The sequence below is a fragment of the Fusibacter ferrireducens genome (genome assembly GCF_015352425.1).
GTDB classification, from domain to species: Bacteria; Bacillota; Clostridia; order Peptostreptococcales; family Acidaminobacteraceae; genus Fusibacter_A; species Fusibacter_A ferrireducens.
On the sequence record NZ_JADKNH010000015.1, the window covers coordinates 1 to 57,671 of the forward strand.

At 38.5% G+C, this 57,671-nt stretch carries 48 protein-coding genes (1 of these 48 running past the window's edge); 36 read left to right on the top strand and 12 right to left on the bottom strand.

What is annotated here, in order from left to right:
- The first annotated feature begins 114 nt into the window (after window positions 1–114).
- A complete protein-coding gene (locus ISU02_RS19685) occupies window positions 115–1,785 on the top strand; it encodes a 2-oxoacid:acceptor oxidoreductase subunit alpha (RefSeq protein ID WP_194703560.1) in 1,671 nt (556 codons plus the stop codon).
- 11 nt (window positions 1,786–1,796) lie between these two features.
- Window positions 1,797–2,663, top strand: coding sequence for a 2-oxoacid:ferredoxin oxidoreductase subunit beta (locus tag ISU02_RS19690; RefSeq protein WP_228727897.1), 867 nt, complete (start codon window positions 1,797–1,799; stop codon window positions 2,661–2,663).
- On the opposite strand, the gene ISU02_RS19695 is transcribed toward ISU02_RS19690, so the two are convergent.
- The 3 genes from ISU02_RS19695 to ISU02_RS19705 all read right to left on the bottom strand — a co-directional run bounded on the left by ISU02_RS19695 (window position 2,643) and on the right by ISU02_RS19705 (window position 4,542).
- On the bottom strand, window positions 2,643–3,329 hold the full coding sequence (locus tag ISU02_RS19695) for an LrgB family protein (RefSeq protein ID WP_194703561.1): 687 nt from the start codon (window positions 3,327–3,329) through the stop codon (window positions 2,643–2,645). The two genes, ISU02_RS19690 and ISU02_RS19695, sit on opposite strands and share 21 nt — an antisense overlap.
- The gene (locus ISU02_RS19700) at window positions 3,329–3,673 is read right to left on the bottom strand and encodes a CidA/LrgA family protein (RefSeq protein ID WP_194703562.1); all 345 of its coding nucleotides are present in this window, start codon (window positions 3,671–3,673) and stop codon (window positions 3,329–3,331) included. Before ISU02_RS19700 ends, ISU02_RS19695 begins: the two co-directional genes overlap by 1 nt.
- 116 nt (window positions 3,674–3,789) lie before the next feature.
- Window positions 3,790–4,542, bottom strand: a complete 753-nt coding sequence (locus ISU02_RS19705) for a gamma-glutamyl-gamma-aminobutyrate hydrolase family protein (RefSeq protein ID WP_194703563.1) — start codon at window positions 4,540–4,542, stop codon at window positions 3,790–3,792.
- 383 nt (window positions 4,543–4,925) lie between these two features.
- Here ISU02_RS19705 and ISU02_RS19710 point away from each other — a divergent pair, with 383 nt between their 5' ends.
- Both ISU02_RS19710 and ISU02_RS19715 read left to right on the top strand, forming a co-directional pair.
- Window positions 4,926–6,569, top strand: coding sequence for a peptide ABC transporter substrate-binding protein (locus ISU02_RS19710; protein WP_194703564.1), 1,644 nt, complete (start codon window positions 4,926–4,928; stop codon window positions 6,567–6,569).
- Window positions 6,570–6,807: 238 nt separating this feature from the next.
- Window positions 6,808–7,488, top strand: a complete 681-nt coding sequence (locus ISU02_RS19715) for a Crp/Fnr family transcriptional regulator (protein WP_194703565.1) — start codon at window positions 6,808–6,810, stop codon at window positions 7,486–7,488.
- A gap of 76 nt (window positions 7,489–7,564) precedes the next feature.
- Here ISU02_RS19715 and htpG read toward each other — a convergent pair whose 3' ends face one another.
- Window positions 7,565–9,580, bottom strand: coding sequence for a molecular chaperone HtpG (htpG, locus tag ISU02_RS19720; RefSeq protein WP_207736434.1), 2,016 nt, complete (start codon window positions 9,578–9,580; stop codon window positions 7,565–7,567).
- 236 nt (window positions 9,581–9,816) lie between these two features.
- Between htpG and ISU02_RS19725 the strand changes: the two genes are divergently transcribed.
- A complete protein-coding gene (locus ISU02_RS19725; RefSeq protein ID WP_194703566.1) occupies window positions 9,817–10,455 on the top strand; it encodes a CBS domain-containing protein in 639 nt (212 codons plus the stop codon).
- Between the two features lie 347 nt (window positions 10,456–10,802).
- Window positions 10,803–11,984 carry a GGDEF domain-containing protein gene (locus ISU02_RS19730; protein WP_194703567.1) on the top strand — a complete coding sequence of 394 codons (1,182 nt, stop codon included), beginning with the start codon at window positions 10,803–10,805 and terminating at the stop codon, window positions 11,982–11,984.
- 119 nt (window positions 11,985–12,103) lie between these two features.
- Here the strand turns inward: ISU02_RS19730 and ISU02_RS19735 are convergent, their stop codons facing one another.
- Complete coding sequence (locus ISU02_RS19735) at window positions 12,104–12,814, bottom strand: TIGR01906 family membrane protein (protein ID WP_194703568.1); 711 nt, start codon at window positions 12,812–12,814, stop codon at window positions 12,104–12,106.
- 59 nt (window positions 12,815–12,873) lie between these two features.
- Window positions 12,874–13,548: a TraX family protein gene (locus ISU02_RS19740; protein ID WP_194703569.1), complete on the bottom strand. Its 675-nt coding sequence runs from the start codon at window positions 13,546–13,548 to the stop codon at window positions 12,874–12,876.
- 112 nt (window positions 13,549–13,660) lie between these two features.
- Here ISU02_RS19740 and addB point away from each other — a divergent pair, with 112 nt between their 5' ends.
- From addB to ISU02_RS19775, 7 genes are all read left to right on the top strand, one after another.
- On the top strand, window positions 13,661–17,020 hold the full coding sequence (gene addB / locus ISU02_RS19745) for a helicase-exonuclease AddAB subunit AddB (protein ID WP_194703570.1): 3,360 nt from the start codon (window positions 13,661–13,663) through the stop codon (window positions 17,018–17,020).
- On the top strand, window positions 17,013–20,678 hold the full coding sequence (addA, locus tag ISU02_RS19750; RefSeq protein ID WP_194703571.1) for a helicase-exonuclease AddAB subunit AddA: 3,666 nt from the start codon (window positions 17,013–17,015) through the stop codon (window positions 20,676–20,678). The genes addB and addA overlap by 8 nt, the downstream gene beginning before the upstream one ends.
- 44 nt (window positions 20,679–20,722) lie before the next feature.
- A complete protein-coding gene (cysQ, locus tag ISU02_RS19755; RefSeq protein WP_194703572.1) occupies window positions 20,723–21,529 on the top strand; it encodes a 3'(2'),5'-bisphosphate nucleotidase CysQ in 807 nt (268 codons plus the stop codon).
- Window positions 21,530–21,567: 38 nt separating this feature from the next.
- A complete protein-coding gene (locus ISU02_RS19760; protein WP_194703573.1) occupies window positions 21,568–22,083 on the top strand; it encodes a cob(I)yrinic acid a,c-diamide adenosyltransferase in 516 nt (171 codons plus the stop codon).
- Window positions 22,084–22,188: 105 nt separating this feature from the next.
- Window positions 22,189–23,019 carry a 4Fe-4S binding protein gene (locus ISU02_RS19765; RefSeq protein WP_194703574.1) on the top strand — a complete coding sequence of 277 codons (831 nt, stop codon included), beginning with the start codon at window positions 22,189–22,191 and terminating at the stop codon, window positions 23,017–23,019.
- 8 nt (window positions 23,020–23,027) lie between these two features.
- Window positions 23,028–23,768 (top strand): hypothetical protein, encoded by a 741-nt coding sequence (locus ISU02_RS19770; protein WP_194703575.1) that lies wholly within the window; start codon window positions 23,028–23,030, stop codon window positions 23,766–23,768.
- A 249-nt stretch (window positions 23,769–24,017) separates the two neighbouring features.
- Entirely contained in the window at window positions 24,018–24,677 is a 660-nt protein-coding gene (locus ISU02_RS19775; RefSeq protein WP_194703576.1) for a HutD family protein, read from the top strand.
- A 117-nt stretch (window positions 24,678–24,794) separates the two neighbouring features.
- Here the strand turns inward: ISU02_RS19775 and ISU02_RS19780 are convergent, their stop codons facing one another.
- The 4 genes from ISU02_RS19780 to ISU02_RS19795 form a co-directional block, all read right to left on the bottom strand.
- A complete protein-coding gene (locus ISU02_RS19780; RefSeq protein ID WP_194703577.1) occupies window positions 24,795–26,675 on the bottom strand; it encodes a HAMP domain-containing sensor histidine kinase in 1,881 nt (626 codons plus the stop codon).
- Window positions 26,659–27,348, bottom strand: a complete 690-nt coding sequence (locus ISU02_RS19785) for a response regulator transcription factor (protein ID WP_194703578.1) — start codon at window positions 27,346–27,348, stop codon at window positions 26,659–26,661. The genes ISU02_RS19780 and ISU02_RS19785 overlap by 17 nt, the downstream gene beginning before the upstream one ends.
- A 196-nt stretch (window positions 27,349–27,544) precedes the next feature.
- On the bottom strand, window positions 27,545–28,045 hold the full coding sequence (locus ISU02_RS19790; protein ID WP_194703579.1) for a DUF4342 domain-containing protein: 501 nt from the start codon (window positions 28,043–28,045) through the stop codon (window positions 27,545–27,547).
- A 132-nt stretch (window positions 28,046–28,177) separates the two neighbouring features.
- Complete coding sequence (locus tag ISU02_RS19795) at window positions 28,178–28,684, bottom strand: UBA domain-containing protein (RefSeq protein ID WP_194703580.1); 507 nt, start codon at window positions 28,682–28,684, stop codon at window positions 28,178–28,180.
- 189 nt (window positions 28,685–28,873) lie between these two features.
- Between ISU02_RS19795 and ISU02_RS19800 the strand changes: the two genes are divergently transcribed.
- The 4 genes from ISU02_RS19800 to bioB all read left to right on the top strand — a co-directional run bounded on the left by ISU02_RS19800 (window position 28,874) and on the right by bioB (window position 33,025).
- Window positions 28,874–29,950, top strand: a complete 1,077-nt coding sequence (locus ISU02_RS19800) for a carbohydrate kinase (protein WP_194703581.1) — start codon at window positions 28,874–28,876, stop codon at window positions 29,948–29,950.
- A 4-nt stretch (window positions 29,951–29,954) separates the two neighbouring features.
- Complete coding sequence (locus ISU02_RS19805; protein WP_194703582.1) at window positions 29,955–30,875, top strand: pseudouridine-5'-phosphate glycosidase; 921 nt, start codon at window positions 29,955–29,957, stop codon at window positions 30,873–30,875.
- A gap of 620 nt (window positions 30,876–31,495) precedes the next feature.
- Window positions 31,496–32,065, top strand: coding sequence for a biotin transporter BioY (locus ISU02_RS19810; protein WP_194703583.1), 570 nt, complete (start codon window positions 31,496–31,498; stop codon window positions 32,063–32,065).
- A gap of 3 nt (window positions 32,066–32,068) precedes the next feature.
- Entirely contained in the window at window positions 32,069–33,025 is a 957-nt protein-coding gene (bioB, locus tag ISU02_RS19815) for a biotin synthase BioB (protein ID WP_194703584.1), read from the top strand.
- A 117-nt stretch (window positions 33,026–33,142) separates the two neighbouring features.
- On the opposite strand, the gene ISU02_RS19820 is transcribed toward bioB, so the two are convergent.
- Window positions 33,143–33,688, bottom strand: a complete 546-nt coding sequence (locus ISU02_RS19820) for an HD domain-containing protein (protein ID WP_194703585.1) — start codon at window positions 33,686–33,688, stop codon at window positions 33,143–33,145.
- A gap of 308 nt (window positions 33,689–33,996) precedes the next feature.
- On the opposite strand from ISU02_RS19820, the gene ISU02_RS19825 reads away from it, so the two are divergent.
- From ISU02_RS19825 to ISU02_RS19885, 13 genes are all read left to right on the top strand, one after another.
- Entirely contained in the window at window positions 33,997–36,090 is a 2,094-nt protein-coding gene (locus ISU02_RS19825) for a ribonucleoside triphosphate reductase (protein ID WP_194703586.1), read from the top strand.
- A gap of 105 nt (window positions 36,091–36,195) precedes the next feature.
- Window positions 36,196–36,909, top strand: coding sequence for an anaerobic ribonucleoside-triphosphate reductase activating protein (locus ISU02_RS19830; RefSeq protein ID WP_194703587.1), 714 nt, complete (start codon window positions 36,196–36,198; stop codon window positions 36,907–36,909).
- Window positions 36,910–37,157: 248 nt separating this feature from the next.
- Window positions 37,158–37,535 carry a holo-ACP synthase gene (acpS, locus tag ISU02_RS19835; protein WP_194703659.1) on the top strand — a complete coding sequence of 126 codons (378 nt, stop codon included), beginning with the start codon at window positions 37,158–37,160 and terminating at the stop codon, window positions 37,533–37,535.
- A 4-nt stretch (window positions 37,536–37,539) separates the two neighbouring features.
- Window positions 37,540–39,090, top strand: a complete 1,551-nt coding sequence (locus tag ISU02_RS19840; RefSeq protein WP_194703588.1) for an NAD(P)H-hydrate dehydratase — start codon at window positions 37,540–37,542, stop codon at window positions 39,088–39,090.
- 203 nt (window positions 39,091–39,293) lie between these two features.
- The gene (gene alr / locus ISU02_RS19845; protein ID WP_323985064.1) at window positions 39,294–40,463 is read left to right on the top strand and encodes an alanine racemase; all 1,170 of its coding nucleotides are present in this window, start codon (window positions 39,294–39,296) and stop codon (window positions 40,461–40,463) included.
- Window positions 40,464–40,715: 252 nt separating this feature from the next.
- On the top strand, window positions 40,716–40,955 hold the full coding sequence (locus ISU02_RS19850; RefSeq protein ID WP_194703589.1) for a hypothetical protein: 240 nt from the start codon (window positions 40,716–40,718) through the stop codon (window positions 40,953–40,955).
- Window position 40,956: 1 nt separating this feature from the next.
- Window positions 40,957–41,313: a type II toxin-antitoxin system PemK/MazF family toxin gene (locus ISU02_RS19855; RefSeq protein WP_194703590.1), complete on the top strand. Its 357-nt coding sequence runs from the start codon at window positions 40,957–40,959 to the stop codon at window positions 41,311–41,313.
- A gap of 146 nt (window positions 41,314–41,459) precedes the next feature.
- Window positions 41,460–41,963 (top strand): hypothetical protein, encoded by a 504-nt coding sequence (locus tag ISU02_RS19860; protein ID WP_194703591.1) that lies wholly within the window; start codon window positions 41,460–41,462, stop codon window positions 41,961–41,963.
- Window positions 41,964–41,975: 12 nt separating this feature from the next.
- Window positions 41,976–44,141 (top strand): DUF5693 family protein, encoded by a 2,166-nt coding sequence (locus ISU02_RS19865; protein ID WP_194703592.1) that lies wholly within the window; start codon window positions 41,976–41,978, stop codon window positions 44,139–44,141.
- Window positions 44,134–45,219 carry a polysaccharide pyruvyl transferase CsaB gene (gene csaB, locus ISU02_RS19870; RefSeq protein ID WP_194703593.1) on the top strand — a complete coding sequence of 362 codons (1,086 nt, stop codon included), beginning with the start codon at window positions 44,134–44,136 and terminating at the stop codon, window positions 45,217–45,219. Before ISU02_RS19865 ends, csaB begins: the two co-directional genes overlap by 8 nt.
- A 489-nt stretch (window positions 45,220–45,708) precedes the next feature.
- Window positions 45,709–46,458: a WecB/TagA/CpsF family glycosyltransferase gene (locus ISU02_RS19875; protein ID WP_194703594.1), complete on the top strand. Its 750-nt coding sequence runs from the start codon at window positions 45,709–45,711 to the stop codon at window positions 46,456–46,458.
- Between the two features lie 152 nt (window positions 46,459–46,610).
- Window positions 46,611–47,759 (top strand): 30S ribosomal protein S1, encoded by a 1,149-nt coding sequence (gene rpsA, locus ISU02_RS19880; protein WP_194703595.1) that lies wholly within the window; start codon window positions 46,611–46,613, stop codon window positions 47,757–47,759.
- Between the two features lie 252 nt (window positions 47,760–48,011).
- On the top strand, window positions 48,012–50,513 hold the full coding sequence (locus ISU02_RS19885) for a Lon protease family protein (RefSeq protein ID WP_228727898.1): 2,502 nt from the start codon (window positions 48,012–48,014) through the stop codon (window positions 50,511–50,513).
- Between the two features lie 163 nt (window positions 50,514–50,676).
- On the opposite strand, the gene ISU02_RS19890 is transcribed toward ISU02_RS19885, so the two are convergent.
- Entirely contained in the window at window positions 50,677–51,243 is a 567-nt protein-coding gene (locus tag ISU02_RS19890) for a 5-formyltetrahydrofolate cyclo-ligase (RefSeq protein ID WP_194703596.1), read from the bottom strand.
- Between the two features lie 230 nt (window positions 51,244–51,473).
- Here ISU02_RS19890 and ftsE point away from each other — a divergent pair, with 230 nt between their 5' ends.
- The 6 genes from ftsE to uvrB all read left to right on the top strand — a co-directional run.
- Window positions 51,474–52,160, top strand: a complete 687-nt coding sequence (ftsE, locus tag ISU02_RS19895) for a cell division ATP-binding protein FtsE (RefSeq protein WP_194703597.1) — start codon at window positions 51,474–51,476, stop codon at window positions 52,158–52,160.
- Complete coding sequence (gene ftsX / locus ISU02_RS19900; protein ID WP_194703598.1) at window positions 52,150–53,043, top strand: permease-like cell division protein FtsX; 894 nt, start codon at window positions 52,150–52,152, stop codon at window positions 53,041–53,043. Before ftsE ends, ftsX begins: the two co-directional genes overlap by 11 nt.
- Window positions 53,044–53,052: 9 nt before the next feature.
- Complete coding sequence (locus ISU02_RS19905) at window positions 53,053–54,186, top strand: murein hydrolase activator EnvC family protein (protein WP_194703599.1); 1,134 nt, start codon at window positions 53,053–53,055, stop codon at window positions 54,184–54,186.
- A gap of 10 nt (window positions 54,187–54,196) precedes the next feature.
- Entirely contained in the window at window positions 54,197–55,411 is a 1,215-nt protein-coding gene (locus tag ISU02_RS19910; RefSeq protein WP_194703600.1) for a S41 family peptidase, read from the top strand.
- A 30-nt stretch (window positions 55,412–55,441) separates the two neighbouring features.
- A complete protein-coding gene (locus ISU02_RS19915; protein WP_194703601.1) occupies window positions 55,442–55,669 on the top strand; it encodes a hypothetical protein in 228 nt (75 codons plus the stop codon).
- 158 nt (window positions 55,670–55,827) lie between these two features.
- Window positions 55,828–57,671: the 5' portion of an excinuclease ABC subunit UvrB gene (gene uvrB / locus ISU02_RS19920; RefSeq protein ID WP_194703602.1), read on the top strand. 139 nt of this gene lie beyond the right edge of the window; the window shows 1,844 of its 1,983 coding nt (coding positions 1–1,844); it begins with the start codon at window positions 55,828–55,830; its stop codon lies beyond the right edge, outside the window.

Sequence of the window (57,671 nt, forward strand, 5' to 3'; positions counted from 1 at the left end):
TGCTTTGTAGTGTAATCTTCTCCTTAGTCTAATAATATCAGAATGGTGAAAACCGCACACCATTTTTTCATTACTATTTGTGCCGCCAGCGGTAGCGGCGGAATGGAGGTTATTATGAAAAAAACAATAATGATAGCGGGAGCTGCAGGTGGTGGTATCAACACCTCTGAACTCTTTCTTGAAAGAATGCTCAAGAGAGAAGGTTTTTTTGTACTCTCTTATAAAAACTATATGTCCAGAGTAAGAGGTGGGTTTAATTATGCCACAATTACTTTGGGCATTGAAATGATTAATTCATGCGAAGAGCATGCGGATATTTATATTGCATTAAATCAAGAAGCTTTTGATAAAAGTCAGATGATGATCAAGCGCGACGGTATAATTATAGCCAGCGATCAATTGAAAAAAAACTCAATGGATCAAGTTGAAAATGTTTTTTGGATAGAACAAGAGCCCCTTAAGTCAGTTTCAAATTCAAAAAATGCCTTTAGCATGTGTGCCATAGGTGTAGTGATTAAAAAACTGGGCTTGGAAAGGGAAATGCTCAACGGCCTACGTCTTAATAAGTGGTCAGAAGAGGTGAATCAAACGAATTTAGCTGCGAGTACTTATGGCTACGATCTTTTAGAGGGCGCGATGATAGCGTTAAAGACTTCGAGTAAAGAAGCACATATTTTGGTAAATGGCAATCAAGCTGTGGCTCTAGGGGCAATTGCGTCAGGACTTGGATTTTATAGCGCTTATCCAATGGCGCCATCCACTGGCATAATGACTTATTTGGCAGCACATGAACGTGAAATGGGACTTATTGTGGAGCAGGCAGAAGATGAAATTGCGGCAATGATGGCAGCAATAGGTGCGGCATCCAATGGCGTCAGAGCCATGACGGGAACTTCTGGCGGCGGATTTGCTCTAATGGTGGAGGCACTTGGATTTGCGGCTGTGAGTGAAGTGCCGCTTGTCGTCTGCAATGTTCAAAGACCAGGACCAGCAACAGGGCTTCCAACGCGAACTGAGCAAGCTGACCTCGCTTTCGTCGTGAGCGCATCCCAAGGTGAATTTGCGAGAATTGTTTTGGCGCCTTTAACCGTGGAAGATGCTTTCTACACTACTTTTAGGGCTTTCAACTTAGCGGAAAAATATCAAGTCCCTGTTATTATACTCACAGATCAATTTTTAGCGGATTCAACTCAGACCGTTCCAAGATTTAAAACCAATACGCTCAAAATAGAACGTCATCTAATGGAAGCTGTACAGAAAGATTATAAACGCTATGATTTTAATCAAGTTTTTGGCGGTAGAAAATATCCCGGCATAGATGATCAAACATTAGTAATGACCGATTCACATGTTCATGATGAGTATGGCAGTGTGACTGAGGATGAACAGATGACGATTGCACTTAAAAATAAGATGATCAGACGTATTGAAGCCATTAAAGAGGAACTCAATGCACCGCACTTTTATGGGGCTGAAGCCTATAAAACGTTGTTCGTCTGCTGGGGCTCTACATTTGGTGCACTTAAAGATGCCGTAGACGCACTTAATGATCAAGGTGAATCTGTTGCAATGTTGGCTTTTTCTGATGTGTTTCCAATCAAGTCAGATGTCTTTAAAGACTATCTGAAAGCAAATGTGAAGTTGATCAACGTAGAGGGCAATGCCTATAATCAATTTGGTAAAATACTTCGCATGGAAACGGGTATTACGTTTGACAAGAGCATCAATAAATATGATGGTAGACCTTTTAACTCAAGCTATATCATTGAATCCTATCGAAAATGAGGTGAAATTATATGACTAAAATAGAGACCATAAACAACCCTTTTGTAATGAATCATCCCACATCATGGTGTCCAGGATGCGGGAACTTTAGTATTTTAGATAGCCTTAATCAAGCCTTGAATAATCTGGGGTTGACACCTCAAGAAGTGCTCATGGTATCGGGCATTGGACAAGCGGCAAAGTTGCCGCACTATATTCATGCACATGGTCTGAATACGTTGCATGGTAGAGCACTTCCGGCTGCAATGGGTGCTCATGCGGCAAACCACAGCCTTAGGATCGTTTTGACTTCCGGCGATGGCGATACTTATGGCGAAGGCGGTAACCACTTTATCCATGGGATCAGACGCAATATGGACATTGTTCATATTGTACATGATAATCAGATCTACGGGCTCACCAAAGGGCAGGGATCGCCAACAACGGCTTTTGGGCAAAAGACGAGATTACAGGTAGATGGCATGAGGCCTGATCCACTTAACCCTGTGGCTTTGGCCATCAGTATGGATTGCAGTTTTGTTGCCAGAAGTTTTTCAGGTGATCCTGAGCACCTCAGGAGCATCATAGAAGCAGCAATGTCACACAAGGGCTATGCTTTAATTGATGTGCTTCAACCCTGTGTTTCATTTAACGCAGTTAATACGTTTAGATGGTACAAAGAACGCGTTTATAAGTTGGATTCAGAATTTGATGTAACTGATAGAGTGAAAGCTTTTGAAAAAGCACTTGAGTTTGGCGATGAAGGGATTCCAATTGGCATTCTTTATAAACATGAAAAGCCAACGTTTATTGAGAGAATGCCCCATGTGGATGAGCCGCTTGTCCATAAAAAAAGAACGCCAGACGACGTTCAAAAATTATTGGAACAATTTGATTAAAAAAGGCACTATTATAACCGTTAAAATACCACAGAGACCGATGGCTGTACCGCTGAGTGCACCTTCGGTCTCTCCCATTTCAAGCGCTTTTGAAGTTCCGATTGCATGAGAGGATGTCCCGATGCCTATGCCACAGGCAATTGAATTTAAGAAGGGAAAAAATTTGAGCATAAAAGGTGCAAAAAATGCACCGGTAATACCCGTTATGATGACCATGATCACTGTGATGGATGGATAGCCGCCAATCATTTCACTGAGACTTATAGCCATGGGTGTGGTGATGGATTTTGGGTAGAGCGAATGAATTAATTCTTGTGGTAATTGAAACCAGTCTCCCAATATTTTAAGCGTAAAAAAAGAGGCAAAAATACCAGAACAAATGCCAATGATTAGACTGAAAAAGTACTTTTCAATCACATGTCTTTGGCGGTAGAGCATCAACCCCAGTGCCACTGTAAGTGGACTCAGAAAAAAGTGAATCATATCGCCGCCAATTTTGTAAGTATTATACGGTGTGTGCGTGATTAGTAAAAAGGATATGATCAAAATCATGGCAATCAAAAGCGGATTGGCAAGATCGGACTGTGTTTTCTTTTTAATCATTAAACCTATTTGGAAACTGACGATTGTAAGGAGCATTCCTAAAACGGGTGAGTTCATTAACATCAGCGCTCCCCCTTCGTTAAAAATTGAGTGACGAACATGGTTGTCATCATGGTTATAATTGTGGCAATAATTCCGATTATAATAAGGACAATGAGCTGAGAAGTGAAAATACTCATAACGCCAATACTCGCTGGAATGAAAAAAAAGGCAATATTATTGAGCAAAAAATCACTGGTCTCTTGAATTTGTTTTTCTTTAACGATGCCAAGCGATAGGGCAAAGAAGAGCAAAAGCATCCCAAGAATTGGCCCAGGGATTAGAATAACTGAGTCCAATAGGAGACTTAAACCTTCTCCGAGCAACCAGAATAAAAGTAATATTGCAAATTGAAATAAATAGACCATTTTGTTCTCCTTTGATTAAAGTCAAAACTTATTATAGCCTATTGTTTTAGATAAAACAATCATTACAATTAAAAAACTTTAGCCACTCAACTCAGAAAGTAATCGTGAAAAAATGTTCACGGTGCGGTGCAGCGTCTGACAAAATCTTTGAAGATGGCCAAATAGGCAGCATCATTTTGGGTCATCATTTCAGGATGCCATTGTACGCCCACCACGTAGCGACTGGAATCCATTTCAAAAGCTTCGACGACGCCATCGTCAGTGGTCATAGAAATGCTGAAGGCATCTGCAAGGCGATCAATGGCTTGATGATGATAACTATTGATTTTAAGCTTATCTTGCTGGAAAACAGTATACATAATAGAATCATTCACAATGGATGCCGTGTGGACAGGATGGTGTCTGGGCGATGTTATGAGGGGATGATGGTAGGTTTCAGCTTCACGCAGAGAGAGATCTTGATAGAGCGATCCACCTGCAGCAACATTTAAAACTTGAGCGCCCCGACAAATTCCCAGAACAGGAAGATGTGTTTCCGATAGGAGTGTTTTGGCCAAAGATAATTCATAGTGATCTCGATTGGGCATCAGTGTCTTTAATAATTCTGAAGGCAATTGATTGTAATAGCTTGGATCAATATCATATCCTCCTGTGAAGAGTACACCATCTAGTCTGGAGAGTAGAGACCGTATATTTTCTGTGGAATCGACAATGGGTAGGATAACTGGAATTCCTCCTGCAGCATCTATGGAATAGACATAGTCATTGGCGAGCATTTGCCATTCTTGGTTGGTTAGTCCCATCTGTGCCTGTATGCCCACGGTGTCGTTTGGCGAATAATCGGATACTATGCCGATGATTGGTTTCATTTTTGTACCTCCCTTTATTCAGTAATTAAGGCTATTATAGCACTTGCCAGTGTGAAGTCAATCCGTTAAAATTTCAGATTTTCAGCTTGTCAACTCCCAACGTTTTAAAAAAAAATCGCCGACAATAATTCACGAACTGGATTACCAAAAAAGAAGCATGAGATGACGGAATATTCTGTTAAAGTGCAATAAAATAGAAACAACCGCGGGAAAACAGGTTACGAACAAGACCAAATAGATTACTAGAAGAAGACAATTAATATGAGCTGTGTTAAGAGGAGCGCATTTGGAGAACATTTATTCATGTTTGTTATATGCTATGAGGCATGTCAGCAATAAATGTCCGTCTTTCACAAGTTCAAAGATTTTTGGGAGGGATTAAATTGTTTAAAAGGAGTTTATCTTTACTGTTAATAATACTATTGGTTGTCAGCATGGTTAGTGGCTGTACGTCAAAGGCGACAAATCAGGCGACAGCACCTGCTGATGAGACAACTGCGTCCAAAGAACCGACTGAAACTGCTGGAGAGCCAAAGGCTAATCAGGTAGAGCAAAAGCTAGTGTGGAATATAGGTGTTGAGCCTAAGACCATTGATCCAGGATTAAATGCAGCATCCGATGGTGGCTATATCATCAATAATATGTTTGAGGGTTTGTTGAGAGAGATCAATGGCAGATTAGAACCTGCAATGGCTGAAAGTTATACCATAAGTGACGATGGCTTGGTATACACTTTTAAGATTAGAGATGCTAAATGGTCAGATGGCAAGGCAATCACAGCAAATGATTTTGTCTATTCTTGGTCAAGGGTTTTAGACCCTGAAACGGCATCTGAGTATGCTTGGATTTTTGATGAAGCAAATGTAGATTCGTTCAGAGCTGTTGATGATAAAACGTTTGAAGTGACTTTGAAGGTACCCACACCGTATTTCTTAGGTCTAGCAGCATTTGGCACATTCTTTCCTGTAAGAGAAGATGCCGTGGCTAAAGGCGCGGATGGATTATGGGCAATTGATCCAACGACTTCAATTGTAAATGGCCCTTTTATGCTCGAATCCTATATTGGTGGCGATAAAATTGTTCTGGTAAAAAATCCAAATTACTGGCAAGCTGACAAGGTTAAGCTGGATCGGATTGAAGGTCTTATGATCGTGGATTCGTCCACAGCTTTAACGGCGTATCAGAGCGGTTCTATTGACGTATTGCAAACACCTCCTACAGAGGAAATTCCAAGATTAATTGCAGAGGATCCCACGTTTTATATCTATCCTCAAGACGGGACCTACTATGTCGTCTTTAACACCGGAAAAGCACCGTTTGATGATATAAGGGTTAGAAAGGCTCTTTCGCTTGCACTCGATAGAAAGGCGCTTTGCGAAACCGTGACAAAGAGTGGTGAAATTCCAGCTCTAAATATCGTATCACCGACATCGTTGGATTCAGAAGGCAATATATTCTCCCAAAAACTTGGAAACTTTGATTTAGCCGAAACCGCTCAGGTTGAAGAAGCTCAAAAATTATTAGCGGAAGCTGGTTATCCAAACGGAGAGGGTTTCCCTGTTGTTGAATATATGTATAGCACGGCAGAATCGCACAAGAAAATTGCAGAAGCCATTCAAGCCATGTGGAAACAAAACCTCAATATTGAGATTACTTTGGCCAATCAAGAATGGGCAGTTTTTGGAGACACACGAAGAGCGGGTAATTTTCAAGTGTGTAGAGGCGGCTGGAAAGGGGATTATTCAGATCCTATGACTTATCTGGGCATGTTTTTAACGGATTCGCCAATGAACTTTGCACAATGGGAAAACGCTGAATACGATAGTTTACTTGAGCAAGCGAGAGAAGCCACAGGAAAAGATCGATTTGATTTATTATATAAGGCAGGGGCTATAGAAGAAGGTCAATATATCAATGCGCCGCTTTACACTTATACCAACGCAATTATGGTTAAGGATAGAGTTGTGGGTTGGGAAATGAACTCAAGATCATCATGGTTCTTTGGCTTTGCTGAAATTATAGAATAATTAAAGTCAATCTCAATGCAGAGATTTTTTTAATAAGAGCTTTTTCCGAAGCGGAATGCTTTTAATATAGATATCCCCCAATGGAAGCAAAGTCTGTAGAAATACATGCTTTGCTTCTGTTAGTATCCGGTGTTTCTTATCAAAATAGGATGTTATCTAATACTTCGACTTTCAAATGGTGATGAAATCCATTTGAAGATATGATATGATAGAGAAAATTTAAAATAGAGGTGGTACAATGTATCAAGAGTTATTTGATCCTGATTATCAAAATCGTATGACTGCATATTTTGCTGACGTCTTAGCACCAAAGGGTACAATAAAGCAATTCAAGAAGAATACCTTGATTGATCCCTTTGATGCAGATCATATCTATATTGTTCTCTCTGGTGAATGTCGTCAGGGATTGATCAGTGAAAATGGCAATGAACGTACTTTCTTTAGACTGAACAGAGGGACTATTTTCGGTGAAATGGATTATTTTGAAGGCGCGAGAACCTGTGAGATTACTCATGTAATGGAGAAGACTGAGCTGAGCATCATCCCAAGAGCAGTTCTGGAGGAATCGCTGAGGGAATCTCCAGAGGTGTATAGGTATTTTATACATTCTATTATAAGAAAGTATCGATTGTTAATGATGCAGTTGGCGGATGCAAGATTTAATGATTCAATAGGCATAATGGCGAGTATTTTACTGCGTATTGGAGCTATGCAAGAGGGTCATGATCTTGTGGAGCGAACGGTCATTAAGCGTCCATATACGCATGAAGAGCTGGCGAACAATTTGGGGTTGAGTCGCCCGACGGTTACCAGCTCATTAAACTATCTCAAAGATAAGGGGTTGATCTCCCTGTGTGACAAGAATATCGTTTTGGAAAAAGTCGACGAAATAAAGGCGTTAATCAATAGTTATTGGTGATTTTAACGCATGAAGAAAAGGAGCTATCGCTCATCTAATATCTTAGATTTGCGATAGCTCCATTCTGTGTGTGACTTTATATCAACCTTGATAAAAGTGTGTTGCTGCGTTTAATGAATTGAGTCATGGCATCTGGAGAGAGTTGAGAATGTGCAAGTAGTGCCAAATCATAGAGCTGTTCCATGATCAGTTGGCCCATTTCATCCACATGATAGTGCGTTTCCTTGACAATCTTAGTAGCGGGTTCAGCGGCTTCTTTATTTTCTGAATCTTTATTTTCATCCGCTTTAGAATCCGTATTAGGGACTTCATTAGGGACTTCCTTTTCAATGACTTCCTTGTAAGACTCTATGTGACTCATGAGATATTTCACAAGTGGATGCTTGTGATTGAGCAGTAACGTCGTTTCAGGTTTGAACATATTCGGATCAAGACTGCCCATGCTGCCCATACCATACATTTTCATCATGTCTTGCATTCTTCTTGCTTCTTCAGAAAGTGTCATCATACTTGCAATAGAAGCGTCTTTCATATTTTCAATTTTAAGTGTGACTTTTTCGAGTCCCACCGCAGATTTAAAAGCACCAGTCAAGTCGTTTTGAACTTTTTTGATGTGCTCTGGATCAATGCTGTCATCGGACTCCTTCATGTGATCGGTTAAATCCGAATCCACTCTTGTGAAGCTGACGCCTTCGTTTTTAGCTTCCATGTGGGAGATAAATGCCGTATCAATACTATGTTCTAAAATGACTGCATTGAGCTCATGAGCTTTAAATAAATTGATGTACTGAGATTGCAAGAGACGATCTGTTACATAAAAGACCTTTTTCTCTTCAGCATTTTCGAGATACTCATCTAGTGTGACATATTTATCATATATGGTTTTGAACAGATAAATTTTTTGAATGCTCTCAAAGAATTTTTCATCTTTGAGCCCGCCAAATTTAATGAATGGATTGATATCATCCCAGAAACCTTCAAACGTTTCGCGTTCTGTTTTGAACAAGCCATTGAGCTTATCACCCACTTTTTTGGTAATATAATTGGAAATTTTACGTACAAAGCCATCATTTTGAAGGAAACTTCTCGAAACGTTAAGCGGTAAGTCAGGGCAATCGATCACGCCTTTCAAGAGCAATAAAAATTCTGGAATGACTTCTTTGATGTTGTCCGCAACAAATACTTGTGAGTTGTAGAGTTTAATTTGCCCCTCGAGGCTATCGAATTCTGTGTTAAATTTAGGGAAATACAAGATGCCCTTTAAGTTAAACGGATAATCCATGTTGAGATGAATCCAGAATAAAGGCTCTCTAAAGTCCTTGAAAGTGTTCCTGTAGAACTCTTTATACTCTTCATCTGTGCAATCACTTGGCGACTTAGCATAGAGTGGTAAAATCGTATTGATTGGTTTGGGCTCTTCTATGATCACATGGCCTTCTTCGTCTGTTTCGGGTGCTTTGCCGACCACTGTAAAATAAATCTCGTAAGGCATAAAAGAACAGTACTTTTGAAGGGTTTCTTTTAAAGTAAATTCGTTCAAGAAATCTTTACCGTCATCGCCAACATGTAAGATGATGTCAGTCCCTCTCGTTTGGCGAGTACCTTCTTTCATCTCAAATTCAGTGCCACCTTCACAATGCCAGATGACTGGTTGAGCATCTTTTTTATAAGAAAGCGTATGAATTTCCACTTTTTCCGCGACCATGAATGCAGAGTAAAAGCCCAAACCAAAGTGACCAATAATTTGTTCTTTATCGGATTTGTCCTTATATTGATTCAGGAAATCTTCTGCACCTGAAAAAGCAATTTGATTGATGTATTTCTTTATTTCCTCATCTGTCATACCGAGGCCGTTATCAGAAATGGTAATCGTCTTTGATGCTTCATCAAGCATCACATCAATTTTAAACGTAGGGTTTTCTTCGATTTTAGCTTCGTTCATCATTGAAAGCTGCTTAAGCTTCGTGATAGCGTCGCTGGCGTTGGACACAAGCTCTCTTACAAATATATCATGATCCGAATAAAGCCATTTTTTAATAATTGGGAAAATATTTTCACTATGAATGGATAAACTACCTTTTTCCATTGACATAAAATCACTCCTTTTTCTAAATCGTTTTGTCTCAACAGAGACTTTCTAAAAATATGATAGGCTTTTAGGCGCAAAATGTCAAGTAAAAATTAGCACTCGATAATATTGAGTGCTAACAACAATATGCCGTATCTGCCAGCCTAAAAATTAAATAAATGTTATAATTGTTAAGATACAAGAAAGCTGGGCATATATAAATTGATATCAAAATGACTATTTTTGAAAGGAGATACATGATGAGAATTAGAGCTATTATGACGCCTGTTAGCAAATTAACCATACTTTCCCCTACTGATTCTGCTGAAAAAGCACTTGAACTGATTGAAGCAAAAGGATTTTTATCTCTGCCGGTGGCAGAGGAGAGACGTTTTATAGGTTTTCTTTCAAAACAATTTATTTATGAAACTTACTTTAAAGAAACACAATTGGATTTTAATGATTTTTTAAAGAGACCTGTGGCGCATTTTATTCACAATAGAGTGGCTTGTGTCAATTCAAACTTATTGGTGGAAGAAGCTGCAGATATTTTCTTCAATAATAAGGTTAGATTTTTGCCTGTGGTCAATGAACTCGGAGAATTTATAGGCATTTTAACACAAAAATCGCTTTTCGGCGTGATCACAAAAGTATATGGTCTCAAAGATCCTAAATTATCTATTTTAACAGATGACTTTAAGGGTACACTTGCTAAAATTACAGAGATTATCTCCAAAAATGGTGGCAATATCACCAATATTGCACTATTTGACACGGAGGTCATGGGGATTCAAGAAATTTCGGTGAGAATTACAGGGCAGGATATTCACGTGATTGCAAAGAAACTTGAAGAAAGGGGTTTTAAGATTAGAGAAATAGTCGAAGGCATAGTGGATTAAAAATCTATTTTGGCTTGGATACTGTTGTCGGTACAGAGAGTTATACGCGTCTTTTTTGATGATGCATATAGCTCTCTTTGTTTTGAATCGAGTAGTCGTGGTGAAGCGTTGCAGGTGTATGGCATCCTCGTGATGATAATGGGGCAATGTATTAAATGAGCTCGTATTTATACATAAGTCAGGATTGGGGCCTACGCAATAGGACTAAAGTTTTGAATCAAATTTAGAATTTAGACTAAAATAGTTCGAAAGTCTCAAAAAATATTTTTTATATTATAGAAACATATAGAAATAAAATATATAATGTAAGTGGTTATATCAAGGCAACTGCGGAAGGTGGTGATCCAATGAACAAATTTTATCGACCTTTTATGTTTACTATTGTGCTCTTTGCAATAGGTCTTTTTGTGAATGCCTTAGATCATGCTGTAATTTGGTCAACGTTTGATTTAAATTATATTTTGATTGTAATCGTTTGCATTATCTCAGAAGCAAATTATCTGCTCAACCAAAGTTCGATTAAGCATTCATTGACGGCACCGCTTACGCTGTTTCTAGCGTTTTATAACCCATTGCTGTTATGCTATTTGGGTATTCTTATCTATGAGACCATTGGAAAGGCCATTATTGCCAAAAGAGAGGGTGGATCAAACCACATACTCGATGAGAAGTGGTTTTTTAATGTATCGCAGTTTATAATACTCATTGGATTTTCTAAGTACTTTGTGACTCAACTGACTGTTTTACCAACATACGAATTTGCAATAAACCTGCTATCATTGGTCTTTGCATATAATTTGGTCAATACTTTTTTGACGCATCTGATGATTAGCCTTTACAATAATACCAATCATTTTAAGCGGATAAGTTTGAAAAATTTTGTAACCTATAGTTTCAGTTATTTCATCATTTTATTGGCGCTCATTTTTGCTTTTGAAGCATACGGTTTCGTTGGACTCACTGTGGCATGTATTTTTGTATTGCAGACGCAGGGATCGATATTTACAAATTTAACTGCAAAAGAACTCAATCACAGACTGAGTGTGGATAAGATGACCAATGCCTTTAATCGCAATTTTTTTGATGAAGTCGTTGAATTGAATTTGGTTGCAAAAAAACCTTTTTCAATTTTATTTATAGACCTTGATGATTTTAAGCTCGTAAACGATGCTTATGGACATGTGATTGGAGACGCTTTGTTAATCGATTTTGTGGCGATTATCAAGAGCCTTTTGAGAAAAGAGAATCGCGTTTTTAGATATGGTGGTGATGAGTTCTGTATTATATTTGATAACATAGAGCAAGCTAAAAGTGTCCAAAAGAGGCTTGAAGCGTTTGTGTTCATGTTTCACGATGAAAAAAGCGGTTCTATGATCTATTATCATATCTCGTTAGGACTGTACGAGTATACTTCAGATTTGGAGATCACTTATAGCGAACTGATTCATCAGGTGGATCAAAATATGTACAATGATAAGAAGCGAAAAAAATGCAAAGAGAAGGACGAAACTATTTTTGAATTATCGTGATGAACGTTAATATATTGGTGATGTATCGTTAATGACTCATAAAAGATAAAAGAGCTGAATGACAACTTCTAAAAGGGATTAGAAATTGTGATTCAGCTCTTTTTAGTCTTTTTAAGGGGTTAAAAAAACATGCGACTCTTTCGTCTGTATTGCCATTGAATACCGAGGTATATCGAGAGAAAGACAGCGTTAATGATAAAAAGCGTCCCGAGACAATAGACGGTGAAGGTCATAAAAAATTCAAGTGGCATCATCTGCAATAAGCGATCCTTGGCAGGATTCAGAAGCCAAAGATCATTGTAGAATAAGAGTTCGTGAAATTTTCTAAATGCCATATCAAAGTCGGATACATATAAGATCCCCAATAAAATCAGTGTTATAAAACTGGCAATAACTGTAGAAAGAAAGATTTTAGAGAGACGATTTATCGTTTTATACATTCGGAAAAGGGCGAGGAGCCCCAATACAAAAGTTATTATAAGCATATTATTTCTAATCTTTCGAGCATCTCGAATTAAATTTTTGATGTCATTTAAGTGAGCCTGCTCTTTTGCATTAAAATATTCGACAGTCTTGCCATCGATGGTTGCAGTTACATGGAGATCTCCAGCACCTGTATTGATGTAATCGATGAGTTCAGAGGTCACTTTTTCCAAATCCGCTGTGGAAATCCCCACAACTTCATCCACCTTTAGTGCTTTGAAATGTTTAATATAAAATGAATCACTAAATGCATAGGCTTCAAATACATATAGATAAGTCAAAATGGAAATGAGAATGCCAACTGTAATAATAAGTATGGTATCCAGTACATTTGCTTGATGTCTCATATTGCCTCCTGATAGATATTGAGTCCAATGTGTGTCTACTGATTGAGGATGTGTACGAATTAAAAAAGAAAGGTCTTAATGCCAAGTAGTACAATGAGGTGAAGTGGATAAAAAGTATAAAACCCAAATTTAAAAGCACTTCGAGTGCCATTGTATCTGTGCAGTAATGGTAATGCCAATATGGAAGCATTTTGAATCCAGAGATGGGGTTGAGACCAATCCTTGTACAAGTAGAGCAGTAAAGCTTGGTAAAACCCTAGGAGGAATGTAAAGCTAAAATAGAGCTTCGTCGAATGGTCTCTATAATATCTGAAAATTAAAATCATCCCAATGGCTAAGAAAAAGCTGTCAAACTGAAAAACAGTCACTGCTATGCAAACCATAAAAATGAGAACCCATTGAATATCAGCGGCTTTTATCTGATCCAGCGCCCAGAGTAAAACGAGTCCCACTGCAAGTGTAAAGAGCACATTTTGATAGTCACTTTCGAAATAATAGGCATAGGGCACTATACTGAGCACACCCCAAAAAAGCAATCTGCCCACATAGCGTTTTAGATCATGTGTTTTTTCATATCCAATGGCTATAAAATAGGCCATTATGGGCAGTGTCAATCGACCTACAATTCTAAGCAAATAGAAGTCATTTAACAATTCTGCACCAATATGATCCATAACCATAGCCACTATGGCAATGCATTTTAACCCTGTGGCTGAAAAAAATGATTTTTTCATGATAATCCCCTCATTTTTAGGCTATTATAACATATTTAGTTCGAAGAAGACACGTCGAGTTGTTGTATTATTCATTTCATAAAATTATAATTGATATTAGGAGGATAATATCATGTTAAGAATTCTAATGGGCAAAGCGAAAAGTGGCAAAACACACATGGTGTACAGTGAAATTGAGAAGGCAATTCAAGCGGGACGATCCGATAAAGTGATCTTATTGGTACCGGAACAGTTCACATTAGAAGCAGAAAAAGGACTCCTAAATCATATGCAGAAGAGTGGTTTTTTAGGTGTTGAGGTCTTGAGCTTTAAACGCCTGATATACAAGTTGTTAAATGAAGTAGAAATGCCGCCTTATCAAGAGATAACAACACTTGGTAGAACCATGCTACTCAAAAGCGTTTTCCAAAAAAACAGTCAGGCGTTGACTTACTATAGAGCAGCGAGTCAAAAGAGGGGCTTTCTAAATCAATTTGATGATTTTTTAGATGAAATGAAACACAGTCTTGTGGACGCAAGTTTAATACAGACGGCCATTTCAAAGTTGGATGAAACGGCACTGTTGAGCTTGAAGCTAAAGGATTTAGCATTCTTACTCGGCGCTTATGAAGAGGCGAAGACGGAAACCTATATGGATTCTGTGGATGTGATCACATTTGCGCTTGATCGTATGTCCAATTCTAAAAGACTTAAGCATGCACAAATTTGGGTGGATGGATTCGATAGTTTTTCTAAGATAGAGTATCAGATCATAGAACAGCTTATGCTCCTATGTGAACATTTAACCATAACAGTGCCTTATGGGGAGAGTAACATTTTTGCGCATACTGGGCATTTGTACAGGCAGTTGGTAGCGTTGGCAAATCAAAATCAAATCAAAACCGCTCAGTTTTTGATGGCAGGCATGTATTTGAATCCTGAAATTGGGCACTTAAGTGAAAATTTGTTGGTATATCCTTATGAACGGTTCGTCAAACCCACGGAATTCATAAAACTCCACATAGCCAACACGGTGACTTCAGAAGTGGAACACGTGGTGATAGATATTGTCAATCTAGTGAGATATAAGGGATTGGCTTGGAAAGAGATCGCAGTTGTAACCAATGATTTATCAGGGTATGAATTTGTGATCAAAGAACTCTTCACAGAGTATCAGGTGCCGTTTTTTTTAGACCGAAAAATGAATATTTTGTCGCATCCCTTAGTTCATTTGATCGTGAATAGCCTTAAAACCATCCAAAGCCATTTCAAAAGAGAATACGTCATGAGTATGCTCAAAACAGGATTATTGGGCTTTTCAATGGATGAAATTGGTATCTTGGAGAATTATATTATAGAGTTTGGCATACAGGGCAACCAGTATAAAAAAGATTTTAAGAAAAACTATAAAAACAATAGATTATACGACTTGGAACACATGAATGCGTTGAGAGAAAAACTCCTTGAAAAGTTGGCGCCACTGTTGTCCATATCTTCATCCAAAAAAGTAGAGATGAAAGCACTTCTAACCATGATCTATGAGTTTCTAGTACTCAATGATATCGCTGCTATTATGGATCGAGAAGTTCAACATTTTACAGAAATCGGCGCTTATGATTCGGCTCAACTCTTTGCACAGATTTGGAATGTTGTGATTGAGACTTTTGATCAAACGGCAGAGCTTCTGGGAAATGAGATGTTGAATTTGGATGAGGTTATAGAGCTGCTTGAAACAGGTTTTGAACATGCGGAGATTGGTCTACTGCCCCTCTATGAAAATCAAGTGCTCATAGGGTCACTGGATCGATCGAGAGCCCACCCCATAAAGGCATTATTTATAATGGGCATAAATGATGGCATCTTACCAGAAATGGGAGGGGATCAACAGCTCATTGCAGAGTATGAAAAAGAGCAATTGAAAGAAAAAGGGTTTAATTTGCTGCTGGATGGCAAGATGTTTGCAGATAAGGAAACCTACAATATCTATAATGCACTTACGCGACCTAGTGAAAGCATTTATTTGAGCTATGCGCTTACGAGTAATGATGGCACTTCACTCAGACCATCATATCTCATGCAGAAGTTGATTAAAATTTTCCCGATGTTGAAACCAACGCATGATACAGTTAGCTTGGAGAGGGCACAGAAACCTCATACAATTGCCACTGCTCAGGGCACATTTAAGCATCTTGCTGTTGAAATGAGAAAATCTGTCGATGGGCATAGGATTCATTCAGACTGGGAGACTGCTTTTAAATGGTATGTCCAGCATGAGCCTGACAAGGCTTCTCTATTGCTAGAAGGCTTGACTTTTGAAAATCACGTGGAAAAAATAAATAGAAAAGTGATCGATAGACTCTATGAAATGCCGATTAAGACAAGTGTATCTCGATTAGAGCAATTTATGTGGTGTCCTTTCAAACATTTTGTCGCCTATGGCATAAAACCGATCACTGTTAAGCATTATGAAATTACTTTTCCTGATGTGGGCATTTTATTTCATGGGGCCCTTGAACAGTTTGGGAGAACCGTCTATGATCAAAATTTAGTTTGGCAGGATTTAGATCAGAAAACATGTGACCAAATGATCGAAAAAATTGTTGAAGATATGGTGGACCATGATATTTTCAGCTCGAAATTCCAATATCAATATTTGATTCAAAAATTAAAACGTGTTTCTAAGCGTGCCATTTGGACGCTGACGAAGCAACTTAAACAAGGGGATTTTATGCCGATTGCCTTTGAGATGGCCTTTTCAGATGAAGGCTATGGCGCCCCACCTATGATTATAGAACTTTCAAACGGTGAAAAACTGATGATCAGAGGCGTTATAGATCGTGTGGATTTACTCAGGACGGAACAGTCAAGCTATGTCAAGATCATCGATTACAAGTCGGGGGGCACAACGTTATCGTTATCAGATATTTATCATGGGCTTCAAATGCAATTAATGGTCTACTTGAAGGCTTGTTTAGACAATCCAGATTACTTTAGAGTAGAGGCTTTAAAACCAGGTGGCATCTTTTACTTTAAGATTGATGATCCTATGATTCAATCGGCGGAGGCACTCTCTGAACGCATTGAGGCGCAAATTGAGAGTCAACTGAGACTGGATGGCATAGCACTTGAAGAACCTCTCATTTTAGAGAAGATGGATAGAATGCTCGTGGAAGAGAGCAAATCTGTGGTTATGAAAGTGAGTTATAAAAAGGATGGTGCTTTCACAAAAGATTCTAAAGTACTGCCATTGGACACCTTTTATCATATGATCGATCATGTTAAAGAAAAAATAAGGGAAATTGGCATGACGTTACTTGAAGGCGAAATCAGTCCATCACCGTGTCAAACTGAGGGACGAATTGCCTGTAATGCCTGTGATTATCAGTCCTTATGCCAATTTGATCCCAAATTTGAGGGCAATGCATATCGCGTGTTGCCCAAACTCGATCAGGAGAGCGTGATACAAAAGATAAAGGAGAAATCAAATGCCTAGTTGGACCAGAGAGCAAGAAGCCGCAATCTATTTGAGAAATGCTGATATGCTCGTCTCAGCTGCCGCTGGATCGGGAAAAACTGCTGTACTCGTAGAGCGTATCATAAAAATTGTCGTTCATCAGCGGGTACCTATTCAGAGTATTTTGGTGGTGACTTATACAAATGCAGCAGCTGGCGAGATGCGCGAACGTATAGAAGTGGCTGTTTCAAAAGCAATAGAGACAGAAGCGGATCCAGAGCTTAAAGCCTTTTTAATAGATCAGCTCAGAGTACTCAATAGAGCTAGCATCAAGACATTCCATGCATTTTGCATGGATATCATTCGCAGCCATTTTCAAAAGATCAGTATTGATCCCAGTTTTAGAATGCTCAATGAGATGGAGCGGACCATACTCATTGAAGAAGCCATAGACGCCGTCTTTGAAAGCGCTTATGAATCCAGTGAAGCCTCTTTTATTTATCTAGTGGAAGCCTACAGTGGCAACCGTGAAGATCAGAGACTGCGGGATATGATCAAACAAATCTATCGATTTGTCATGAGTCAGCCGTATCCGATGAAATGGCTTGAATATCAAGTAGAAGCCTATGAACAAGAGGCTCATCCCCTGCGTAAAATTTGGGAAAAAATTTTGCTAGAGCAAGCGCGTACAAAAGTGGAAGGTGCTTTTGAACTTTTAGAGGAGGGCTTAGAAATCTGTGAAATGCCCGGTGGACCGCTCCCCTATAAAGAGACCTTATTATCGGATTATGCACAGTTTAAGAGAATTGATGAAGCCATTGCACTTGAAAATGTGAAAGCGCTTGAAGCGGCTATTCTCAATTTTTCGTTTACAAGACTAAAAAGTATTAAAAAAGATGAAAAGGCATCTATGGATGAAGCACTTGTGGAAACTGTTAAAACACAAATTCGGGACAAACTGCTGAAAAAAAATATTTATGAGTCGCTGGCAATGCCTTTTAGAGAGAAGACGTTGGATCGCTATTTTGAAGAATTTGAAAGATTGGCCCCGGCATTAAGGACTTTAAAAGAGCTTGTCGAAGCATTTGATGCGAATTTCATGGCGCTTAAAAATTCAAAAAACGTCTTGGATTTCAACGATTTAGAGCATTATGCCATAAAGGTATTAGAGGATGATGCCATTGCAAAGACTTATCAAAATCAATTTGAATACATCTTCGTGGATGAGTATCAGGATGCAAGTAGTATCCAAGAGACGATTTTAACGCGTATAAAGCGTTCTAATAATATCTTCATGGTTGGCGATGTGAAGCAGAGCATCTACAAGTTTAGATTGGCAGAACCTGCACTTTTCTTAGAAAAATTTAGAACGTATGCACCCTATGATCAAGTTTTAAAACAATATAAAGTCGAAAATGTACATGAACTCAATCCCAAATTAGAGGGTATGCATGCCATTCGAATCGATTTGAAGAAGAATTTCAGAACCAGAACGGAGATTTTAGAGACGGTCAATAAACTGTTTTCTAACATGATGTCGGAGAGACTCGGTGAAATTACTTATGATGATTCTGCTCATCTTGTGGGTGGTGCCAAGTTTGAGGCGCTAGAAGGTCCGGCAGTGTCCGTTAAAGTCATTTCAAAAAAACCATTGAATTCTGAAGGCCTAGGTGAGATAGAGGTGCCATTGGAAGAGGACAGCCTTACGGAGATGGATGAGGTATCCTTGGGCAATTTGAAGACAGATGAAATTGAAGCAAGAACGATTGCACGGGAAATTAAGCGTATTATAGGTACGCCGATTTATTTTCCCAAAACTCAAATGTGGAGGACTTGCAGCTATAAGGATATTGTCATTTTGATTAGAAGTTTTAGATCGTGGCAGGAGACTTTTGACAGCGTCTTTTCAGAAGAGGGTGTGCCCTTTTATGCAGAAAGCAATTCCGGATACTTTGATACCTTGGAAATCAGATTGATGATGGACTATTTAAAAATACTGGATAACCCTTATCAAGATATATCGCTTATGGCTGTCTTGCGATCCCCCATGTACAGGTTCACCATTGACGAACTCATTTATATGCGTCAGCTAGGCACTGGAGATCAATATTTTTACGATCAATTGAATTATTTTATCGATCTGGAAGATGATGGAAATCCAAATGAGGTCTTAAAGGAAAAAGTGAGATTCTTTTTAAATCAGTTGGAGGCCATTCGTAAATTTGCAACTTACAATCCAATAGATGATGTGATTTTAAAGATTTTACAGGAGACGCAATTTTTTAATTATGTGAGTGTTATGCCGGGTGGTGTTGCAAGACAGGCTAATCTGAAATTGCTCATTGAACGTGCCACACAATTTAAAAACTCTAAAATTGTGAGTTTGACCTTATTTGTGCAATTTTATGAGCAACTTTCAAAAAACAGCGGAGATATGGGGGTTGCCAGCAGTATAGGTGAGACAGATGACGTGGTTCGACTCATGAGCATCCACAAATCAAAAGGATTGGAATTTCCTGTGGTTATGGTTGCTGGACTCGGTCGTAAATTCAACTTGATGGATACGCACGGGGATTTGATCATGCATAAGCACATTGGCATGGGCTTGTCCTATGTAGATGTGTCCTTAAGGGCTAAATCCGCTTCGTTGGTGCAACTGCTCCTAAAAGAGCAATTGAAAGTAGAAACACTTTCTGAAGAGATGCGTGTACTCTATGTGGCTTTGACGAGACCTGTCGATCGCCTGTATTTATTCGGCACGGTGGCAGATGCTGAGAAACGTTTTGCAAAGTGGCAGAGAGGATGTTCTTATTATAACTTGTTTACAGCGGGTGGTTTTATAGATTGGATTCTAAGTGTTAACCCAAAAGCGTGCGACATTATAGATCCGAGTACTCTGATTTCCATTGAGCAGGCATCGTCACAGTCCAATCAGAAGTCTATAGAAAAGTGGATCAATTTGAAGCAACAAGCAATGCTTGAAAAAGATCGTGTACAAGATTCTGAGCGGGATGCCGCACAGAATTCTGCATTAGATCGAGAAATAGGCGATCGTGTGCCAGATGAGGCCGGCGTATTCGAGCGTTTAAATACGTTATTGCCCGCATTTGAACAGACCTATGAACCCCAAAAAATAGCGGTCTCAGACTTGAAGAAAAAAGAATTCGCATTCAATGCACCTGTTTTGATACAAACGCCTCAATTCTTACTTGAAGAATTGCCATTGACACCAGCAGAAAAAGGCACTGCAATGCATAAAGTACTCGAAAAAATTGATTTTACTCAGGTTTATACAGAGGCGACACTTCAAAAATTTATAAGCGAACTTGTGACATCACGGTTTTTGACGGAGCAAGAGTTTAAAGCCATTGAAATTTCTAAAATTGGTCAATTTTTAAGCTCAGAATTGGGTATAAGGATTAGAAATGAACGTCATTTTAAAGAAACGCCATTTGTTGTGAAAGTAAATGAACAGCTCGTACAAGGGATTATTGACCTCTATTTGGAAACCGATGAGGGCATTATCCTCATCGATTATAAGACGGACTTTGTGGGAGATTGTGATTTGCAAAAAGTGGCAAATCAGTATAGAATACAACTTGATGCTTATAAAATGGCACTTGAATCCATACTCAACAAACCTGTAATCCAAAAAGTGATCGTCTTTTTAAATTACAATAGGGCAGTTGAGATATGAAAATTAGGATGATCTAATGGATCTTTAAAATTTAGGATGGGCTTATGGATTATAAATTGGAATTGAAAGCTGCAATTGAAGCAGCCAAGTGTGCAGGTGAGAAGATACTCGAAATTTATAGAAAAGATTTTAAAGTTTGTTATAAAGCAGATGAATCTCCAGTGACAGACGCTGATATTGTTGCAAATACAATTATTGAATCCGTTCTTCGTGAGCGATTCCCCGATGATGGTTTTCTGACGGAGGAATCCGTTGATGATGATTCCAGATTCACGCAAAAAAGGTTTTGGATTATTGATCCATTGGATGGTACTAAAGAATTTGTGAAGAAAAATGGAGAATTTGCGGTGAATATTGGGCTTGTACAGGCAGGGCAGGTTTTGCTAGGCGTTGTCTATGCGCCCTTTACGAAAACGCTCTTTTACGCTGTGCAAGACTGTGGTGCCTATCAAGTGAAGGATCATGTGGAAAAGCGTATTCATGTATCGGATAGAATAGATTCATTTAGACTTTTGATCAGTCGATCACATCCTTCTAAGAAAACGGAAGGGCTCTTGAAAGTTTATGATGAACAAATTCAGTCCATCACAAAAATGGGCAGTTCGCTTAAAGGCTGTTTAATTGCAAATGGTGAATATGATGTATATTATAATTTTGGGCGTTCTATGAAATGGGATACTTGTGCTGTGGAATGCATTGTCAAAGAGGCTGGAGGCATCTTCATGAAATTAGATGATCACGCCATAGACTATATGGAAGAGAGTAAAGTCAACCACGGCTTTTATATTATCAATAGAAGCGAAAACAAAATTGATGTTGAAAAAATAAAAGCAGCAGTTTCTCAAAAGTAGTGTGTTAGAGTGTTAAAAGTTAGGTCAGGAGATGCATAATGGAAAAAGGATACATTCACATCTATACAGGTGATGGCAAAGGTAAGACCACTGCAGCTTTTGGTGTGGCACTTAGAACTGCGTTAATGGGCAAAAAAGTTTTTATTGGACAATTTATAAAAGGCATGAAGTATACTGAGACTAAAATTTCAGAGTATTTGCCCCAAATTGAAATTGTGCAGCTTGGTGAAACTTGTTTTATTGAAAAGACACCTAGACAAGAGGATATACAGATGGCGGTGGCTGGGTTGAACCTTATGCGTGAAAAGTTGATTTCAGAGCAATTTGATCTGGTGATCTTTGATGAGATTTCAATTGCACTTTATTATAAACTCTTTAGTGAAGCAGATTTAATAGAAGTGCTCAATGAAAAACCTGATCAGACGGAAGTGATTTTAACTGGGCGCTATTGTTCAGAAAATTTAATAGCCCTTGCAGATTTAGTGACGGAAATGAAAGAGATTAAACATTACTATCATCAAGGTGTTCTTTCAAGGCCAGGGATCGATTGTTAGCATATCCTATAAATTTTGTTTGAAAGGCATATCATTTACAGATGAACTTCATAAGATAAACACATTTCACCCTTATACTATAAAAAAAAGTATAGGGGTGTTTTTATGAAAAAAAGCAAGCGCAAAATTAGAGTGGCAGTACAAGTTTTCTTCTTTATCTTGATTGCATTTATTTCGGTCAATCATAATTTAGCTGAATCTGGAGGTGGCATAGAACTGTTGTCCAATGCCTCTTTGCATGCAATTTGTCCTTTTGGAGGCGTTGTAACGATCTATCAATTGCTCACGCTGGGCACTTTCGTTCAGAAATTGCATAGTTCATCCGTGATTTTAATGGGAATCGTCTTTTTGTTGGCTCTTTTACTGGGACCAGTCTTCTGCGGTTGGATTTGTCCTTTCGGTACTTTTCAAGAGTGGATTGGTAAAATTGGAAAGAAAATTTTTAAGAAACGCTATAATAATATGATCCCTAAGAAGTTGGATTCAAAATTAAGATATTTTAGAATTGTTTTTCTTGCATGGGTGGTGTTTATGACGGCACGTTCGGGAACGCTTGTATTCTCTAATATTGATCCATATTATGCACTTTTTAACTTTTGGACTTCAGAAGTGGCCATCACAGGTATGGTTGCACTTTTCATCATCATGGGTGCGTCTTTATTCGTTGAAAGACCGTGGTGTAAATATGCTTGTCCATACGGTGCGGTTTTAGGATTTTTTAATAAGTTCAATTTGTTCAAGATTAAGCGCATTGAGTCGACTTGTATCAGTTGTGATTTGTGTACTCATAATTGTCCAATGAACATAGATGTTGCAAATACATCTGAAATTAAAGATTTGCAGTGTATCAGATGTTTTGAATGTACGTCTGAAAACAATTGTCCTGTACCTGAGACGGTTGTCATTGAAACTCAAATATTGAGCACAAAAAAATAGGGGGTAGAATGATGAGAATTAATTCAAAAGTAGTAGGTCTTTTATCTCTTGGGATAATGTTTGGCGGCATAGCTATTTTTATGGGACTTGGTATTTGGAAAACGGAATCAACAAAAATACCTGCTAAGTACAGTTCGGGTATATATGAAGGTGAGGCAAATCCAGCTGATATTAGAGGCTCCTATACATTTGCTGAAGTGGCAGAAGCCTTTGACGTACCTGTTGAGATTTTAAAAGAAGCCTTTTTAATACCATCTGAAGTGGAGGCAGATAAGATTCAAAATAAAGACTTAGAAGGAATGTACGTGTTTGAAGACGGCACGGAGATTGGCAATGGGTCTGTGAAACTCTTTGTGGCATTATACAAGGGTTTACCGTATGCTCTAAGTGATGATTATGTCTTTGATAAAGCGGTGCCTTTAATTAGATCCAATCAACCAGAATTGTCACCAGAAATAGAAGCCTATTTAGTGGACCATACAGTTCCATCCGAGGTCGTTGAAGCCAATGTCAATCCTGTTGATTCAAATGAAGTATCCACAGGGGAGACAACTTCTGAAGAGGAAAATTTTATTAAAGGCAATACTACTTTTCAACAAGTGTTGGATATGGGTGTTACTGTTGAAGAAGTGGAAGCTATTATAGAAGCAGATTTACCGCAGAAGAGTATGACGGTTAAAGATTACTGCTTGAAAGAAAGTCTGGAGTTTTCAACAGTAAAAGCGGCATTACAAAATCTAATTGAGTAAAGCGGAGTTCTTGAAAAAACATTCCTGAAGAACAGTCTTGACCTGTTTTTAACATAAGCGGATTAGAGCGTTTCTAAAGTTTAAAGAGGCGTATCTAGATCCGCTTTCTCCTTTTCAGCTGATTTTGTATTGAAATTCATACAATTTAGTAAAATTCATGTTTCTTTATTGAGCTTTTCACGATAAAATAGATAGTAGAAGTAGAAGTGATATAAAGGCAATTGAAATGAACTTGTGGGGGAGACGAATATGAAATATCATGTGGTTAGCAGAGCTCATCAAAAACAGACAAATTGGTCAGGTGGGGAAACGATAGAGATATTTATCTATCCTGAAAATGGGAACTATTCAGAAAGGCAATTTTCTTGGCGTGTGAGCAGTGCCACCGTTGAAAAAGCAGAATCTGATTTCACACCTCTTTACGGGATAAAGCGGTGGATATTACCTTTTGATGCACCGCTTTTATTAAAGCATAGAAATCAGCAAAAGTTATTATATGAGATTTTAGTAAAACCTTATGAGGCGCATTGCTTTAAAGGGGATTGGGAAACAAAGAGTATCGGTATAACACGCGACTTTAACCTTATGTTGAGAGAAGGCAGTTATGGCATCTTAAAGCATTTTAAGCTTGCAAAGGCAACTGAGATGGATATAGAGGCCATCTTTCCAGAGATTTTCGACAACAGATTGGTTTTAATAGATAAACGCTTTACAATAGGCATTTATTGCATTGAAGGCACATACAGTGCGCTTATGGCGGAGCAGGATATTCCAGTACAAGCCAGTGAACTTTTACTGGTGGACAATGACTCTAAGATGATTCAGGAATATAAAACCCTAAGTGTCAATCAACTGGATGCAGATTATTTAAATTTGGTTATTTTCTTTGTGGCATATGATGCCCAATAAACTTCTGAAATGGATTAAAAGACAACAAAAGATCAACCTCATAATGGGCTTATGGTCCAATAAGAGATTGATCTTTTTTATGTTATATGGATACAGAATAATGTGGATATAGAGAGATTAATCTTCAGCAATGGCTGACTTCATAGCAGGCAACATAATCGTGAATGTTGTGCCATGGTTGAGTTCACTATCCACATGAATGGCTCCACCATGCTGTTCAATAATGATTTTAGCAATGGATAGCCCGAGGCCTGTTCCACCATGCTGATTGTCTTTGAGTTTTGTTCTGGATTTATCTGCACGATAAAAACGGTCAAATATATGGGGCAAATCTTCTTTTGAAATGCCAATGCCGTTATCTGAGAGCTCAATGACATATTGATTTTGAGTAGCACGAAGTGAAATTTTAATTTCGCCTTCTTCAGGAGTATATTTAATACTGTTATCCACGAAGATTCTCAAGGCTTGCTTAAGTTTGTCACATGAACCATAGATGAAGAGATTCTTATCAATGTTCTCTACGATGTCATGTTGCTTGTCAATGAGGTGAGTCTCCTTAGCAATTTCAAAGATTAGATCTGATAAATTGAACTCAGCAAGATCCATTTTTAATGTGCCTTTATCATTGCGCGCAATAAAGAGTAAACTCTCAACTAAACTGTGCATATTCTCAGTTTCACCCAAGATGGCTTGAATACTTTCTTCTAGAATGGCTGGATCATCTTTGCCCCAGCGATTTAACATACCCGCATATCCTTTGATCACTGCAATAGGTGTTCGGAGTTCATGCGAAGCATCGGACACGAATTGTTTCTCGCGTTCATAGCTTTTCTGGATGTCGTCTAGCATCTGGTTAAATGTGAGCGCAAGGTCTTTGAGCTCGTCTTTGGTACCACTGACATTTAACCGCGTACTCAAATTGTTTGCAGACATATCTTTAACTTGATCCGTCATCGTTTTAATGGGCTTCAGATGTTTGCCGGCCAACTTTGAAGAAGATAGGATAGAGGATATCATCAATACAAAACAGAGCATAATGCCAATGGGCAATGTTGCTTCGATCGTCCCTCTAGACTTATTCATGTTTTTACCTAATACAAAGTAGCTGGTCACACCAGAGGCATCTATATATTTACCGGATTGATATAGTGTCGGAAAATTTGGAAATGATTTAAAGTCAAATGAGAAATAAGCCATGGCGTCATCATAGTTCATAATATTGTCAGTGTTTTTGTAGACAAGCTCTTTTTGCTCATCATAAAAGTAGAAATACAGATCTTCACTGGCGATATAATGTGAGACGACGGTATCGTCATAGGCAAAACCATTTTGAAGCAGGCTTTGAATGTACACATCGTTTTTAGAAAGCGAACCCTGAGTTTGATAATATAGAAAGTAAGAAAAACTCATATAAGAAGTTATAAATAAAAAGGCAATTAGAAAGATCACCCTAAACGTATAGCCCAGTGTAAGTTTAAAAGTAATGTTAAATCTCAGTAGAGAAATAAACCTGTCATAGGATTTGGCCATGTAGGAAGGTTCAGAAATTTCTACCTCAGGCACTCTAGGAGCGGATGTGTTTTTAGGCTTATCTTTAGCGTTATTCGTGGTTTTGACTTTGGCATCTGATGATGCTTTTTTGGGAGGTGACGTCTCAGAGGCTTTGCCCTTATTTTTTTTTGCTTGTTTTTTTTGTTTTTTAAGTGCACGCTTATGTTTTTCTCTCTCAAGGTGTTCCAGTCGCTTTTGAATAAGTTCTTCAGATTCCGCCTTCTTCTTGCTCTTTTTACGGGCTTTTACAGTAGGTGGTACAGTCGAATTGGAATTGACTTTGATGACAATGGGTGTGGCCTTTGAAACACGCTTCTGTGGTGTCGTGTTCGGTTTGACAAATCGATTGGAACCAGTTGTGTCTCCACGACCAAGCCTAGGTTTGTTTAAACCAGAATTTGGTTTTGTATTCAATTCTTCTACTTGGTTTTTACTTATGATCTTCATCTTTGAATAAGTAACCTACCCCTCTAACGGTGTGAATGAATTTTGTTTTAAACTGATCGTCAATTTTACTTCTCAGGTAACGAATATAGACATCTACAATTTTAGTTTCTCCGAAATAGTCATAGCCCCAAACCTTATCGAGTATTTGTTCTCTGGAAAGAGCGATATTTCTATTCTCAGCAAGATAATGCAACAAATCAAACTCCGTTTTTGTGAGTTCAATGGCGTTTTCATTATATGAGGCAGTGTATTGATTGTAATCGATTTTAAGATTGCCAGAGATAAAGGTATTCGCCGGAACGGTATTGGTTGCAGGAGCCTTCCTAAAGATTCGTCTGATACGAGCTAGAAGCTCTTCTATTGCAAATGGTTTAGTCATGTAATCATCAGCGCCAAAGTCAAGCCCCATGACTTTGTCCATGGTATCGTCTTTAGCAGTGAGCATGATGATGGGAATTTCAGAATTGAGTCTAATGCGTCTACAGACTTCCATACCATTTAGTCCAGGTAACATTATGTCCAATACAATTAGGTCAAATGCCTCTCCAAGAGCACGTTCAAGCCCAGTCCTGCCATCGTGTACAGCTTGAACTTCAAAACCTTCATGCTGTAATTCCAATTCTATAAATCTCGCGATTTTAACATCGTCTTCGACAACGAGTATTTTTTGCATATTTTTCCCTCCTAAATTTATGTAAGCTAGACTGACTTTTGATACGCTAACCTCTGTTTAAATATAGCATTATTTGGATCAGATTAAAAGGTTTCAATCCCAGAGACTAAAATAAAATCCCAGTTCATAAGAGCGTTAACTGATATGAACTGAGATTAATAGTTGGCTTAATGAAAAATTTAGGAAGAGGGGCTTTTTAAGAACGTCTATCCTCTGGTTCTTTTTCAACAACGGTTTCTTCATTAAATTGGAATGCATCTTCTACTTTAACTTTACTGCCTTTAGGATCCAGAATTACGATTTTATATCCAAAGACATAAGGTAAAACCAAAAGGATTAGAGATACTGGCAAAGTCAATAAAATGATAATGGCTGCAACAGTCAATGGAATATCCAATACTTTTTTATTTTTTTTGCCGATCACAAAGCTGGTTTTGTGCATCTTGTCAAAGAATTTTTTCATATCTTCAAAGAAATCATTTTGTGGTCTTTGGCTATATTGTCGTCTTTGATGTCTATATTGTCTTTGATTGCTGTTGGCACTTGAAGGTTTTGGACCCGTTTTATGAGCATCTTCCAAGTAGATTAAAGCTTCGACCATGTCGCCGTCGTATTTTTCAAGTGCTTCTTTTGCTTCTTTATAACTGATGTTTGCCCTTTCCATGAGCATATCGATTTTTTCTAAACTTACTGACATAATAACGCCTCCTCAATGTTTTAGTATTAACTTAATTATAGAGCTTTTTTCTTAATGATGTACAAAATTTCGGTTAGAATTTGGATAGAATTATTAGGATTTATCAATTCATTTGATTGTTCTTGTGAGCGTTTAATTGCTCTTGTCAAATTGTGATTGAATGATCTTGTTGATGTTTTTATCTTTCTTGCCATTGGTTTTTAAAATCACATTAAATCCGAGGAAGAAAGGCAAAGCCAATACGATTATGGAAAACGGCAATGTAAACCAAGCAACTAAGATCACAATGATAAGTGGTAACTCAACATAAGTCTTTGAATTCTTTTGCCATGCTATTTTCATTTTTAGCATTTTTTTGAAGATTTTTTTTATGGCTGACCATAAAAATTTTATTTGAGCTTTAAAAGCTTCAGATTTCCATTCTAATTTTACGTCGGCGCCATCAGTGCAATTGGATTCTGAATGGATCGTTTCGGAATCTGAGTTTTCTGAAGCCTCAGATTCTGTATTTTGGGTTTCGATTAGGATAATAGCCTCAACGACGTCGCCATTTGAATTTTGCAACGCGTCACTTGCTTCTTTATAAGAGCAATTTGTGCGTTTGATTATTTGATCAATTTGATCTAGATTGTCTGACATTTGAATACCTCCTTTATCAACTTTCTAACTTAAGTATAAGGAGGTTGTATTAATATAAAACCAATAGAGGGTTAGAAAACAGAAAGAATTCTATGAATTTTTAATCTCAGGGGTTTACAAAAGATGTTGAATGGTATAATGTAAACATGTGATTACAATGTAAACTAAAGTTTATAAAAAGGAGAAGAGATGACAGATCGTGAACAAGAAATTCTTGAAATTGTAAAGACAAATCCTATGATAACACAAGAAGCACTTGCTCAAATCCTGGGGATTCAACGTTCTTCGGTGGCTGTTCATATTTCTAACCTCATCAAGAAGGGCAAGATCAAGGGCAAAGGTTATATTGTGTGTGAAGAAGCTTATGTCGTCGTTGTGGGGGGATGCAATATGGATATCTCCGGTAAGCCTATAAATAAGATGATTCTCCACGATTCTAACATTGGACAAGTTCAAACCTCTACTGGAGGTGTTGGCAGAAATATTGCAGAAAACTTATCACGATTAGGGATTTCTGTCAAAATGATATCTGCTGTGGGCAACGATGAGTTTGGTACTATGATTTTATCGGAGTTAAATGCCCTTAAAGTGGATACGACTGGTATCATGGTACACCAAAGTCAGCCCACTTCAACCTATCTGGCAGTATCGGATGAAACGGGTGATATGCACGTGGCAATTTCTCAAATGAACATTGTGGATGAGATCTCTGTGGCATATGTCAATGAATTTCATCATACAATTGAAAACGCAGGCTGTCTTGTGATTGACACCAACTTAAAACAGGAAGTACTTCAATATATACTCAATAAATACGCTCATAAAAAGATATTTGTGGATACTGTATCTACGGCAAAGGCTATAAAAGTGAAAGGTCTTTTAGACAAAATCTATTTTCTTAAACCCAATCTGATGGAAGCCGAACTGTTTTCCGAGTATCCGCTAGACCCATCCAATCTCGTCCCTTTTTTAAAGGCATTACCTGTGAAAAAAGTGGTTATAAGCCTTGGCGGCGAGGGCGTTATAGGTCGAGATGAAAAGGAGATTGTGAAGATTGAGTCTCCAAGGACAGAGATCGTCAATACTACTGGTGCAGGAGATGCATTCATGGCAGGTATGATTTTCTCTGAAATCAAGCAGATGCCATTCCATGAGTCGATTAAATTTGCTGCGAGTTGTGCAACTCATAATATAGAGCAACAAGAAACAGTCTCAAAAGCACTTAATGAATCCATTATAAATAATCTGATTAAGGAAAGGATGTAAAAGTATGTATAAAAATAAAATCGATATTCACCCAGAGGTTGTAAAAGCCCTTTCAGAAGGCAAACCCGTGGTTGCACTGGAATCAACAATTATATCTCATGGTATGCCATACCCTCAAAATGTTGAAACGGCACGCGAAGTTGAAAACATAATTCGAGAAAAAGGGGTAGTGCCTGCAACTATAGCCATTTTAAAAGGTCGCATTAAAGTGGGGTTAACAGCTGATGAACTGGAATACTTAGGTAAAGCTAAAGAGGTTGCAAAAGTATCCAGAAGAGATATTCCCTTTATAGTGGCGATGGGCAAAGATGGTGCGACAACTGTTGCGGCAACAATGATTTGTGCAGAATTAGCTGGCATCCAAATCTTTGTAACAGGCGGTATTGGCGGCGTTCATAGAAATGCTCAAGAAACCTTTGATATTTCAGCAGATTTAACAGAGCTTGGGCAAACCAATGTTGCCGTTATCTGTGCTGGTGCAAAATCAATTTTGGACATTGGATTGACCTTAGAATATCTTGAAACATTAGGGGTGCCCGTCGTTGGTTATCAAACTGAGGAATTACCTGCTTTTTATACGAGAAAGAGCGGTTTTAAAGTGGATTACAGGGTAGATGATGCGAAGACAGTAGCCGAAGCCATGCATTCTAAATGGTCATTGGGGCTTAAAGGTGGCGTGATCATTGCAAATCCAATTCCAGAAGCCTATCAAATGGATTTTGACATCATTACGGATGCCATAGAGACGGCCTTAAAGGAAGCGGATGCAAAAGGTATTAAAGGTAAGGCATCCACACCTTTCTTACTTGCAAAAGTGAAGGAACTGACAGGTGGGGACTCACTTGAATCCAATATCCAACTGGTGTATAACAATGCGAGAGTAGGTGCGGAAATTGCGCTTGAATATGCCAAGTTACAGGCATAAAATAGGCTCGCTTTTGGTTATTAACGAATGTTAATGGGATTTTACCGAATGTTAACAGGATGGCTATGGACGTCGATACGCGTTTCTGATATATTATGAATGCTGGTAATTTAATAACTAGATTTCTTTTTCAGTTTGCATCTGTTTTTTCCCCCAAAAAAATTTTATAGGTGTAAACGCAATTAACCCCTATGGGTTGATGTCAAGGTATGCTCTTTTTAGATTTAATCTGAAAAGAGTTTTTTTTATAAACAACAAAATTTGAACCTAAAGCTGTGATGAGGCATGTTCACCCTCAAACAGCGTCAGTGAAAATTGTTTTGAGGCATCGAGAGATAGCTCAAATGTTGTTGCTTCAAATGACTCCATACTGCCATGACACCTTAAAGAAAAGCTGTTTATTGGGGTAAAAGCTATTGTCAACCTATAGAATAAAATAGTTGACAAATATCGTCAGATCTTTTACAATGATTTTAGCTTTAAACCCCTCTTAACGACCCTCTATAAGTACGCTATAGCCATATACGCTTATGGACAGTTGGGAGAATTGAATGAAAATGACGTTTGATTGTCAATTAAATGACAGTTGATTGTCAACTAAAATGACTGTGAGGGATAATATGAAAACCAGAGATATGATTCTAATTTCTTTATTTGCCGCATTAACCGCAATTGGTGCCTTTTTAAAAATTAATATTGGTGCAGTGCCCTTTACCTTTCAATTTTTCTTCTGTGCTTATGCTGGCGTATTTTTAGGTTCAAAAAAGGGGAGTTTATCACAGATAATATACATTGCCATGGGACTGATTGGGATTCCGATCTTTGCCAATGGGGGTGGCATTACTTATGTTTTTAATCCGACATTTGGCTATTTGCTCGGCTACTTCGTTTGCACGTTTGCAATTGGCTACTTGACAGAGCGCATGACAGAGATCACTTTTATAAAGGTGTTTGGTGCTGTCCTAACGGGATTATTTTTTGTATATCTCATTGGTGTACCCTATCTTTATATGATTATAAAACTTTATCTTGGCAAAGGAGATTATTCAGTTCAAAGTGCCCTTGCAGCAGGATTTCTGCCTTTTATCATTCCAGATATCATCAAATCGTTTATTGTTGCGACTTCATCGATCTTGGTATTGCCAAGGCTTAGAAATGCAGGTTATACCACTCATGTGAAGAAGGGGTAGCATATGTTAAAAGCAATCGAAGATAAAATTTTAAGAGGCGATGCCATCCTGTACAGTGAAGCAGTTATGCTTTTAGAGGATTCTATCGCACTTGAAGCATTGATGGCATCTGCGAACAGAATAAGAATTGAACGTGCGGGTCATAAACTTGCCCTGTGTTCGATTATCAACGGGAAGAATGGCCAGTGCTCAGAAGATTGTAAATTCTGTGCACAATCTGTTCACTATGAAACAGGTGTTGACGTATATGAACAAATGCCAATTGACAAGATTGTTGAAACGGCAAAATCTCTTGAAAAAGAAGGTGTGAAGCGCTTTTCCATTGTCACCAGCGGCAGATCGCTTCATCCACAAGATATGAGTTGGCTATTGGAAGCTTATCGGGCCCTTAAACGTGAAACGGAATTAGAGCTCTGTGCTTCGCATGGCATGCTTACACTTGAACAGGCCAAAGTATTGAAGGCGATTGGTGTTACGACTTATCATCACAATTTGGAAACTTCCAGAAGTCACTATGCAGATGTCTGTACAACGCATTCATATGAGGCGCGTATTGAAACCATAAAAAATTGCCAGAGAGCAGGACTTAAGGTATGTTCTGGCGGCATATTTGGAATAGATGAGACCGATGTGGACCGGATTGACATGGCTTTTGAACTCAAAAAGCTCGAAATTAAGTCTGTGCCCATTAATTTTCTAATGCCGATTTCGGGAACGCCAATGGCTTTGAATGAATTGCCTTCACCTGAGCGTATTTTGAGAATGCTTGCGATTTACAGAATGATTTTACCGGACGCCGAGATTAGATTTGCAGGCGGAAGGGCTTACTTAGGTGAATTGGTGAAGAGGGGGTTTCAAGGTGGCGTAAATGGTGCACTATCTGGAAATTATCTGACCACGGTGGGCAATACCATAGCGCAAGATATGGCTTTGATCAGATCGCTTGGATTTGAAGTATAAAAATTGTAAACATGAAAAGTGTATCCTTTACCTCCTATTGAGGCCAAAGACACACTTTTTTTTAATACAACTCAAAATGGAATACAATTTAAATCACAAATATGTATGCATCGGTTATCACGGGGTTGAAGCGTAGAAAACAAGTGATACATAGTGGTTTAATTGCTTGTACAGTGGATGATAGCTTATGGGGTGCAGTCTTTCTAAAATTTCGGAGTAGTACCATTTCTGAAATTCAAAACCTGCATTGAAATGTGACCATATATCATCACCAAAATTATCGAGATTGCGAAAAATACTCATAATATTGGTGAGTTTATCAACACATACGATAAAGAGCACATCTAATGGCGCCTCTTGAATTTGAGCGAGATAATTTTCTTTGCGCTGGCGCCAAGTGAGGTTTTTGTCATTTTCAGAACAAAAGGCGACATAAGTTCTGACAAGCTTGCCGAATTTTGTTTCGATCATATCCAGTGTCATATCGGTATCTTCCACGGTGTCGTGCAAAATTCCGGCACAGATGACTTCATCAGACATGCCGTATTTCGCCAAAATCATACCCACTTCAAGAGGATGGGCCACATAGATGTCCTGATCTAGTTTTCGAATTTGATTCTCATGCGCTAAGATAGCAGTGTGAATGGCATCGTATATCGTCATAAGGCCTCCTAAATGTTGTGGATCAAAAAAACTGATAAGAACCAAACAGCTTGATACTCGAATATTTAGAACATTTTATATACTGATTTTAGCATAGTTTTGACAAGATGACTATTCCCAAAGTTTAAGATAAGTCAAGTAAAAAATAAAAAACACATCTAAAGTCTTATTTTCAAAAAAACATCAAAAAAACGTTATAATCATCTATATATTGTGTATACTTATTTTATGTAGATACATCATACAGATTTTCTAATACATTTAAAAAGCACAATATTGCTTGCGAGGGGGGGATTTTTTTGTACTCAATGATAGAAAAGAGAAACGGAGAGTTAAAGTCATTTGACCGACATAAAATAGAAGCTGCAATTTTTAAATCACTGGTGGCGAGTAAACCATCAAGGTTGAGGAAAGACTTGCTGAAACTTTCTGAAGTGGTCACAGATTATGTCTTGCTTGATCTGGATGAAAAACAATTGACAACTTATCCTAAAGTTGAGATTATCCAAGATGCAGTGGAGAATGTACTGATGAAAATGGGCGAGTACGAAACTGCAAAAAACTACATTAAATATCGATTTGAACATAAAAGACAACGTGAAAATAAGAAAACAGCCATGGACATATTATCACTATTTGGGAACTATATAGGTCAGAATGATTGGCTCGTCAGAGAAAATTCTAATATGAGTTATTCTTTACAAGGGTTGAATAATCATATTATCTCTAAGGCGTCAAAAGCTTTCTGGCTACATAATGTCTATACAGAAACCGTTAGGACCTCTCACGAAGAAGGGGCGATTCATATTCACGATTTAGGTCTTTTATCCACATATTGTTGTGGTTGGAGTCTTGAAGATCTTTTGCTCAAAGGTTTTGGCGGTGTTCCTGGGAAAGTTGAATCTGCTGCAGCGAAGCATTTTGACACCGCATTGCTTCAACTGGTCAATTTTATCTATACGGTTCAGGGCGAAGCCGCAGGAGCACAAGCTGTATCTAACTTTGATACGCTTTTAGCACCATTTATCAGAGCGGATGGACTATCCTATCAGGATGTTAAACATGCCATGAAGACATTCGTATTCAACATGAACATCGCAACAAGAGTAGGGTTTCAAACCCCATTTTTCAATATAACAATGGATAAGGAAGTGCCCACAACTCACAAGGACATGCCTATTATCATCGGTGGTAAACGCCTGTATGATGAAGTATACGGGGACTATCAGCATGAGATGGATTGGATCAACAAGGCTTTTTGTGAAGTAATGATGTCCGGAGATGCAAAGGGTAGAATTTTCACTTTTCCAATTCCCACCTATAATATTACAGATGAGTGGGACTGGAATAATGAAGTGACAGATAAGATTATGGAGATGACCGCTAAATATGGGACGCCCTATTTTAGTAATTTTGTGAATTCGGATTTAAATCCAGAAGATGTGCGCAGCATGTGTTGCCGTCTGAGACTGGATAATAAAGCGCTCTTAAAGCGGGGTGGCGGATTATTTGGCGCGAATCCCAAGACGGGTTCTATCGGTGTGGTCACAGTGAATATGGGTCGAATAGGTTATCTTTCAAAGACCTATGAAGAACTTTTGAATCGTGTTGAACGACTGATGGAAATTGCCAAAGATTCACTTGAAGCCAAAAGAAAAGTATTGGAAGAAAATATGTGTAGAGGTCTCTATCCCTATTCTAGATATTATTTGGAAGAAGTTTATCAAAATTATGGTGAGTACTGGCATAATCATTTTGCAACCATTGGGCCTAATGGCGTCAATGAATGTATACAAAATTTTACAGATGGTAAGGACAGTATTGTGACCACCCAAGGCCGTGAAATGGCAAGGGCGATTTTGGATCATATGAACGAGGTACTCGTAAGGTTTCAGCAGGAAACCGGGCATTTGTATAATCTTGAAGCAAGCCCAGCTGAAGGTGCCGCTTATCGATTTGCAAAGACAGATAAGGCCTTGTATCCCAATATTATAACTGCTGGCGGCGATGTGCCTTATTATACAAATTCAACGCAATTGCCAGTGGGATTCTCGACAGATTTGTTTGAAGCACTGGATCATCAAGATGATCTTCAAATCAAGTACACAGGGGGAACGGTTTTCCATGGCTTTATCCCAGAAAAAATTCACTCCATAGAAACCGTAAAATGCATTCTAAGAAAGGTCACTCAAAATTATAGACTCCCTTATTTCACCATCACGCCGACTTTTAGCATCTGCGAAGATCACAAGTATATTGCTGGAGAAGAACACACTTGTCCCACTTGTGGGAAGCCAACAGAGGTTTGGTCTCGCGTGGTGGGTTACCATCGACCAATCAGTTCTTGGAACGAAGGCAAGCAATCTGAATTTGACGAACGCGTTGCTTTTTCAAATTTTTAGAAAGAATATGGAAATTTATGTGGCAAATGACAGACTATTGGTATAAAATATATAATTATAATAAGATAGATGGTTTAGAACAGTCGTTGTTTAAAAGGAGTAGTCATGTCACTAGAACACATAAAGCTCGAAAGTTTTTTGAAAACATCGTTTATTGATTATCCGGATTTGATTTCCAGCGTTGCTTATTTTGGTAAATGCAACTTCAGATGCCCTTATTGCCATAATGGCGATTTAGTCAGGCACTCTAGCAACTCAGTGAGTTCGGAAGAATGGCTTGCACACATAAAAGCGAAAAGAGGCCTAATTGATGGTGTTGTCATATCTGGAGGGGAACCCTCTCTTACTCAGGATATACGCCCCTTGCTAGAGGCAATCAGAAAGTTGTCTGTGAAGATTAAAATCGACACCAATGGCAGCAATCCAGAATGGCTTGAAAATATCATTGGGGAACAGCTGGTGGATTATGTTGCAATGGATTTAAAAAATACGCCCTCTAAGTATGAAATGACTGCTGGCTTAAAGTCATTTAATACTCAAGTGCTCTTTAAAAGTATTGATTTAATCATTAAAAGTGGGATTGCTCATGAATTTCGAACCACGCTTATGAAAGAGTTTCACGAGTTAAGCGACTTGATAGAGATGGCAACGCTTATTAATGGTAGCAAAGTTTATACGTTGCAACAATATGAATACAACCCTAAGCAAGTTGTGGATCGTCGCTATACACCTTATACACTGGATGAGATGAATTGGTTGAAAGATCAGATACAACCTTTGCTCAAAGGGACACATGTACAAGCTATTGGCAAATATTAAATTCAAGTCAGCTCTTTGTGGGTAGATTAAAACCACTTAGAGCTGTTTTTTTATTCTATAATTTGATGATGATCAATAAAATAGGGTATGGAAAGTTTTTGTCAAGGGTATCCACTGAGAAAAAGCCGTTTACACTTGTTTTGGAGATGTAAAGGATAGGTCAAATATGGATTGCTGATATTGACTGCTAAAACTGAAAGGCGTATAATAAAAAACTATTAAATGATTATAAATGGGTGTGGCTAATGATAATTAAAGGCAATGGTGTGGATATCGTTGAAATTGAACGATTTAAAAAAATTGTGACAGAAAAACCAAAGTTTTTGAAACGTTTCTTTACTGATTCAGAAAACGAGTTGTTTGAGAAGAAACATATGAAAGCGGAAACTGTTGCAGGTAATTTTGCGACTAAAGAAGCTGTTTCAAAGGCATTTGGGACAGGTGTGAGGGGTTTTAACCTCAGGGATATTGAAGTGCTCAGAGATGAGTTAGGTCATCCTTATGTGAACTTATACGATGGGGCAAAAGAAGTTGCGCATCAAAAGGGGATCACCACATTGATGGTGTCCATTTCACACTCAAGTGAAAATGCCGTTGCATTTGTCATCGCTGTTGGGGAGGCGTGAGATTATGAAAATTGCTGTAGAAAAGGATATTAGAGAAATCGATTTAAGGGCAAATGAAAAATATCGCATTTCACAAATTGTTTTAATGGAAAATTCAGGTATTGCACTTGCTGAAGAAGTAAAAAAGCATGTCAATAGGCACAGTAAAGTTATCATAGTGGTGGGCATGGGAAACAATGGTGGCGATGGTTTGGTCTGTGCGAGGCATCTGCACAATGAATCCTATTCGGTTAAAATATTTATGATCGGCAATCTCAAAAAGCTATCTGAACACGCCAATCAAAATTTTGAAATAATTAAACACTTGAATATACCTGTGGAAATGATCAACGATATCGGCGGCGTTAAAAAATTAGGAAAGTTAATTGCCTATGATGATGTTGTGGTGGATTGCATATTCGGTATTGGCATAACCAAAGATGTGGAAGGCGTTTATGAGCTTGCAATAGATGCAATCAACGATTCTGAAGGCTATATTATTTCGTGTGATATGCCCAGTGGCATACATGCCAGTGAAGGTTTAGTGATGAAAACAGCAGTACGAGCGGATAAGACCGTTGCGCTCTGTCTGCCAAAAGTGGGCAACATCATGTATCCAGCCGCAGAATACAACGGGGAGTTGGTTGTGAAGAAGATTTCCGTTCCCAATGAGCTCATTGCAGAGATGTCCCTGCCGCTTGAAACCATATCGCATGAGTTCATCAAACAACTGATTCCTAAAAGGCAAAGAAATTCTCATAAAGGTGTTTATGGGAAAGCCAGCATAATAGCGGGTTCTTTTGGCATGACGGGTGCTGCAATCCTGTGTGGGAAGAGCGCTTTGAGATCGGGTGTAGGCTTGCTGAAATTGATCATCCCAGAATCACTTCACACGATTATCACCACAAGTGTGCCCGAAGCAGTGACCGTGCCACTGGCTGAGACGCGCAAGGGTGTCTTTGGCATAAATCAAGTGGAGAAGTTGGTTCAAACGTGTGATGCTGCCGATGTAATTGCCATTGGACCAGGTTGTGGCCAAAACGCAGAGATGAATGAAATCTTAAGACATTTGATTACATTAGTGGATAAGCCGGTTATTATAGATGCAGATGGCCTTAACACACTTGCAAAGCATGTGGATGTGCTTGAAAACAAACTGAACAAAGTCGTTTTGACACCACATCCAGGTGAAATGAGTCGGTTGACAAATTTGCCTCTTGAAGTCATCAATCAACACCCCATTAGAACCGCAAGTGAATTTGCCCATAAGTGGCAGGTTATCGTAGTCCTAAAAGGTGCTAGAACTGTAGTTGCATTGCCTTCGGGACAGATATATATCAATGTCAACGGCAATCCTGGAATGGCAACCGCAGGGAGTGGAGATGTTCTAACGGGCATTATAACCAGTCTGGTGGCTCAGGGATTGACGCCTGAAAATGCTGCAATTGCAGGTGTTTACATTCATGGTTACTCTGGCGATCTCATGGTTAGCCAAAAAGGTGAATACGGGTTAATCGCAGGAGATTTAATAGAGGGCATCACTCATGTTTTTAGGAATTTAGAATTGGAAGTTTAAAAAAAACATTAAAATTCATTGGTCAAGTTAAAAAAAAAGGATTAAAATAGTCTAGGGACTGTTTTAATCCTTTTTTTTTTTAAAACAATAAAATTAGAATAAAAGGTTTTCTCTAGAGCTTTAATCGGTAAAAACAATTCGCGAAAAATAATTTGAGGCATCGAGGATGGCTTAAATATGATGAATACCATGAGGAGGCACATGTGAGCGATCATATTTTGACGAGACCAGTTTGGGCAGAAATTAATTTGGATGCATTAGCACATAACATGAGAGAAGTTAAAAAGTGCATCAAGCCGACGACTTTAGCCAGTGCAGTTATAAAAGCTGACGGCTATGGTCACGGTGCGATACAAATAGCAGAAACATTGTTAAATAACGGCGCCGACCGTTTGGCTGTTGCCACGCTTTCAGAAGCAGTTCAACTTAGAAGCGTTTATAGAGCAGTTGAAATTTTGATTTTAGGATATACACCTAATGAAAATGCTGAAGAAGTCATTGAGAACAGATTAATTCAAACTCTCTATACGATGGAACAAGCTGTTTTTTTTAATCAAAAAGCGATGGCAATGAATCAAAAACTAAAAGTACATGTAAAACTAGATACGGGTATGAGGCGTATTGGTATGCCAATCACAGAAGAAACGGTTAATCAGATTGTAGAAATGAATGCTTTTTCTAATTTGATTATAGAGGGGATTTTTACACATTTTGCAGTGGCTGATGAAACGGATAAAACTTTTACGCATATACAGGTAAAACGTTTTAAATGGGTAATAGATCAACTTGAAAAGCGTGGCGTAATCATTCCTATTAAACACGTTGCCAACAGTGCGACAATTATTGACTGTCCTGAGTATCAATTTGATATGGTCAGAGCGGGCATTATGTTGTACGGCTTGTATCCCTCGATGGCTGTCAATCACGAGGCAGTGTCGTTAAAAGAAGTGATGTCGCTTCGAACTCGAATCTCACATGTGAAATATGTGGAAAGTGGAGAGGGGATTAGCTATGGATTGACTTATAAAACCAGTGAAAGAGAGCAAATTGCAACGCTGCCGCTGGGTTATGCAGATGGCTTTTCAAGAGGGTATTCAGGCAAGGCAAAGGCGATTGTAAAAGGTGAAATCAGACCAATCGTCGGGCGAATTTGTATGGATCAATGTCTGATGAATGTCACCGGATTAGAGGTTCATCAAGGTGATGAAGTCATATTATTCGGTGCTGATGACAAACAACAAATTCAAATTGACGCATATGCGGATATGCTCCACACGATTAATTATGAAGTGGTCTGTATGATTTCAAAGCGTGTCTTACGTGTTTATAAAAAGGATGACCAAATTGTAAAAATTATAGATTATTTGAGATAACATGTATTTTTTATGGCAGGATCTTCTATTTTATGATAGAATGTTCAATAGATAGAGACATATAAATGTAAAATGGTTACGGGAAGCTAAAAAATTATTTTGGGCAATTTTTTTGGGAGAAGAAGGGCTGAATTATAAGATGTTTATGGATTCTTAATACTTTATGCTGTTTTAATTAAGGTAATAAGGGTAACATAGACAGAGAGAAATTGTTTTGATACGAAGGGTATCGTTAACAATGGGGGTTTTGTGATGGAAAAAAATGCTCAGTACGGTTGTGATTCCTTTGGTGCGTATACGTTTTTTTTGAAAAATGTGGCACTCAAAGCGCACAAAAAAAATGCTCTGAAAAATTGTAAAGCCTGCGAGACAATGCGTTTTGGCTACGAAATAATGGCTCAGATTAATTTAGAATGTTGTGAATCTGGGTTGATAGATTACTTATCTGCGTTATCTATCTTTGAATCAAAGTTGAATGGAGATGATAATTAAGGTGAATATTAAAAGAGGCGACGTATTTTTTGCGGATTTATCACCTGTGCGTGGTTCTGAACAAGGTGGGCAAAGACCTGTTTTGATCATTCAAAATGATATTGGAAACAAGTATAGCCCCACAGTGATCATTGCAGCGATTACGGCAAAAATTGCGAAAGCAAAATTACCGACACACGTTGAAGTACAAGCTTCTCAAGTAGGTTTGTTGAAAGATTCAGTAGTCTTATTGGAACAAGTGAGAACGATTGATAAAACGCGATTGATTCAAAAACTTGGACATCTTGAAGAAGGTGTCATGGTGGCTGTTGATAAAGCCTTGGTCATTAGCCTTGGTCTATATGAGGAAGATGCTTGAACCTGTATATCTTTATTGTATGCAGGTTTTTTCCTGTTTTTTGACAAACATATTCTGAAATGTACAGAACGCGTATAGCATCATCCAATCTCATATGTTAAAATGATTGATGATAGTGATTAAAATAGAGCGCTCAGGAGGCAGTTATGACATTTAATAAAAATCTGGTTATAAGCTTAACACTTGGCATTTTTATTGGCGTGATAGGCGTTGTTCAAGCCGATGGCACCGCTGGAACCACAACAGATCCTCTTGTTACCGTGAGTTACATGGAATTGAAGCTTAAAGCATTAGATGACAAATATCTAGCGGAAGTAAATGCTTTGAAAAGTCAAATAGAGCAATTGAGTCAAGGAGGTAACTCGAGCAAGGGATCTCAATTATTTGAAATCATCAACGTGCCTAAAGACAGCGCAGTTTACTTTGCAGACAGTGCCGAGTTTATCGTGAGAGTGGGTAAGGCAACCGTGATTGATCCCAATGCTGTGGGCATTCCAGATTTAACGGCAGGCAGTAAAGTGTTGAATGGCAAGGGTGTACCTATTGACCATCACATGCTCGTCCCCAGTAATGATGGCAGAGGTATTGTGACAGCAGATGACTGTTGGATGATGATTAAAGGCAATTACACGATCATTTCAAATAAATAATGTGGAGGCATCATGAACTTTAAAAAGAAAATATACCTTATCTTATTTGTGATAAGTTTGATAGCGACAGGCACGATGTTGTGGAGTCGCATAAATGTTGAAAATCAAGCTAAAACGGTGGATATAGTAGCGGATTACTATGAATTTTCCCTCTTTGCTGATCAACTGGGCATAACGGATAAAGAGATGTTTAAAACGCTTTTTGAGGCGGGCATTTCCAGTGTTGCCCTTAGTGAAGATTCGCTCTATAGTCTAGTTAATGAGCAAAAACCGATAGAATACGACCTGCTTTCAAATGTGAAGAAGGACCTAGAGTGGCAAAATTTTTATGGCGATCGAGCAAATGCATTTCTTGAATCTGACGAAAACAAATATGATGTGATTGTAAGAACTTATGATCAAGCACTCTTTGAACGCTTGTCCAAGGCCATAGAAGCACGCTACGATGTTGGCTTTTACGAATTTTTTGATGAAGATGTCAACACGATTGTTTTAAAAGGCACAATAGATGATTTATACTATACGGAAGATAGCAGGTACAAGGACATCTTTGCAAGAGGTATAAAATTGCCAAGGGTGGTTATATCTTCAGCGCTTGAAGACATTGGATTGGGTTATGATCCCGAGAAGATTGAAAATATAAAATCGAGTGGTTTACCCATTAATCTAAGACCGACGAATTTTGGCAGAGCTAATACTCATATTGCTAAAGCTTATTTTGATGATGTTAAAAAATACGACGAAGAACCTATGGAAATCATTTTTGGCGGTAGATCCATCTTAGGTTATGAACAAGAGGTCAGAAATTACGATCCACTTCTATACAAGACACTTGTTTCTAAAAATATACCGATTGCACTGATTGAATCCTCACTTCAAAGAGGTCATTCTGAACAAGATGGCTTGACACAACTGGCGCAAGATCTGAATTATAATGTCGTGCGTGTTTTTCCAGTGATTGAATACATCCAACAACGCTATAATTATCTAGATTATTATACGGGGTCAATAGAGATTCAAAATACGCTCTATAGGGCCATTACAGAACGCAATATTCGCGCGATTTACTTTAGACCTTATAAAGATACGAATTTCACTTATTACGAAGTGTTGGAGGATTATAAACCGATGCTCTCGCAATTGGAAGCACGTCTTGCACCTCATGGCATATCTCTTGGGAGGCCAAGCGTCATGCCATACCATTCTCTATCTCCTTTTTTATTGATGTTATCTGCTTTTGGTCTTTTAATTCTCGGATTGATCGCCCTTAAACTGATCTTTGATATCAATGAGAAATTTGAATGGATTTTGTTTATCCTAGGCATGTTGTTTATTCCTGTGAGTGTTTTTGTCGTTCCAAATCTCAGTGTGGAACTCTATGCATTTGCAGCAGCGAATATCTATCCAACTATTGCGATTATCTTTTTTATCGAATATATAAAGGACATTTTGCTCAGTACGAAAGTTTATACCCTCAAGGGTATTATTGTAAAAGCAAGTATTGGTTTAACGGCGATTGTAACGTTGTGCTTAATCGGTGGTCTCACAGTGGGTGCAATTATGTCTAGATCGGACTATTTGGTGGAAATGAGTTTCTACAGAGGTGTCAAAGCAAGTTTACTTTTGCCGATGTTATTATTTGTAGTGATTTACATCATTAAATTGGGTTATAGACGCAATATTCACGATTTAGATGAAGACACTTTTTTTATAGAAGATCTCAAAGGCTTTCTATATGAAAATGTAAAAGTCTACTATCTTGCAATTGCAGCACTGCTTGCGATTATTGTCTATATCTATATTGCAAGATCTGGACATGAAACCAATGTGGAAGCGTTAAATATTGAAATTATTTTTAGGAATTTTTTAGAGAATGTCTTATTGGCAAGACCGCGAACAAAAGAAATATTGATGGCTTTTCCTGCGTTTACAGCAACCGTATATTTGGCTTGCCGAGGCTATCAGCGCATCTTATTTCCTTTTGCTTTAACTTCAATGATTGGTTTCACTTCAGTGGTAAATACTTTTTGTCATTCGAGAGCACCAATCTATTTATCAACAGCAAGAGAATTGATCTCCTTAGCTATGGGAATAGTCATTGGCGTCATTGTACTTGTTGTGTTGGAAATTATTAATCGCATCTATGTTGCGTACTTTGGGAGCAAAAAATATGAATAAAGTCGTGATCTCAGGCTTTTATGGATTTCACAATATTGGTGATGAAGCCATTTTGTTAACTTTGACTAAAAAATTGAAAGACATAAATGCCAATGTTCAAATCACTGTATTATCCAACAATCCTGAAGAAACTATGCAGAAGTTTGATGTTAAGGCTATTAATAGAAGCGATGCTTTAAAAGTTGCAAGAGTGATCATGGGATGTGATGTGCTTTTAAGTGGCGGTGGAAGTCTTTTGCAAGATGTAACCAGTGCTAGGAGCATACACTATTATCTGAGCATTATCAGAATGGGATTGTTCTTCAAGAAGAAAGTTTTTCTCATAAGTCACGGTGTGGGCCCGTTGATTAGAGCATCCAATAAGAGGCGCGTAAAGCGTGTGCTCAATAAAGTGCAATGTATTACAGTTAGAGATGTTAAATCATATGAATTATTAATGTCAATAGGGGTAAAACCTGAAAAAGCGAAGGTGACAACAGATCCTGTGATGGGCCTAGAATGTCAACCGCTTGATGCAGGTGAACGCATTATAGAAAAACTCAATTTAAAAGATCCGAAACGGAAAAAGTTGGCGATTGCCATTAGACAGAAGGATTTCAGAGATGATGCACATAGAGACTTACTCGTTCAAATGGCAAATCGACTTGCCAAGAGATATAATGTCATCTTCGTACCCTTCTATTACAAGAATGATACAAAGATATTTCAGGATATCCATGATAAAACGGATGAACATGTGTATTTTATCATTGATAAATACAATTCTTTAACTTTTATGAGCCTCATTCAAAATATGGATATCTTAGTGGGTTCAAGGTTGCATTCACTTATATTTTCGCTAGTTGCAGAAGTGCCTTTCGTGGGAATCAGTTATGATCCTAAAATTGAAAACTTCCTTGAAACCATTCAAATGGCACCCGTATGCAGTATACACGATTTTAGACCTGATGCCATAGAAGCAGAAATCAGCAGATACGAACAAAATTATGATATGGTCAAAGCGCAAATTATACACTCGAAGGCCGATTTGATAGAGTTGCTTAAAGTAAATGATGAAATATTAGAGACATTAATATAGCCCTTGAGGAGGTGAACTCCCACTTCTTAAAGTGGGGGTTCACATTCCTAATTCAATGGGAGTTTAAACTCCCATTGAATGCAATCCGATAGGATTGCTCAAGGGTTACGAAGGTAGCGAAGCGGACTGAGTATGAATCCTCAAAACAGTAATTTTTTCTTGAGGAGTAGGGTTACGAAGGTAGCGAAGCGGACTGAGTATGAATCCTCAAAACAGTAATTTTTTCTTGAGGAGTAGGGTTACGAAGGTAGCGAAGCGGACTGAGTATGAATCCTCAAAGCAGTAATTTTTTCTTGAGGAGTAAGGTTACGAAGGTAGCGAAGCGGACTGAGCATGAATCCTCAAAGCAGTAATTTTTTCTTGAGGAGTAAGGTTACGAAGGTAGCGAAGCGGACTGAGTATGAATCCTCAAAACAGTAATTTTTTCTTGAGGAGTAAGGTTACGAAGGTAGCGAAGCGGACTGAGTATTCGCTTTGATTGGGGGATTAATGGAAATTTTTAAAGGTACAAACTATGTGAAAATATTCGGTGTCAAGATTGATAAAGTCACCATGGAAGACGCTAACAAGCGCTTGGTGAGTTATATGCAAGGGGAAGATCTCAAGATGGTTTTTACACCGAATCCAGAATTTATAATGAAGGCACAGGAAGATGCTGATTTTAAAGCAATTCTATGTCAAGGCGATTTAGTTGTTCCCGACGGTATTGGCATCATTAAAGCTTCTAAAATTCATCATCTAGATTTGCCTGAACGCGTTCCAGGAATTGAGTTGATGGAAAAAGCACTGGAATACTGCAATCGTTCGAAAAAAAGTCTCTTTTTGTTTGGTGGCAAGCCAGGTGTTCCAGAGGCCGCTGCCAAAAAAATACTTGAGAAATATCCCAATTTGGTCATCAAAGGCACCCAGGATGGTTACTTTGAAGAAAAGGATGAATTGCGTATTTTGGATAAGATCAATGAGGCCAAACCAGATATTTTATTTGTAGGCTTGGGTGCGCCAAAACAGGAAAAATGGATATATAAGCATCGAAAGATCATCAACTCAAAAGTAGCTATGGGGGTTGGTGGTGCAATAGATGTCTGGGCAGGGACTTCCAAGCGAGCACCTAAAATATTCATCAAACTGGGCATGGAATGGTTATATCGATTGCTAAAACAGCCAACACGTATTGGTAGGATGATGATCTTACCTCAATTTATGATTAAAGTTATTTTTTCTAAAACTATAGATGGTTAGAGTGTCAAAAGTCCAAAGTTGGGCAATGCTCTACCGTATGATGCGTTTACGGTAAGTAAGCGATACAGCATATGGTAGAGTGCTCGTGTGAAACTGGATTTTGACATTCTGACTATGATCACTAAAACAATATCAATTTTGGAGGGATGAACATGAGTGATTCAATGTCAATGGCAGATTTAATGGCACAGTACGAAACAAACAACGACTTGCGAAAAGGAGACGTTCTCGAAGGGACGATACTCTCTGTAAATGCAGAAGAGGTTATTGTGAACATCAATTACAGTTCAGACGGCGTACTTCCTAAAGAAGAAATTACAGGTGGGTCGACGGATGGTTTTGAAGTCGATCAAAAAATTTCTGTATTTGTCTTAAAATCAGATAACGGTGATGGCAATGTGCTCCTATCTCAAAAAAAGGCAGATCAAATATTGGTATGGGATGAGTTTGAAAAATTATTCAACAACAAGCGTACTTTTAAAGTTAAAGTAAAAGAAGTTGTTTCAGGGGGATTAGTTGCAGATTATAAAGGGGCTAGAGTGTTTATTCCTGCCTCACAAGTGGCGCTGTCCTATGTGGACGATCTCAAACCATATCTACATCAAACGCTTGAAGTGGCACTTATTGATTACAAAAAAGAGGATCAAAAAGTGGTCGCTTCTCGAAAAGTGATTGAGCAGGAGGCACAAGAGCGTACAAAAGCAGATCGATTATCTAGAATATCGGTGGATGATCGCATTAGCGGTAAAATAGTCAGAGTGGCAAATTATGGTGCTTTCGTCGATTTAGGTGGTGTGGATGGTTTAATTCACATTTCGCAGATGTCCAATAAACGCATTAAACATCCAAGTGAAGTTGTTGCAGAAGGGGATCTTGTGGATGTTATCGTGCTTGAAGTCAATAGAGAAAAAGAGCGTATCAGTCTTAAACTGGCGGACATTAAAGAAAGTCCTTGGGAGACCGTTGACCTGCACTATCAAGTGGATGATATCGTCACAGGGCAGGTCACTAGAATTATGAATTTTGGCGCTTTTGTTGAGATTGAAGATGGTTTAGAAGGCCTTATTCATATTTCTGAGCTTTCGGAACAGCATGTCTCTAAGGTACAGGAAGTGGTCAATGTTGGCGATACAATAGATGTGATGATCCTTCAGATTGACAGTGAAAATCAAAAGATGGCTCTAAGTCTGAAAGCGGCTAAAGAAGCTGAACTCTTAGACTTTGAACCTTATGAAGAGGAAGAACAAAGCACGACCTTAAGCGATCTCTTTGGAGATAAACTTAAAAACTTAAAGTTTTAAATGGGAACAATTAGAGTTTTAAATGGCATAAAAGAGCGTTAAGTGCGTGGTATTATACACTTAATAGATAGAATAAAAGGCGAACTTGGATTGAATGAGGCAACTTATTTCAAGCAAAGTTCGCTTTTTTAATGATTTTGACATAAAAAAAAGGGTATTAAGGGTTTGTGTAGAAATATGAAAGCAGGGGTGATTGATTCAATAAATCGTTCTAATTCGAATTCAAATAAAATAGACAATATGGAGGCGATTATGGAATTTTTAAAGCTAAAACCTGAACAACTCAATAACAAATGTGAGCCCAAGAGATTCGAGTTTAAAACCACAGAAGATTTACCGCCAATCAGAGGCATTATCGGTCAGGAACGCGCAAAGAAAGCCTTGCTGTTCGGTTTGAATGTCACAAAAAAAGGCTATAATATCTATGTTTCGGGACAATGGGGCACAGGGCGCAACAGTTTTGTCAATATGCTTACTGAAGAACAAGCCATAAAACAACCAGCACCTCCCGATTGGCTTTATGTCAATAATTTTAAAGATCAGTATCATCCAATTGCGATAAAAATAGACAATGGAGAGGGTAAAAACTTTATCAAATACGTTGAACGCTCTATCCGATTTTTGAGAAAGGGCATGGAAGAAATTTTTTCCAGTAGAGATTATGAAAATGCACGCCAAAAACTTGTGGAAGAATACAACATCCATTCTGCTAACGTGATTGAAAAATTAAATACAGTGGGCGAAAAATATGGCTTCCTATTTTCTTTAAGCGAAAAAGGGATTGTAAGTATTCCTCTTAAAGAGGGCAAACCCATGAATGAAGAAGAATATAAAGCGATTACACAAGAAGAATATGAAACCATGATGGGCAATTCTCAAAAATTGAATCTTGAAACCATTGATTTATTCAATCGTTTGCGCCTTGAAGAAGAAAATTTGAGAACAAAATTGAAGAGTTTAGATGAACAGATGGGGCGACATCTTGTAAAATTCCATTTGGATGCCATCAAGGAAAAATACAAAAACAATGATGATATTAAAAGATATTTAGAATTCTTAGAAGAGGACATCATTGAAAATCTAGATGCGTTTAAACAGGAAGAACAGGAGACTGAAGAACAAAATCCCCTTGCAATGTTTGCAGTGGGACAGCAAAATCCAGAAGCCTTTTTTGAACGCTATCGCATCAATCTCTTTGTGGACAATTCAGAAAAGAAAAGTGCACCAGTGGTGTTCGAGTCCAATCCGACGTATTTCAATCTAGCCGGTAGCATTGAGTACTTAAATGAAATGGGTGTCATGAAGACGGACTACACCATGATTAAACCCGGGGCACTTCACAGGGCCAATGGCGGCTATCTCATTTTATTGGCGAAAGATATTTTGGCGAATCCTTATGCTTGGAAAAGTTTAAAACGATCGCTTTTAGACGAATCTGTTTCCATAGACAGCCGTATCACTTCATCTGGGGCGCTGGTATCTCATACGATTAAACCGCAACCGATCTCTATTGACGTCAAAGTTATTATCATAGGGGATTACTATACGTATTCTCTACTCAATGCATATGATGAAGAGTTTCAAAAGCTCTTTAAAGTCATGGCGGATTTTGACGAGGATATGGAGCGCAACGATGAAAATATCACGAAGTTTGCTAGGTTTATATCGACAAAGTGCGAAATGGACAACCTCAATCACTTTATGCCGGATGCAGTTGCCATGCTTGTGGATCATGCCACAAGACTTGCAGACGATCAAACGAAATTGACAGCACACTTAAAGACGCTAGGGGATATCGTCATTGAGGCAGATGCATGGGCAAACTATTATAAAGAGGATCTTGTTAAAGTAGAACACGTCAAGAAAGCTCTGGATGAGAGAAAGTACAGAGCAAACAAGTATGAAGAGCAAACCATGGCACTTTTTGAAGAAGGCACATATCTCATGGATGTGACGGGTTATAAAGTGGGAGAAATTAATGGACTTGCTGTGGTAGGCGCAGGGATGTACAGTTTTGGAAAACCTTCTAAAATAACGGTTTCAACCTACCAAGGACGCTCTGGCATCATCAATATTGAACGAGAAGCAAGAACCAGTGGTAAAATTCATGATAAAGGTGTCATGATTTTAACGGGTTATCTTGGGTCGATGTTTGCTCAGGATAGACCATTGGCACTCACTGCAAGTATCGTTTTTGAACAACTCTATTCAGGTGTGGACGGCGACAGCGCATCCAGCACAGAACTCTATGCACTGCTTTCGGATTTATCAGGTGTACCGATTAATCAATCCATTGCGGTGACGGGTTCCATCAATCAAAGAGGTATGATTCAACCTATAGGCGGTGTCAATGAGAAGATTGAAGGCTACTTTAAAGTTTGCAAAATGAAAGGGTTAAATGGTGAACAAGGGGTGATCATCCCAAGACAAAATGTTAAGAATCTCATGTTGGACCCTGAAATCGTCACGGCAGTGAGTGAGGGCAAGTTCAGTGTATGGGCTATAAGTCATGTGGATGAAGGCATCGAAATCTTGACGGGAAAACCTGCGGGTAAACGCAATAAAAATGGTGTATTTGAAAAAGGCTCCATTCACTACTTGGTGGATAAGAGACTGAAACAGTTGGCGACGCCACCTAAATCACAATCTAAACCAGCAGCCAAAGCACCTACTAAGGCAGCGGTTCAGCCCGAAGTTGAAAAGCGAGAACAAGAGCCGGAAACGCCACCTTTAGCGGACAAAAAAGGTCAGTAAAAAAACCTTTAAAACAGAAAATGAAATTTAAAAGAGGCGAGATCAATAAACCCGATCTCGCCTTTTTTTTGAATTATAAAAGTAGCTATAAAAATACCTTAAACTGTTTTGTTAAATTTTTGAATGCATTTACAAGATGTTTTAGAACGCATGTATAAGTTTTTTAAAACTTCTGAATGCCTTTCTCGGTAATGAGTGCAGTTAAAGGCAGATCATGCGGTTCCAAGGGAATGGCGTTGAGCTGCTGGATTGAAAATGCAATTCCAAACTTGAAGATCTCTGGGTTGAGTTTTTCAAAAAAACGGTCATAAAAGCCACCGCCGTAACCGATTCTAAACCCCTTGTCATCAAAGGCAACCCCCGGTGTCAAAACAAGGTTGATCTGACTCAAATCAACTTGTGGATGTATTTTCGGATCAGGCTCTAAAATGCCATATGTGCTCAATTTGAGTTCGGATAAGGTCTGAACTTTATGAAAGGTCATGGTCTTGCTTTTCATATCAATATAGGGGAGGCATAGCGATTTCCCCTGATCAAGTATATAATCATTAATAGGCATCATACAAACTTCATTTCTGAAATCAACAAAGGAGGCCACTTGTGAGGCTTTTTTAAAGACATCTGAATGAATCAGATAGGACATGATCTTCTGGCTGTAATCGGTGCGTTCCTGCTCTGATAGTGCAGCACGTGCCTTAAGTATATTTTGACGGATTTGTTTTTTATCCATTTTATTCACCTCTGTGTAATATTTATTTAATAATTATACACTTAAAATGCGTCTTAAGTATAGGTATAATATAAGAGGAATGCTTTCTTATCACTGAAAAATTGAGTATAATAAGAAGGAATGAGATTGAATCCCATTTAGGATATAAGTGCGTTTAAGCCCTCAAAGACAGACTTAGCGCATGATGGTATAAAGTGTGTAATGGAAAAGTGAGAAGGGTTAGGACATTTATGATAGAGTTTAGCAATGTTTCCAAACGCTATGACAATGGCGTAATGGCACTTAATAATGTCAATATAAAAATTGAAAAAGGTGAATTTGTGTTTATAGTGGGTCCAAGCGGTGCTGGTAAATCCACTTTTATCAAATCCATATTAAAAGAAGTGGATGCAACTACGGGCAAAATATGGGTGGATGATGTTAATATTACAAGATTACATCGTAGGCGCGTCCCCTATTTGAGACGCAAAGTGGGTGTCGTGTTTCAAGATTTTAGATTGCTGCCCAACAAGACGGTTTATGAAAATATCGCCTACGCAATGGAGATTTTAGGAACGCCTCAAAGAACCATTAGAAAGCAAGTGCCTATGATCTTGTCTCTTGTGGGCCTGTCTGGAAAGGGCAATGTCTATCCAAATCAATTGTCTGGTGGGGAGCAACAGAGGGTATCCATAGCACGAGCTATGATCAACAACCCTCCTATTTTGATTGCAGATGAGCCCACTGGTAATCTAGATCCAGAGACTTCTTGGGAAATAATGAAGATACTTAGGACGATTAACAGGCGTGGCACAACGATACTGATGGCGACACATGATAAAGACATCGTGGATATTATGAAAAAACGTGTTATCGCTCTTGAACGCGGTGGCGTTGCAAGAGATGAGAAAATAGGAGTCTATGGCTATGACGATTAAACCATTATTTACATTAAGAGAAGCCTTAAAAAGCCTATGGCGAAATAGATTGATGAGCATTGCATCTATTTCATCGGTTTCAGCAACGCTTATTATATTGGGCATTATATTTTCACTCATTGTCAATGTAAATGCATCGACGCAGGCTGCGAAAGATCAAATTGACAGCATTAAAGTCTACTTAGAAGATGGCTTATCCTCGGAAGAGGGTCAAGTTTTACAAAGTGAAATTGAAGCTCTGGTTGGCGTGGAGTCCGTTGTTTATGAAAATAAGGATGAGGCCCTCACCAAGTGGAAGGTATCATGGGAAGAAAATGCCTATATGCTGGAAGGCCTAGAGAAAAATCCTTTGCCTAATGCCTTTATTATCTATTTATCGGATATTTACTACTCGGAAAGTGTGCTTGCTTCATTGGGCAATTTAGATGGGATAGAACAAGTCAAATCACATCAAGATATTGTAACGACGCTTTTGACTTTCTCCGAACTGATCCGAAAGGCCGGTCTAATTATCATCTTTATCCTCATTGCAATTTCAACTTTTATTATACACAATACAATAAAACTTGCTGTGAACGCACGTAATCGGGAGATCAACATTATGAAGTATGTTGGGGCCACCAACTGGTTTATCAGATGGCCTTTCTTGGTAGAAGGCACGATCCTCGGGTTATTAGGTGCAGGCATTTCGGCGGTAGTCATCAAAATGGGGTACAGTTATGTCTATAACTTGCTGTGTTCCGATTTTTTTGTGTTTATTGCGGCATATGTCATCAAACCCGAAGTGCTCATGAAAGACTTAGTGTTTTTATTTGTAGTGATTGGTGCTGGCATTGGAGCACTGGGCAGTATTTGGTCGATGCGTAAGTACTTAAATGTTTAGGAGGCTATGATGAATTTAAAAAAATGGCTTCCCGCAATACTCGCTTTTACGCTGATTTTCACAACAGTTTCTTGGGCGAATAATGACGAACTCAAAAAGAAAGAGCGGGAGCTCGAAGAACTTAAGCAAAAAATTGAATCTATGGATGCTTCTATTGATGAAAACAAGTCGCTTCAAAATAAAACGGCTTCGAACATCAAGAAAGTCAGTACGAGCATTAAAAACCTTGAAAAGGATATAGCATCATTAGATTTGGACATAGATAAGACTGAATCGGATATTGATTTGAAAACGGTAGAGCTTGCCGATGCTGAGGTCAAAATTGGCGAAAAGAATGAACTGTTAAATGCCCGATTGAGGGTTATGTACAAAACGGGATCTGTGGGATATTTAGAAGTTTTACTCGGTTCAGAAGATTTTACGGATCTGCTCTCGAGAATTGATATGATACAGCGTATATTAGCTCAAGATCAGAGTCTTCTGCTCTTCTTAAAAGAACAAAGGGATCTCATCGATCAGAAAAAAACAGAATTAGAAGGGGTAAAGGCAGAGCTGTTGTCTTTGATCAGCTCCAAGAAGGAGAAACAAAGTGCACTTGAAAAAGATTTGAAATCTATGATTGCTTATAAAGAAAAGCTTCAAAAAGATCAAGCTTCCCTAGAAGAATTGGAAGATGAAATGATGGGTGAAGCAAATCAGTTGACCTCAATTATTAAGAATTTGAAACTTGCGGAGACTTATGTCGGTGGTGAAATGATGTGGCCTGTTCCGGGCAATTATACGATTAGCTCGCCTTTTGGCAATCGGTTGCATCCAATTTCCAAAGTGTATAAGATGCACACGGGCATTGATATATCATGTTCAAGAAATTCTAATGTCGTAGCCGCACAGTCTGGGACCGTTATTTACTCCGGGTGGTACGGAGGGTACGGTAAAGTAATTATTTTGGATCACGGTGGCGGTTATACAACGCTTTATGGTCATAATGATAGTCTAATAGGCAAAGTGGGTCAGAAAGTAAATAAGGGTGACCTTATTGCAAAGTCGGGAAGTACAGGCTATTCTTCAGGGCCACACTGTCACTTTGAAGTGCGTGTCAATGGCGATTTTGTCGATCCTGAAAAATATGTAAAAGGAAATTGAGGTGCTAAAATTGAAAAAAATTAATGTGGTTATTTTATCCGTATTGCTTATATTTGCAAGTAGTGGAATTACATTTTTTGTAACGACCATGACACAAGTGGATTTAGGTGATAAAGTTGTCATCTCAAAAGATGATTTTGAAACATATCAGACGACGATTAATAAGTACAAAGAAGTAGAAATCTTAAAAGATTATATCGAAAAAAACTATTATAAAGACGTCACTGATGAGCTCATGCTTGAAGGCATGAAGAAGGGGATTTTCAGTGTTTTGGAAGACCCTTATTCAGTGTTCATGAATAAAGAGGAATACAAGAGCTATATGGAGTCGTCATCAGGTGAATATCCGGGAATCGGCGTTTACTTAGTTGCAAATGACGATAATGAAATAGAAATCGTTGCGCCAATTGAAGATACACCTGGAGAACGTGCAGGTCTTTTGGCAAAAGATTTGATTATCGGCGTCAATGGCGAAGCAGTAGATGCATCAGTTATGGATGAGACGATTGCCAAGGTAAAAGGAGAACCAGGAACTTCTGTAACCCTTACGATCTATCGACCATCGATTAAAGATAAATTTGATGTCGATATCGAAAGAGCTTGGATCGACGTTAAAGTTGTCAAATCGAGAATGCTGGATGAGAACTTGGGCTATTTAAGACTGTCCATGTTTGATGAGAACTCTGCAGCGGAATTTGACAGACACATGAAAGAGCTTGTGAGTCAAGGGGCAAAAGGCGTGGTAATAGATCTCAGACAAGATCCAGGTGGTTATTTGGATCAATGTGTTAAAATTGCAGATAGCTTACTGGGTAAATCTTTGATTGTTTATACAGAGAGCCGCAATGGAGACAATGAACGCTTTGAGTCAGATGCTAAGAAATTCGATGTGGAACTGGTTGTCTTAGTGGATCAAGGTTCAGCAAGTGCATCTGAAATCTTGACTGGGGCCTTAAAAGACAATAACGCAGCAACCATCGTCGGTGTGACGACATTTGGTAAGGGCATCGTACAAATTGTAAGACCGCTTAAGGATGGCACGGGTTTGAAACTGACCACTTCCGAATACTTTACACCGTCTGGCAAAAACATTCACAAAATAGGCATTGAGCCAGATGTGGTGGTACCACTTGATGAAAATTATAATAAGATTGAAAATCCAACGGATGAAGATGACAATCAACTTCAGAAGGCAATTGAAATTTTAAAAGAAAAAGTTAAGTAGCAGTTCCATAAAGATGAAGGAGGTACAGCTATGGACGTCTCGAAATATGTGACAACAGGGCAGGAGATTAAAAAGTTAGGGCTCAAGCTTCAAGGGATAGTTGATCCGGAGTCTTTAAGCGAGCAAGAGCAATTGCTTATAAGACCTTTGGAGACGGAGGATAGAGCGTCGGGCAAAGGCAGCAATGTCGGTGCAGTTGTTGCAGGTATTTTATTCGCCTTAGTTATCGGGACGTTTATATTGCTTCACTTTTGGTAGAAATGTGGATTGAAGATTAAATGGAGAGCTTATAGATTACAGCGGTTCGTAGAACCTCTTGTAAGTCTATGAGCTCTTTTTAAAATGACAAAAATCTATTTGACGGGCAACTAGAAAAAATATATAATTAAAATACGAACAAATGTTTGGAGGACGGTATGAGTCGATTTAAAATAGTATCAGATTATAAGCCTACAGGAGATCAGCCAGAGGCGATTGAGAGTTTGGTTGCTGCCATAGATCGAAATCAAAAATACAATACCTTGCTGGGTGTAACCGGTTCAGGGAAGACCTTTACAGTGGCCAACGTCATCGAACGCGTACAAAAGCCCACGTTGGTTATCGCCCATAATAAAACTTTGGCAGCTCAGCTTGCATCAGAGTTTAGAGAGTTTTTTCCCGACAATGCGGTGGAGTACTTTGTCAGCTATTATGATTATTATCAACCGGAAGCCTATGTTGCGCACTCAGACACTTATATTGAAAAAGACGCATCCATTAATGATGAGATAGATAAACTAAGACATTCGGCAACATCCGCTCTATTTGAGCGCAGAGACGTCATCATTGTGGCTTCGGTGTCTTGTATATACGGCTTAGGGGACCCAATTGACTACTCTACAATGACTTTATCCATAAGACCGGGTATGGAGAAATCCAGAGAGGACATTCTCAGAAGATTGATTGATATTCAGTATACGCGTAATGACATCAACTTTACTCGGAATACCTTTAGAGTTCGTGGAGATGTGATTGAAGTCATGCCCTCGTATGAGTTCGAAAGGGCCTATCGCATTGAACTCTTTGGAGACGAGATCGACCGAATTGCAGAGGTCAACGCACTGACTGGGGAAATACTAGGTTATCGCAATCATGTGACGCTCTATCCTGCTTCGCATTATGTGACGCCAAAGGATAAACTTGAAGAGGCGATTGGGAATATTGAAACAGAGCTGGAAGAGACGATTAAGTATTTTAAGGATCACAATAAATTAATTGAAGCTCAGAGAATAGAACAGCGTACAAAATATGATATTGAAATGCTCAGAGAGGTTGGTTTCTGCCAAGGCATTGAAAACTACGCAAGAATTTTATCGGGTAGACCGCCTGGCAGTAGGCCCTTTACATTGCTGGATTATTTTCCAGAGGACTATCTCATTGTCATTGATGAGTCACATGTGACTATCCCTCAAATAAGAGCCATGTATGGCGGGGACCAGACGAGGAAGCAGTCTCTTGTGGATTATGGATTTAGATTGCCATCAGCAAGAGACAATCGGCCTTTAAACTTTGATGAGTTCGAAAAACTCATCAATCAAGCTCTGTTTGTAAGTGCAACACCTGGCCCATATGAATATGAACACAGTGATAAGGCTGTTGAGCAGATCATTAGACCCACTGGCTTGATTGATCCAGAAATAGAAGTGAGACCGATTAAGGGACAAATCGATGATTTGTATTCGGAAATCGTCAAGAGAATAGAACAAAAAGAACGTGTACTGGTGACAACTTTGACCAAAAAGATGGCAGAGGATTTGACGGACTACTTTAAGAAGATGGAAATTAAAGTCAGATATTTGCATTCGGATGTCAAGACAATGGAGAGAATGAGCATTTTACATGATCTTAGAAAAGGTGTCTTTGATGTGTTGGTGGGCATAAATCTTTTAAGAGAGGGCCTTGATATTCCTGAAGTATCTCTAGTCGTCATTTTAGATGCGGATAAAGAAGGCTTTTTAAGATCTGAAACATCATTAGTGCAGACGATTGGACGTGCTGCTAGAAATATCAATGGCAAGGTCATCATGTATGCGGATCAGATAACCCGTTCCATGAAACTTGCGCTGGATGAAACGAACAGAAGAAGACAGATTCAAACCAAGTATAATGAAGTGCACAATATTACGCCAGCAGGGATTGTCAAAGGTATTCGAGATGTTATAGAAGCCACTGTTGCAGCGGAAGAAGTGGTCGCTTATGAAGTGGACAAAATTAAGAAAAT

Bases quoted from the DNA above. Each gene is read 5' to 3' on its own strand.
- cysQ (WP_194703572.1), top strand. From the start codon at position 20,723: ATGGATTATAAATTGGAATTGAAAGCTGCAATTGAAGCAGCCAAGTGT.
- ISU02_RS19715 (WP_194703565.1), top strand. From the start codon at position 6,808: ATGTATCAAGAGTTATTTGATCCTGATTATCAAAATCGTATGACTGCA.
- ISU02_RS19770 (WP_194703575.1), top strand. From the start codon at position 23,028: ATGATGAGAATTAATTCAAAAGTAGTAGGTCTTTTATCTCTTGGGATA.
- ftsX (WP_194703598.1), top strand. From the start codon at position 52,150: ATGACGATTAAACCATTATTTACATTAAGAGAAGCCTTAAAAAGCCTA.
- ISU02_RS19730 (WP_194703567.1), top strand. From the start codon at position 10,803: ATGAACAAATTTTATCGACCTTTTATGTTTACTATTGTGCTCTTTGCA.
- ISU02_RS19865 (WP_194703592.1), top strand. From the start codon at position 41,976: ATGAACTTTAAAAAGAAAATATACCTTATCTTATTTGTGATAAGTTTG.
- ISU02_RS19840 (WP_194703588.1), top strand. From the start codon at position 37,540: ATGAAAATTGCTGTAGAAAAGGATATTAGAGAAATCGATTTAAGGGCA.
- ISU02_RS19765 (WP_194703574.1), top strand. From the start codon at position 22,189: ATGAAAAAAAGCAAGCGCAAAATTAGAGTGGCAGTACAAGTTTTCTTC.
- ISU02_RS19685 (WP_194703560.1), top strand. From the start codon at position 115: ATGAAAAAAACAATAATGATAGCGGGAGCTGCAGGTGGTGGTATCAAC.
- ISU02_RS19875 (WP_194703594.1), top strand. From the start codon at position 45,709: ATGGAAATTTTTAAAGGTACAAACTATGTGAAAATATTCGGTGTCAAG.
- ISU02_RS19740 (WP_194703569.1), bottom strand. From the start codon at position 13,548: ATGAAAAAATCATTTTTTTCAGCCACAGGGTTAAAATGCATTGCCATA.
- ISU02_RS19790 (WP_194703579.1), bottom strand. From the start codon at position 28,045: ATGTCAGTAAGTTTAGAAAAAATCGATATGCTCATGGAAAGGGCAAAC.
- ISU02_RS19800 (WP_194703581.1), top strand. From the start codon at position 28,874: ATGACAGATCGTGAACAAGAAATTCTTGAAATTGTAAAGACAAATCCT.
- ISU02_RS19860 (WP_194703591.1), top strand. From the start codon at position 41,460: ATGACATTTAATAAAAATCTGGTTATAAGCTTAACACTTGGCATTTTT.
- ISU02_RS19725 (WP_194703566.1), top strand. From the start codon at position 9,817: ATGAGAATTAGAGCTATTATGACGCCTGTTAGCAAATTAACCATACTT.
- ISU02_RS19775 (WP_194703576.1), top strand. From the start codon at position 24,018: ATGAAATATCATGTGGTTAGCAGAGCTCATCAAAAACAGACAAATTGG.
- ISU02_RS19890 (WP_194703596.1), bottom strand. From the start codon at position 51,243: ATGGATAAAAAACAAATCCGTCAAAATATACTTAAGGCACGTGCTGCA.
- htpG (WP_207736434.1), bottom strand. From the start codon at position 9,580: ATGTCAATGGAAAAAGGTAGTTTATCCATTCATAGTGAAAATATTTTC.
- ISU02_RS19885 (WP_228727898.1), top strand. From the start codon at position 48,012: ATGGAATTTTTAAAGCTAAAACCTGAACAACTCAATAACAAATGTGAG.
- ISU02_RS19820 (WP_194703585.1), bottom strand. From the start codon at position 33,688: ATGACGATATACGATGCCATTCACACTGCTATCTTAGCGCATGAGAAT.
- ISU02_RS19780 (WP_194703577.1), bottom strand. From the start codon at position 26,675: ATGAAGATCATAAGTAAAAACCAAGTAGAAGAATTGAATACAAAACCA.
- ISU02_RS19695 (WP_194703561.1), bottom strand. From the start codon at position 3,329: ATGTTAATGAACTCACCCGTTTTAGGAATGCTCCTTACAATCGTCAGT.
- ISU02_RS19735 (WP_194703568.1), bottom strand. From the start codon at position 12,814: ATGAGACATCAAGCAAATGTACTGGATACCATACTTATTATTACAGTT.
- ISU02_RS19785 (WP_194703578.1), bottom strand. From the start codon at position 27,348: ATGCAAAAAATACTCGTTGTCGAAGACGATGTTAAAATCGCGAGATTT.
- bioB (WP_194703584.1), top strand. From the start codon at position 32,069: ATGTTAAAAGCAATCGAAGATAAAATTTTAAGAGGCGATGCCATCCTG.
- ISU02_RS19850 (WP_194703589.1), top strand. From the start codon at position 40,716: ATGGAAAAAAATGCTCAGTACGGTTGTGATTCCTTTGGTGCGTATACG.
- addB (WP_194703570.1), top strand. From the start codon at position 13,661: ATGTTAAGAATTCTAATGGGCAAAGCGAAAAGTGGCAAAACACACATG.
- ISU02_RS19690 (WP_228727897.1), top strand. From the start codon at position 1,797: ATGACTAAAATAGAGACCATAAACAACCCTTTTGTAATGAATCATCCC.
- ISU02_RS19810 (WP_194703583.1), top strand. From the start codon at position 31,496: ATGAAAACCAGAGATATGATTCTAATTTCTTTATTTGCCGCATTAACC.
- ISU02_RS19795 (WP_194703580.1), bottom strand. From the start codon at position 28,684: ATGTCAGACAATCTAGATCAAATTGATCAAATAATCAAACGCACAAAT.
- rpsA (WP_194703595.1), top strand. From the start codon at position 46,611: ATGAGTGATTCAATGTCAATGGCAGATTTAATGGCACAGTACGAAACA.
- ISU02_RS19700 (WP_194703562.1), bottom strand. From the start codon at position 3,673: ATGGTCTATTTATTTCAATTTGCAATATTACTTTTATTCTGGTTGCTC.
- ISU02_RS19805 (WP_194703582.1), top strand. From the start codon at position 29,955: ATGTATAAAAATAAAATCGATATTCACCCAGAGGTTGTAAAAGCCCTT.
- csaB (WP_194703593.1), top strand. From the start codon at position 44,134: ATGAATAAAGTCGTGATCTCAGGCTTTTATGGATTTCACAATATTGGT.
- ISU02_RS19705 (WP_194703563.1), bottom strand. From the start codon at position 4,542: ATGAAACCAATCATCGGCATAGTATCCGATTATTCGCCAAACGACACC.
- ISU02_RS19905 (WP_194703599.1), top strand. From the start codon at position 53,053: ATGAATTTAAAAAAATGGCTTCCCGCAATACTCGCTTTTACGCTGATT.
- ISU02_RS19760 (WP_194703573.1), top strand. From the start codon at position 21,568: ATGGAAAAAGGATACATTCACATCTATACAGGTGATGGCAAAGGTAAG.
- ISU02_RS19830 (WP_194703587.1), top strand. From the start codon at position 36,196: ATGTCACTAGAACACATAAAGCTCGAAAGTTTTTTGAAAACATCGTTT.
- ftsE (WP_194703597.1), top strand. From the start codon at position 51,474: ATGATAGAGTTTAGCAATGTTTCCAAACGCTATGACAATGGCGTAATG.
- addA (WP_194703571.1), top strand. From the start codon at position 17,013: ATGCCTAGTTGGACCAGAGAGCAAGAAGCCGCAATCTATTTGAGAAAT.
- ISU02_RS19825 (WP_194703586.1), top strand. From the start codon at position 33,997: ATGATAGAAAAGAGAAACGGAGAGTTAAAGTCATTTGACCGACATAAA.
- ISU02_RS19915 (WP_194703601.1), top strand. From the start codon at position 55,442: ATGGACGTCTCGAAATATGTGACAACAGGGCAGGAGATTAAAAAGTTA.